This window comes from Bradyrhizobium sp. S69 (assembly GCF_009766005.1).
In the GTDB taxonomy this organism is placed as follows: domain Bacteria; phylum Pseudomonadota; class Alphaproteobacteria; order Rhizobiales; family Xanthobacteraceae; genus Bradyrhizobium.
In genome coordinates this window covers 255,590-309,588 of the sequence record NZ_LMUK01000060.1, presented here as the reverse complement: position 1 = coordinate 309,588, position 53,999 = coordinate 255,590, and the positions used below count along the sequence as shown (strand labels likewise).

Below are 53,999 nucleotides of genomic sequence, written 5' to 3'. Positions count from 1 at the left end.
CCCGCGAAATCGTCATAGCGCTTCTCCTAGGATTACCCCTAGGACCTGCAGCCCTCGCGTCCCTCAAACAAGACGGCCTTTGGCGGAGGGATACGTCGCTGCGGGCGCAATTGATTTTGCAGTGACGCTAACCGCAAGCGTTGGCATCTCGTTCGCTGGGAGGCCGTGATGAGCGCACTGAATGCGTTTGTGACAGATGACGCAACATTTCTATTTTCTGATGCCGCAATCTGTCATCCCCAGACCCTCGCTTTGGCTGGCCTCATGAATAAGGTTGAGATATTTCCGCAATATTGCGCTGCCGTGGCCGCAACCGGCAGAACATCTGCAATGGGGCATTTGTTTGCTGTGCTGGCTGCGCACGACTTCGCTGATCGTAAGTATTTCGTCGATAACATTCCCAACATCATCCGGCGTCTTGCCCAGGAAGCGCCAGATCAATTCGAGGGTTTCAGAATTGTTATCGCGGGTCCAGGTTCGCTGTTCTGCATTCAGGCCGATGAAGGTATCGGAACGAAGCCATTCGAAATGACGGAGTGCCCCGTCTTCATAACCCCGGCCGCAGTCGATGAAAACGATCGAAGCATCATCGATATGAAGTTTGATGCTGAACAACCTGCCCAGTCAGGCTTGGCTATCATGCGAGCGCAGCGTGAAAAGTTCGCGGTCATTGGTGGCTGGTGTCAAATGACGACGATCAAGCCCAATCATATCGAAACGCGAATTTTGGAGCGCTGGCCGGATAAAATTGGAGAACGGATCAATCCAGAGATCCGGAGCGTTGCATAATGTCCAACGACCTTGTAGTTCAGCTTGGTGCGAAACTGGACCAATTCCAGAGCGACATGAACTCTGCTGGTGATATGGCGGATAGCGCTGTAAGCCGGATTGAATCGTCGTTCGCGAGCCTGAATCCAACGGCTGGTGGATTCGGTACATTCTTTACCGCTGCTGCGGCCGGGTTCACCGGAATTCTGGCGTATGTTGTTTCGCTCAATAAACAACTTGCGGACATGCAAGCGACCGCCGAGCAGGTTGGTCTTACGCTCAAGGATTTTCAAGGCGTACAGTTCGGCGGGCAAGTCGCGGGCCTTTCGACGGACCAGATAAACGATGGACTGCAGAAGTCGGCCTCGCTGCTCAATGACGCCGCGCGCAACTCGAACTCGCTGTCTAAGGAACTTGATGCAAACGGCATAAGCGTCAAGAACGCCAACGGCCAATTGATCTCTCAAAATCAGTTGCTGCAAATAGCGGCTGGCCTCGTCAGCAACGCTGCGACTCCGCAGGACGCTATTGTAATAGCGCAGATGCTGGGGTTTACTCAAGAGTGGGTGCCTTTGTTGCAGCAGGGCGCTACCGCAATGGGCACGTTAAGTGACCAGGCGACGGCGGCAGGCGCAGTTATTGACGACGCCACTATCAAAAAGGCTACCGACTTTAACGCGGCGTGGCAAAAATCCAGCACTGAGTTTGCTACATATATGAAGGCTGCAATTGCCGACCTTCTGCCTGGCATGGACGACCTAATTCAGCGTGGGGCCAAGTTCTTACAGAGTATAAAAGACAAGGGCGGCGGCGCTCAAGGGATATTGGGTAGCCTTGGCCTCGGTCTTACCATCGGATCGGGTGATAACAAGAAGGTTGTCACAATTGATGCAGATAGCCTGAACAAAGCGGCCGAAGAGTTCAAAAATGCTCCAGCGTTCTCACTACAGTTCTGGGCAGACGCAGGTGCATTATTAGCTTCCCCCTTCAAGCTCACGCCGCTTGGTGCGCCCGGGACAGGTGCAGATGCGCTGAACAGTTCCGCATATCCGCAGTCAGGACCGAAGTCCATTGCGGACGTGCAGGCGCATTATCAGCACCTGGCCGACCAGAAGCAAGACGACGCGCAAGATGCAAACGATAAGCACACTGTAATTGATCCAAGAGACGTTCCGGCAGACGCCTACGATCGTGCGCAAAATCAGGTAGAAAAATCTACCGCCAAAACCAGCGCAGATGCTGACGCGCAGGGACTGGGCGCTGGCGATCTCGCTGCGGCAGAGGCGCAAACCAAACTTGATCTTGCCGCCAAGCAGGCTGGCATAGCACTTACCCAACAACAGATAGACAAGAACCAGGATCTGGCACAGGATGCTGGCGAAGCTGCAGATGCCTTGGCTAAGGCCAAGGTCGCTTCTAACATTAGTTTCGGTCAACAGACTGCGCTTCTAACTCCGCAAGACCTGACGATTGCCACTCAACTAAAGAGCATCTACGGCAATGATATTCCGGCCGCCATGGCCAGTAGCGAAGCCGCATCACTCAAATTCAACGCCACCATCAAAGACCTTGGCTCTCTCGGCCAGCAGGTCAACAGTCAGTTTTTCGTTGACTTCGAAACCCAGATTCGCAACGGCGCATCTGCTATGCAGGCCCTACAGACTGCGGGCGTCAATGCGCTGGGTGCCATTGCCGACAAGCTGACGAAGATGGCTGCTGACAATTTGTGGTCGTCGGCGTTCGGCGGGTCCAGCGGCGGCAGCATCTTGTCGCTATTCGGGCTGGGCAGCACGCCATCGATCAATGCCAACGGCTCGATCTCGGGCGCTGCGGGGCCAACGTCGGTTGGTGGCGCACCTCTTGTTGGACAGTTTGCTGGAGGCACCGATAACGCTCCTGGCGGCTTATCGCTGGTGGGCGAGCACGGGCCGGAGTTGCTGAATATCCCCAAGGGCGGCCAGGTCATTCCGAACGATGTGCTTAAGGGCGGTAACGGGGGCAGCGTGATTGCGCCGATGAATTTTACCATCAACGCGCCGAATGCTGATGCCGCTGGCTTGGCAAAGCTTCAAGTGCAGCTGAATCAATTACAGGCCGAGTTGCCGGCGCGCGTTGTGTCGGCTGTGACCATGGCGAAAAAGCAGAGGCGGTTGTGATGGTGGGTGAGGAAAACCTGATTATAGTCCCGGGATCGAACGAGCAACCGTCGAAGCGATTTCTCGGTCCATCCGATCCAATGTTTCGATGCCTTCTCGAAGGGTTGGGTATTTCTTGAAGCCGACTTTGCGATAGCGGAAGGAGTGGTCCGAATGATGTGGGGCCAGCAAATCGATCACGGTAGCCGTCTTGGCGCTTCGAGGCGCATATCCCTTTGCTGTTGCAAGTTAAAAAAGCTTCAAGAGGGAGTGGCGGGTATCACGTTTTTTTAATTCCGATTGCTTACCTCCGGCCGCAATGATGAAAGCCTTCAGATACAGTTCAATGCTCTGCGAGATGAGGAAATATTGCGGGCTTGTGATCCTGTCGAACCGACTGTCATGTAGAATGCGAGATGCCTGGCGATATTGCTGTGCGTCCGTCAGGAAACTAATGGCTAGAAACTTGTTAGTTTCTTCAGGAGCGCGTTCGGTCATCTTTTTCCGTTCCAAACCTTGTCCGGGTGCCTAGCGCCAATTGCGCGTGACGTTGATTGCGAAGGCGAGGGGCGCACCGATGGCGGCGCCCAAGAAACCGTCTACGGTCGCGGCAACGTAAGCCCCGAGCGCGCTGGAGCTCGTTTCAACGCCATAGAATGCGCCAACCGCACCCAGTCCGACCGTCATGATGATCAGCGTTCTATCGTTCCTATCTTCGGCGCCCAGTCTGCGCGCCTCTCTTGCGCTGAACCGGTACGGTCCAGTCGGCTCCCTTGATCCGCAGTTCGGGCAAGCGGCGGCGCTAAATGAAACCGGTCGGTCGCAGTCGTGGCAGGAGATTAGTTCTGTTGCTGACTTCCAATTCATTCATGGCCAACCATCATCATGAAGTCACTTTCGCAAACCATCCTTATTGGCGCGCCCTCAGCGATCATCGCTTCCGCTTTCCGCTGCTTAGAGCTTTTCTCTTGCCCTTTCGTGAGCCGCAAATCCTGATCGCCAACCACAAGCATAGTAATTTTTCTGCTCACGGAATCTGCAACCTTGCATCCGGCGTTGGCAGCCATTTGGGCTGCCTGATCCCTCGCAAGGGACAATTCTCCAGTGAACACGACGGTTTCACCGAATAGCGGTCCATCGGGGTTACCGTCTTGGGAATGTCTTTTCCAGTCAGTCTTGCGCTTAAACGGTCTTGGGAGATAGCCAGCTACACTTTCATAGCCGATGTCATCGATCCACGCCTGGAGATTTATTTTTGTGTCGGCCATGGCGCGCAAAAGGATTAGACCTGCTGCACGAGCATCTTCCGCGGCGTCGTGGTGACGGAATTCAATTCCGAACGATGACGCTAAATTCTTCAGTCCATAGCCGCCGTTACCCCCACCGTAGGAATCCCACGCTCGACGCGCGACCTGTAGAGTATCGAGCCATATACAGGGCAGACCATCGGCGCCGTACCTGGCGGCGGCGCGGGCAAGCGCGGTCCGATCAAATGGACTGTGATGAACGATTGCCGTGTCGAGAAGCGCGCTGCTGATAATGGGGAACACTTTAGCCATCGTTGGCTTGCCTGCGACATCCTCTGGGCGAATTCCATGGATGGCAATATTGGCAGAAGAAAAATTGTCCTCTGGGTCAATCAAGATTGTAAGCGACTTAAAAACCTCGCCGGCCTTGAAGTGAACTAAGCCGATCGAGCAGATGCTTGCGAAATCCGAATTCGCAGTCTCGACGTCTAGCGCGATAAAGTTCGTAACCACAAAGTAAGCCCCCCCCCAGACCCGGCGCAACTATACGGCGTGGAAGCCGGGCAGGGCAACTGCTACCTTTAGCATCATGTGCGGTGGGGAGCGGCGGTAGGCGCCGAAGAGACTTAGCAATCGACTATAAGATCAAGGAGTGCTCGATATTTTCGCCCGGCAATGGCTCGGCATGCATCCCGGCGGCGGCGCCAAGACCGCGGATTTACGCTCGGGGCTGGAGTGAATCGCGGTGATGTAAATGGTGCCGAGCGTGCACAGGGCGGCCAGCGACATGCCAATTACCCTCGCGCCGCCCTGAATCAGCAACCTTCCGAGACGCGTCCACATGCCCCAAGTATCTAGCGGCGAGTAGTTAAGCGATCCCGAAATTCCCAAAGAGAATATCGGGACCCGACCGGCCGGCCAAACGCGATCCAACTCAGCGGCGGTTGTCAAATCTGTAGCAAGCCGCGCGCCGAAGCGCCCCATGAGGGATGGACTTTTAACGCCGATCCTTTCGAGGCCGGGAATCAAGAAGACCCGGTAGTGGCGGAAGCCGAGGGCGCGACCCGGAACTTTGCTCGGTGGCCGGATCGTCCTGAACCTTCGCCTGTTGCCTACGTCTTATGACCAACCCAATCAGGCCAGCAATCACCAGCAATGTGCCTGCCAGTATGAGCCAATGCGGCAAGTGCCATTCCATGCCAGTTATACTGTCCACTATTTCTTCGCCTTCAGCTCTGTAGGTTCAGGCGACCTCGGCCGGGTCATTTCTTAGGCCGGCCCCGCTTCTTAACCGATCTGATCGGCCTCGACGGGATTTCTGCCCTCAGCGCCGCTTCGCCGAGCGATGTTATGCAGAAAGTCCAACCGAACATTTGGTCCTGCCGACGCTTCAGCCAACCCTTCGTCAGCATGTTGACGATTGTTGATGGGCCGGCAGGGTACAGATTCGCTCCCGGCAACCAATCCCTTCCGACCAATGACTGCAAGGCACAGCGTTCGCGATAAACGGGAAAACCTGGAGGGCGCCGTGGCATTTACCGTTTCGCCTTCAACTCGATCTCGGCAGGCCTACCTCTGGTATTTTTTGCGATTTGCAGATCATTCACTTTCGCCCGTGCTCGGATTACGGATTCGCTCCGATTCATCTCGGCCGCAATATCGACGACGTGTTTTCCGGCGGCTGCCAAATCTCGAAGCAGGTCGTCGTCTTTTGAAGTCCACGGGCGGCTACGACGCATTATTTCTTCCCCTTCAACGCCTGCTCAACCAACCGCCGAATTGCCTCTGGCCTGCCGGGTAGGTCATCCTGGCGCCGCCGCCAGTCGTCTATTTCCGAGACCGAGTCCGTAGAAATACGGACGTTAATCGCCATGCTATCCACAGGCGGTCTGCCGCGTTTCGGTTTTTTAGCGCTATCAATTGTTGACTTCATGGTTTTATGATGCCAGAAAAGATTTGGACGGGCAATACCCGTTCGATTCTACAGATAATGAAAGACATCACCACCATGACCGATTCTGCCGCTATTGTTTCCGACCAAATAGATCCGTCTCCGCTTTTTTGCGAGCGCACTTTTTTTCAGAAGATTCGCGAAGAAGGGTGCAACCCCATTGCTCGCGATGGGGGCCTCTACATAGACTTTATCAATTCTGCGGCTGTTAGAGATGCTGGAAGATGGGCCGCGCTTCACGATCCAGACGGTGCGTTAAGGCTGGAATACGCGCGTGCAGCTTGGGAAGATCGAAGGACCGATGACGAGGTCATTCTGCTCGGGGCCGAGACCGTTTGAGTCCAACCGCTGTAAAGTGGCTCACCGGCCAGTCACGGCCTGACATTCTCAACAGGCTGCGTATTTGGCCCGCGTCTTAACCGGCGCGGGCTGTTTTCCGCACCTTGCCAAAGAAACTTACGGTTTTTGACTGGGCTCCACGCCAGCACGTCTTATAATGCCGTGTTTCGTGTGCGTCGGCTTAGGCCGACGAGGTACGCAAGTCCACTATACCCGAGGGCGCGCCTTGCCCAATCCCGCCAACGACAACGACCGCTTGCTCACACCCGAGCAAGCGGCGTTGAGGCTGAATATCACCGAGGACCAACTTAGTGGGCTCACTCACGACGGTGAAATCGCTTACATCAACGTCGGGCGCGGCAAGAAGCGACCACGACGGCGGTACGCGGAAGAAGACATCAAAGAGTTTGAGGGGCGTCGCCGCAGGAGGGAAGCACCGTGTCCGTCTATCGTGACAAGCGCTCGCCGTACTATCAATTCGATTTCCAGCACGAAGGTCATCGGTTTCATGGCAGCACGAAATGCACGTCTCGACGCGACGCGGAAAAATTCGAGGCCGCAGAGCTAGAGAAGGCCAAGGCGCTGGTGAAGGCGACGCGCCGAGCCAAGACGTCGCTTGCAATTGATGACGTTGCGGGCCGACTCTGGAACGACAGCGCACAGTATGATGCGGAGCCAAAAGCCACCGAGACCAACCTTGCGCGGCTCATAGGATACTTCGGCCAGTCGAAGCAGCTAACCGACATCGACCACAAGGCGGCCAAGGACATGGTGGCGTGGCGCCGCGGACAACGCGTCTCCCGGCGCGGTAAGCGGACCAAGGAGCAAGAGGAGGCGCTGCCGCTGGTCTCCAACGCCACCGTAAACCGTTCAGCGACCAAGGTGTTGCAGCGCCTGTTTGCCTTCGCCAAAGCCGAAAGGGCGATGTTTGAGAACGAGCCGGACTGGGAGGCGCTGCTGCTGCCAGAGCCGTTGGAACGGGTGCGTGAGCTGCAGGACAGCGAGGCCGCGGCATTGGATGAAGCAATGCGCGATGACTATGAGGCGTTCTTCGCGCTCGTTGGCGCCAGCGGCATGCGCCTCAAGGAATGCGTGACGCTCCGCTGGACAGAAGTCAACTTCGGCACGCGGCAAATCGTTCGCACTGGTAAGGGTGGCCGGCGCGTGGTTTTCCCGATCACGCCCGCGGTTCACGAGATCCTGTTCCCGCTGCAGGGGCAGCACCCGGAGTTTTGCTTCACCTATGTGGCTGTCTACGGCAACAAGCGGCTTGGCCGAGTAAGAGGACAGCGATATCCTCTCACCTATACTGGCGCCAAGACCGCTTGGCAGCGCATCCGCGCCAACTCTGGCGTAGCTGACTTCCGGTTCCACGACTTCAGACACGATTTCGGAACTAAGCTTCTCCGCGACAGCGGAAACCTCAAGCTGGTGCAGAAGGCGCTCAACCACCGGGACATCAAGAGCACCCTGCGTTACGCGCATGTGCTGGATGAGGATGTGGCTGTTGCCGTCGAGCGGCTCGCGAAGTCCCGGAAAAAGTCCCGGAGCAAGATCCGGGATGCGAGTTAAGTATCTGAGTTGACAAGCGAAGTGGCTCTCCGCGTCCCACATTTCAGATGTCGTTCGCGGCCACATTGGGATTGGTCGCGCTGATCCAGATCGGCATGCCCCGGCTGTTTGCCGCGCCGGATAACTCCATTACCGCAAAAGTCGCGCTATGGGGCGGGCGGGAGATCATGACGCTGACACTGGCCTCGCTGGTGGCGGGGCTTGCGACCACGCCCTATGCCGCCTTCCACTTCCATCGGGTGACGCCTTACGGCGTGCTGGCCAATCTGGCGGCGATGCCGGTGGTGTCGGCGGTGGTGATGCCGGCCGGCATGCTCGGCCTGTTGGCGATGCCGTTCGGGCTCGACGGCGTGTTCTGGTGGCTGATGGGGGTCGGCATCGACTGGATGATCGCGGTGACCGAGTGGGTCGCAGCCTTGCCGGGCGCGATCGGGCGCATGGCCGCCTTCGGCATCGGCCCGCTGATCGCCGCCAGCGCAGGCATCGTCCTGCTGGGGATGTTGCGGACGCCGCTGCGCTGGTCCGGCGCGGTCGTCCTGCTGCTGGCGACGGCATGGGCGCTCTTGGTTCCGCAGCCCGATGTGCTGATCTCCGGCGACGGCCACAATGTCGGGGTTCGTGGCAAAGACGGTCGGTTGCACCTGATGCGCAGTGCCAAGGATGCGTTCCTCATCAAGGAATGGCTCGCGGCCGACGCCGATCCCCGGCTGCCTGCGGATGCTGCGCTGGCGGTCGGCGTTTCCTGCGACGAGGCGGGATGCGTGGCGCCCATGGCCGGTGGCGCGCAGGTGACGCTATCGCTGCGGCCGGAGGCGCTGGCGGATGATTGCGCGCGTGCGGCGCTGGTGGTGACGGCAAGGCAAGCGCCGTCGACATGCGCAGCACCAGTGATCACGCTGGATCGTTTGCGGCGGCAGGGCGCGCTGGCGCTGCGGCGAAGCCGCGACGGCTTTGTCGTCGACGCGGTCAAGCCGAGAGGCTTCGATCGGCCGTGGTCACCGGCGGTCGCCGGCGACGCCGAGGATGAACCGGGTCTCGTGCGTACTCCGGCCGCGCCGCGCACGGTGGATGCGACGCCGGCCGAAGCCGATCAGCAAAGCGAGGATTGAAGAAGTTCAGCGCGCTGGCGCAAAAAAGCCCCGGCTCACACCGGGGCTTTTTTAGCGATCGGATCGGTCAGCGGCCGGCGGGCGCCGAGATGGCGTGGCCGTCGGTATAGTCTGAATACGGGCTCGGCTGCGCCACGGCGTTATTGGCGTTGCGGAACTGGTCGCTCACCGGCGCCCGGACCATTTTCCTGGCGTGATGATGTTCCGCAGCCGCGGCGATCTGTGCAGTCGAGGCAACCATCAAAGTAGCTGCCAGTACGGTCAGGATTGTCTTTTTCATTGTAGTCTCCCTTGTCGATCGCCTCGCGAAGCGTTCGCCTCGTCTTGCGATGTACGGGAGATAGAGCGAAGCAGCCGATTTGATAATCCGTGGAGATGGAGAAGGACTATCAATCAGGGCTGGATAATCGACCCCTTGCGCCCAGCCCCCGATTACCGGTCCGAGGGCTGGCGAGGCATTTGGGCCAAGACCATTGGACCAAGACCATTAGACCGAGACCACGAGGCTCGCTCAGTATTTCCGGTAAAGCCCGATCAGCTTGCCCTGAATCTTCACCCGGTTGGGCGGCAGGATCCGCACCTCATAGGAGGTGTTGGCGGGCTCCAGCGCGATCGACGCGCCGCGGCGGCGGAAGCGCTTCAGCGTGGCTTCCTCTTCGTCGATCAGCGCCACCACGATGTCGCCGGTTTCCGCGGTGTCGTTGCGCTGGATCAGCGCCATGTCGCCGTCGAGGATGCCGGCATCGACCATCGAATCGCCGCGTACTTCGAGCGCGTAATGCTCACCTGAGCCGAGCATATCCGGCGGCACGCTGATGGTGTGGCTGCGGGTTTGCAGCGCCTCGATCGGCGTACCGGCCGCGATGCGGCCCATCACGGGCACGGCGACCGGATGGTTGCCGTCGTCCTCGTTCATAGCGTTATTGTTGCTGGTGCTGCGGATCTTGCCGAGCGTGCCTTCGATGACGCTCGGCGTAAAGCCGCGGCGGCCATTGCCATTGCCGTTCCCGGAAAGCTCCGGCAGCTTGATCACCTCGATGGCGCGGGCCCGGTTGGGCAGGCGGCGAATGAAGCCACGCTCTTCCAGCGCGGTGATCAGGCGATGAATGCCGGACTTCGAACGTAGATCGAGGGCATCCTTCATCTCGTCGAAGGAGGGCGGAACGCCGTCCTCTTTCAGCCGCTCATTGATGAAACGCAGGAGTTCGTACTGTTTGCGCGTGAGCATCTCGACCAGTCCCCAGTTGTGTCGTTCGATTCCAAAGACCCGATTCCAAAAGACTTGGCCTCGCTTCGCGAGCTTGTCGGATCCCAGAGAGTCGGGAGTTCTAGAAAACTCCAAGTTGCAGTTTGTAGCCGTCAATACTCGAAACAAATCATGAACGGACACTATATGTTCCATATGTGTTCCGCAACCACTTAATTTCTGATGAATAGAGTGAGTTTCAGAGCGTGAGTTTTAGGTAGACGCGCTGTCGCTGGTGATCAGAACGGCAGCCGCAGGATGTCGCAAACCGAGCCGGAAGCGGCCGGCGGCGCGAACGGCGCGCGTATCAGAAGTGCCCGTGCCGCAGCGAGATTCCCCAACAGCGAACTGTCTTGATGGTTCACCGGCGTCGCGATCAACGCACCGTCGTCGCGCGTCTCGAGGCGCGCGCGCAGGTAGTCTTCGCGTTGGTCGTTGGCGGCGAGATCGCGACCGAGCAATGCGGTTTCGCGGGCGTGATGAATGCTCGTGCGGCCCGATAGAGCGCGAATCAACGGCACCAGAAACAGGTATGCGCAGACGTAAGACGACACCGGATTGCCGGGCAGGCCGATCACCCGCATGCCGCCCAATCGTCCATGCATCATCGGCTTGCCCGGGCGCATCGCGATGCGCCAGAACGCCATCGCGACGCCCTCGGCCTCCAGCGACTGCTTGACGAGGTCATGGTCGCCGACCGAGGCGCCGCCGGTGGTGATGAGAACATCGGCGCCGGAGTCGCGGGCGCGGCGGATGCCGTGGGTGGTGGCCGCAATGGTATCGGCGGCGATGCCGAGATCGATGGTCTCGGCGCCCTCGGCACGGGCCAGCGCGCGCAGCGCGTAGCCGTTGGAATAGACGATCTGGCCGGGACCGGGCTCCGATCCCGGCATCACCAGTTCGTCGCCGGTGGCGAGCACCGCGACCTTGGGCCGGCGGCGCACCGCAAGCTCCGGATAGTTCATGGAGGCGGCCAGCGACAGGTCGCGGTCGGTCAGCCGGCTGCCACCGGCTAAAAGCACATCGCCCTTGTTGAAGTCGACGCCTGCGGGCCGGATATGCCGGCCTGGGCTCGTAGGCTCGGTGATGGTGATGTTCGATCCATCGACTTCGGTGTCTTCCTGGATCACGACGCCGTCGGCGCCGTCGGGAATGACGCCGCCGGTGAATATCCGCACCGCCTCGTTGGCGCCGACTGCTTTATCGAGCGGCCGTCCCGCGGCGACTTCGCCGATCACCTTGAAACGCGCGCCGGCCCTGCTGGCGTCGGCCGATCGTACCGCATAGCCGTCCATCGCCGACATCGCCTGCGGCGGCTGCGTGCGCAACGCGGCGAGGTCGCGCGCCAGCACGCGATGGTAGGCGGCATCGAGCGCGACCATTTCCTCGGGCAACAGCTCGGAGCCTGCGAGAATGGCGGACAGCGCCTCAGTGACCGGCATCAATGCCAAAGTAAATGCTCCTGAATTTCCGTAACTCGTGACTTCTTTGTTCGTCATTGCGAGCGAAGCGAAGCAATCCAGGGCAACGAAGTAAGACTGGATTGCTTCGTCGCTTCGCTCCTCGCAATGACGAATTCAGATCGATTTTAGCAATTTATTTCCGTCAGACTAAATTCCAAATCTCTAAATCCCGAGCGCCGTGAGCGCGCGCGCCACGTCATCGGGCGAAGTGACGTGAACGGCGGTCAAGCCCCGCATCCGCGCGCCTTCGATATTCTCGGCGAGATCGTCGAAAAACACGATGCGCTGCGCGGGTACCCCGATCGCCTTCACGACATGATCATAGGCGGGGGCGTCGGGTTTTCGAAGCCCGATCGTGGAGGAAAGAAAGATTTCGCGAAAATGGCCGAGGATGTCGGCGTAGGTTTTGGAGAAATGTTCGATGTGCGGCTGGTTGGTGTTGGAGAAGGCATACAGCGGCAGTCTGTCGGCGGCACGTGCGAGCAGGGCGTTCATCCCGGGCATCTCGCCGGCAAAGATCGCGTTCCAGCCCTCCAGGAATTGGGCGTCCGAGATGTCGACGCCGAGCGTCCTGCGCAGCGCCGCAAAGAACTCGGCGTCGCTGACCTCGCCGGTCTCATGACGCCGGAAGGTTTCGTCCGGCCCAAACCGCCCGGACAGATCCGCCAGCGTGCGGCCGGCGTGCCCGGCCCAGCACGCCAGCGTCCGGTTGAAGTCGACATTGATGACCACGCGGCCGAGATCGAACAGCAGCGCGTCGGCGGAGCCGGGGGTGAGCAGGGGCGTGGTCATCGGCGACGATGCCGTCAGTAGCGATAGGGCTCGATGTCCAGCAGCGGATAGGCGCTGAACACGCTGGGCAGATTGGTCGCGGTGGCCGTGTGCAGGCTGGATTTGTCGACGCCGGCGAACGAGGTGGCGCCGAGCAGCCCGAGCGTCCGGATCACTTCGTCTTCCAAGAGCTCCAGCATCCGCTCGACGCCGGCTTCACCGCCCGCCGCAAGCGCCCAGCATTGCAAGCGGCCGAGGCCGACGATGTTGGCGCCGGCGGCGATCGCCTTGACCACATCGGTGCCGCGGCAGATGCCACCATCGACCATGATCTTGGCGCGGCCGCGCACCGCTTCGACGATCTCCGGCAGCACATGCATCGAGCCGCGGCCGTGATCGAGCTGACGTCCGCCGTGATTCGACACATAGATCCACTCGACGCCGTGATCGATCGCGATCTCCGCGTCTTCTGATGTCGCGATGCCCTTGATGATCAGCGGTATCTTGTATTTGTCCTTGATCAGCTTCACCGTCTTCCAGTTCAGCCCCATCTGGAAGTCGCCGCCGCTGACGCGCAGGCGCGTGGCGCGGACATAACGTTTGGCGATGTCGCGCTCGCGCCGGCTGTAATGCGCGGTGTCGACGGTCAGGCAGAACGCCGTGTAGCCCTTGGCAATCGCTCTGGCGACGCTGTCTTCGACAAAAGCGTCGTCGCCGCGGACATAAAGCTGGTAGATACGCAAGGCGTCGGGTGCGGCCTCGGCGACCTTCTCGAGGCCGGGCCCGGACACCGAACTCAGCATATGCGCGATGCCGAACCTGCCGGTCGCCCGCACCACCGCGGCAGCACCCTCGGGGTCGAAGATTTCGAGCGCGCCGACCGGTGCGATCATCACCGGAAGCCGCATCTTGCGGCCGAATTGCTCGACCGTGGCATCGACCCTCGACACATCACGCAATACGCGCGGCCGGAACGCGATCTCGTCCAGCGCCATGCGGTTGCGTCGCATGGTGGTCTCGGTCTCGGCGGCGCCCACGATGTAGTCCCAGGCATTCTGGTTGAGATTGGCCCGCGCCTTGCGAACGAATTCGTGAAGGTTCTGGAACTCTTCACGGCTGGCGGCGAGCTGGGCCAGGGCCGGTGATCGCATCGGGGTCGCGTCGTTCATGGTTTCCTCCGGGGAGCGCTTCACGTTTCTTGCGTCAGGTTTTACCTTCCTTTCGCCTATCGCGTCCCGGGCCTCCGCACCATCCCGAAAATGCTATGGCTGGTATCACCCGATACCGCGGAAAAGCCGGTCCGGCCAGCCCGACGGCGGCACGCGGTCAGCCTTCCGGAAGCGGCTGGGCCAACGCCCCAAATCCGTGCAGGCCCGTAGGGCGGGGATCAGCCGAAGGCGCAATCGGCCATTCCATTGCGACTTCATTCCACGCGCGACGAACTACGGCGACAGCGCACTAAATTATGCTGGCATGACGCCGTCGGCGTGCTTGGGACAGCCGAGCAATTTGTTAGTTTAGTGCACTGTCATGTCTGGACGGCGCCCCTTGTCAAGGGTGTCCTGCGGTTCTGCGAACTCTCGGGTGCGGTCATGTCTTCGGCCTGTTTGCGAGGGGTTGAGACCCTCTGGCCCTGATGATTCGTCCGCTTGGCTCTTTGCCTCAATCACCGTATCGCACGCGATTGGGTGCCGACAGTGCATCTGGCTTCCGAGCCTTATCCGTTGGTTCACATCACCCCTTGGTCACCCTCGATTATGTTTCGCCGGAATCCAGGGACGCGCGGCGAGGAACTCTTATTGATAGCCTTCTTTAAGCGGCGATCGGCAGTTCGTTGTATTCGCCGCCGCGCGTCATCAACGCGAAGACGATGCGCGCGACCTTGTTGGCCAATGCGACAGCTGTCAGCTTGAACTTATATTTGACGGCCTTGCGCGCCAGCAATCGATCGGCCCACATGCGCAGCGCGTCATTGTGCCCCTTGCGATGACAAAGCGTCGCGCAGGCCCCGACGACGAGCAGTTTGCGCAAGTAACGATCGCCCATCTTGGTGATGCGCCCGAGCCGCTCCTTGCCGCCGGTCGAACTTTGGCGCGGCGTCAGGCCGAGGAAGGCGGCAAACTCCCGGCCGCTAGCGAAAGCGCTCGTCTCCCGCACGGTAGCGACAATCGCCTGCGCGGTGAGCGGGCCGACGCCGGGGATCGTCATCAGCCGCCGCGCGATCTCGTCAGCCTTGACCAGCGTCTTGATCTCCTCGTCGATCGCCGCGATCTCGGCGTCGATCGCATCGATTTGATGAACCAGCGGCGCCAGGGCCTGACGCACGCAATCGGGCACAATGACTTCGCCGTTGTCATCGCATCCGTCGGCAAGGAGTCGCTTAAGCGCATAAGCATTCTGCACGCCCTGCGACGCCACGACGCCAATCTCGCCCAGATGGCCGCGTAGCGCGTTGAGCATGCGCGTCCGATGGCCCGACAGAAGTTCGCGGGCGCGATGGCGCATCAGTTGCGCCTGGTTCTCGACGCTGCGAACGGGCACGAAACGCATGTTCGGCCGCCCGACCGCTTCGCAGATCGCCGCCGCATCGACCGCGTCGTTCTTGTTGCGCCTGACATACGGCTTCACATACGCCGGCGGGATCAACTTGACCTGATGGCCGAGGGCGATCAACGAGCGCGCCCAGTGGTGCGCCGAACTGCACGCTTCGATTCCCACCACGCATGGCGGCAGCGAAGCGAAAAAGCTCAACAACTGCCCGCGCCGAACCGCCTTGGCGACCACCAAAGCCCCTCCGGCATCGACGCCATGCACCTGAAAGACATTCTTGGCGATGTCGAGCCCGACGATCGTGACAGACGACAGATTCTTGATAGACTTGCCCATGGACGGCTCTCCTCAGATGGGTTGTGACAACGACCATCTTGGCACATCGATGCCGGTCGGGGCGCCGTCCACCCCATCACCGTAACCCTGAGGGAAAGAAACGGTCTGAGGGAAAGAAACGGTAGATGTTGGCCGGGCTCATGCCGAGTTGAGCGGCGATGTCGGCCACCGAGGTCCTATGGTAACCCACGCGGCGAAACTGCTCCTCCGCTGCGTCCAGTATCCTCCCGCGGGCCTCGTCGGAATCTTTTCCCGTTCGGACCGGACGGTTCATCGAATTGACGGAGCTCTACTCAGCAGCCAATGCTGGTCGTAATTCCGGTTCCTCTGTCGAATTCTGATGGACCTGATCTGCAGTCGGCTTGATCCGAAACCACGCAGCATAAAGTGCGGGAAGGAAGAGCAGAATCAAGACCGTTCCGACCGCCGTGCCGCCAATCAGCGTATAGGCCATCGATCCCCAGAACACGGAATGCGTGAGGGGGATGAAGGCCAGCACGGCAGCAAGCGCGGTCAGGATCACGGGCCTCGTGCGTTGCACCGTGGCTTCGATGACGGCGTGATAGTCATCAAGGCCAGCAGCACGGTTCTCCTTGATTTGTTCAGTCAGGATCAGCGTATTGCGCATCAGGATGCCCGCCAGTCCTATCAGGCCCAGAATGGCGTTGAATCCGAAGGGCTGGTTAAAGGTGAGCAACATCGGTACGACGCCGACGAGGCCGAGCGGTCCCGTCAGCACGACCATGGCCATCGTCGAGAAAGATCGAACCTGCAGCATGATGACGATCAGCATGGCGGCAATCATGGCGGGAAAGATCGTCGCCAACGCATCGTTGGCCTTGGTTGCTTCCTCGATCGATCCGCCCAATTCGATACGATAGCCGGCCGGCAGGGACGCGATCAGCGGTTGAAGAGCCGTCTTGATCTCCTTGGAGACCTCCGGAGGCTGGGTCGCCTCATTGATGTCCGACCTGATCGTTACGACGGGGGTGCGATCGCGACGCTTCATTATAGGCTCTTCAAGTCGGACTTCCGAATGGCCGACCTGGTCGAGCGGAACCGCGCGGCCGTCCCTGCTCATCAATGAGAAATCCGCGAGACGCGACGGATCCAGCCGCTCGCCACCGGCGCTGCGCGCCACGATGGGGACATTGCGAATGTCCTCGCGGACCTGCGTAACGGTGATGCCAGTGAGAAGGAACTGGAGTTGCCGGCCCACCTCCGCTGGCGAAAGGCCGATGAGGTTCAGTCGATCCTGATCCGGGATGAAGCGGAGCACGGGCGTGCGATCACCCCAGTCGCGGTTCGCCTGGCGCACATCGGGAACGCCACGCATGATACCGAGCGCTTTTTTAGAGATGGCGTACAATTCCGCCGGATCGGGCCCCATGACCCGAAACTCGACAGGGAATGGCGTGTAGGGTCCGAACACAAGCTGCGTGACGCGCACATTGGCCTCAGGTGCGAGCCCCTGTGACACCGCCTGTCGGAGCCGGTGCTTCAGATCTTCGCGCGCCTCTGCATCCGGCGTCAGCACGACGATCTTGGCGAAGGCCGGGTCAGGCAGTTCCGGCGCCATCGCGAAGAAGAAGCGGGGAGCGCCCTGACCGATGTAGCTCGTGACGATCTTGGCCTCGGGCTGATCGTGCAGCCACCGCTCGAGCTTCTCGGCTGCGGCGGTGGTCGTCTCAATGCTGGTGCCTTCCGGCAGACGAACTTCCACCAGCACTTCGGGACGGTCGGAGGTCGGGAAGAACTGTTGTTTGACGGCGCCCATGCCGACACCCGACAGCGCGAAAGCGACGGCGACGATGCCGCAGGTTACGAACTTGTGGCGCACTGCGAAGATAATGAGCGCGCGCAGGCGCCGATAGTTTGGCGTACCGTAAATCGCGTGGTGACCACCTTCGATCGGTTTGATCGCGGGCAGCATCTTGACGCCCAGATAGGGCGTGAAGACCACCGCGACGATCCAGGAGACAATGAGCGCGAACCCCACGACCCAGAAGATGTTGCCGGCGTATTCGCCGGCCGTCGAACGCGCAAAGCCCACCGGCAGGAAGCCGGCGATCGTCACGAGTGTTCCCGACAGCATCGGTGCTGCAGTGTGGCTCCACGCATAGGCCGCCGCCCGGATGCGGTCCATGCCCTCTTCCATTTTCACCACCATCACCTCGATGGCGATGATGGCGTCGTCCACGAGAAGGCCAAGCGCCAGGATGAGGGCGCCGAGTGTGATGCGGTCGAAGAACCGGCCAGTCTCCAGCATGATGAGGAACACGACGGCAAGCGTCAAAGGAACGGCAGCCGCGACCACGATGCCGACGCGCCAGCCGAGGCTGAGCAGGCTCACCAGCAGCACCACGCCGAGTGCCATCGCAAACTTCATCATGAATTCGTCGACCGCCGAGGTGATGTTGACGGCCTGGTCGCTGACCTTGGCCAGAGACATCCCAAGTGGCAGCGTCCGGGAGATCGCTGCGGACCTCTCCTCCAGCGCCTTGCCGAGCGCGAGGCCATTCCAGCCCTCTTGCATCACCGCCGCGAGCATGATGGCAGGCTCACCCTGGTGTCGGATGAGGTAAGTGGGAGGATCCTCGTAACCGCGACGGACTAATGCGATGTCGGAGAGTTTCAGCGTCCGCCCGGCAGCGACGATCGGCGTGTCGGCGATCGCCTGGACGCTGTCATAAGCGCCATCGACCCGGATGAAAACCTGCGGCCCCTTGGTGTCGATCGAGCCTGCCGGTGTGACGGTGTTCTGCCGCTGCAAGGCGGCGACAATATCCTGCGCCGACACGCCGAGGGTTGCCAGTCTGGGATAGGAAAACTCGATGAATATCTGTTCGGGACGTTCACCGAGGATGTTGATCTTCTTGACGCCGGGCACGTGCAGGAGATCCTGGCGAATGGCCTCGGCTTGCCTGGCGAGCTCCCGCATCGGCATGCCATTCGCCTTGAGGGCATAAAGGGCGAAGCTCACGTCGGAATATTCGTCATTGACGAAGGGGCCGAGCACACCGGACGGCAGCTTGCGCGCTTCATCCCCGAGCTTCTTGCGGGCCTGGTAGAACTCCTCCTGCACGACGGATGGCGGCGTTTTGTCCTTCAGCGTAACGGTCATGTAAGCATAACCCGGCCGTGTGGTCGTCTCCACCCGGTCGTACCAGGTCAGCTCCTGAATCCGCTTCTCCAGCGGTTCGGCGACTTGGTCCTGCATCTCGCGCGCCGTCGCGCCTGGCCATACCGTCGTGACCGTCAGGGTCTTGATCGTGAAGGAGGGGTCCTCGGCCCGCCCGAGCTTGAGGAAGGCATAAGCGCCTGCGGCCGCCAGCAGGAGGATGAAGAACAGGGTGACGGCCCGTTCGCGGACTGCGATCGCGGAAAGATTGAAATTCATCATGTGGCCACTCCTATTTCCTCGACGTTCGTCCTAGCGCTCACGCCGTTCCTGCAGCAGGTCGGCGCCGAGTGAACCGCGCTAACCTAAAGAACGCGGGCCTCTGACTGCGCTTCTGCTAACTTACGATGGGTTCGGCGGCAGCTTCTTTGAGGCCAGCTGCCGCTTGAGCGGCAAGCCCACGGGCCGCTGCTTGTGAATCTTGAAATTCCTCGAGTGCATGGACTCTACCCCACCGCAGGGTGAACACGTGGAGACCACGGTTGGTGTACGACGCGTCGCCGTGGAGCAGCGATGCGGCGCCGTCCCACTGAACAAACACGGTGGTGTGCCACGGCCAGCCCTTCACCCAGATCTTGTTGACGGTGAGATGGAGATTGGGAAGGACGCGTCCGAGGCGCTCGAACCAGCGGCGCATGGCTTTTTTGTCGTGGCGCTCACCGCCAAGCGCGTGGGCGCCGGAAACGCGGTGATAGACATGCGGCGCGACTGCCTTCACCGCTTCATCCCAGCGGTGGTTGTTGACGTGGTCGAAGGTCTTTCGGATCTCTTTCTTGACAATGTAACTGTACAGCATTGGACTTCTCCAACGGTGATCGCGGAAAGATTGAAGCTAATTAGTTTCCCCTGCTTTCAGACGCAGTCCTGACGCGAGCGCCCTCCTGCAGGAGATGAGCGCCGAGCGAAACAACGGAATCACCAGAGCTCAGCCCGGAGATCACGGCGGATTCGCTGGTCACACGCACAAGCTTGATGGACTGAAAGCGTACGGCCGAGGTGCCGCTGTCGAAGACCCAAACGCCGGTCTTTCGGCCGTCATCGAGCACGGCTCCCAGCGGCACCTGGACTTCCGGCTGTGTCTCCTGGCTTGCAAGCCGAATGGTGACCGTTGCGCCAAGAGGTGCCGCCGCGGCCTCACCGTCGAGCACATAGCGGGCCTCGTAGGTACGGGTCTGGACATCGGCGGAATCCGACAACTGCCGGAGATGCGCAGTAAAGCGACGCCCATCGCTCCCATACAGGCTCGCCTCGGCGAGCGAGCCGATCGCCGGCCGCATTGTTTCGGGAAGCGCGACCACAGCTTCGCGAGGACCGGACTGTGCAAGCCGAACCACGGTCTGGCCGGCGGAGACCACTTGTCCCGGCTCGCCAAGCGTTTGCATGACTGTTCCCTCCGCGTCTGCCAGCAGGACGGAATAGTTCGCCTGGTTCTCGGCGACCCCTGCGTCGGCTTCGACGGCGGCGAGTTGCGCCTTGGCTGTGTCCGATGCTGCCTTTGCCTGCTCGTAACGCTGGTGGGAAGCCCATCCGTCGCTCACCAACTTCGCGTATCGCTGTTCGTCCGCGTCGGTCTGAACGAGAGATGCACGCGCTGCGGCAACGGCATTGCGCTTCGCAGTAAGCGCGAGGCGAAGGTCGGTTTCGTCGATCCGCATGAGCGGCTGCCCGGCTTTGACCTGCTCACCGACATTCACCAGCCGTTCCACGATCTTGCCGGCGACGCGAAAACCGAGATTGCTTTCCACTCTCGCCCCCACAACGCCGGTGAAGCCGCGTTCGGTTCCGGCAACTCGCGCTGCCGTCACCAAGTTGACGATCGGTAGTTCTAGTCTCGGATCGCTCAGGGCAGAGGCCCTTTGGGCGGGAACGGCAAAAGTAGCGAAGGCCGCCACCCCGGACGCCGCGAGAAGGACACCGCCCAAGACCGCAAATCTCTTCTTTCTCATGTCCAACTCCTGCTTCCTTTTAGATTGTGTTCAAGCTCTATATTACGGATAGAGTTCGACCACAATCTAAAATGACCGATTTCACGGCACTGTGATCAGGCAGGAAACCCGGCTTTTCTCGGCGTAGGAGGTTCTGCAGCCTGAGTGGGCTCTTGATAGATTGCGTTCAGCCTCTATCTTGAGTATAGAGGTCAAACGAAATCTAAAAGGGAGCTCCACCATGCGAGTGAGTCGCGTTCAGGCCGCGGAGAACCGCCAAACCGTGATCGATGTGGCAAGTCGCCTCTTCCGGGAGCGCGGCTTTGATGGCATCGGGCTCAAGGATTTGATGGAGGGGGCCGGGCTAACCCAAGGCGCCTTCTACAAGCAGTTCGGCTCAAAAGAGGATCTGGCGGTAGAGGCATCCAGGCGGGCACTGGAGAGCGCGTCCGGCCGATGGTCGGACGCGTCCGTGCAGAATCCTGATGATCCGCTTGGCGCGGTGATCGCGTTTTACCTCAGCGGCGACCATCGCGAAGAAAAGATGGACGGTTGCCCGATTGTGGCACTCGGCTCAGATGCCGCCCGACAGGGCCCCGACGTGAAGGCGGAATTCGAAGCGGGAATCAAAGCGCATCTCGACGTGCTCGGCCGCTTCATCGCCGGGACCGGCGACGAGGCCTCCCGCGGCAAGGCGATGGCCATTCTCGCGACGATGGTCGGCGCGGTGACGCTATCGCGCGTCGTCAACGACCCTGATCTGGCTCAGGCGCTTTTGGATGCCGCGGCCGAACAGGTTCGCGACGCTGCCGCCGCTTGAAAGCGCGCCCCATCGAAGCACGGAGAGATCGAATGCTGAGCATGACTGAAGCCAAACCAAGTTTGCTGAAGGTATCGGATAAGCTAAGCGTACGTTTTCAAAGGACTGGCAGCGGGCCTCCGCTGCTCCTCATACATACAATCCGGACGCAGCTCGAATATTTTCGAAGCCTGGCACCGCTCCTCGCGAAATCGCACACGGCGTACGTCATTGATCTCCCAGGCCACGGACATTCACCAATAGATCCAAGCGCGAACTTCGACGAACCCTACTTCAGGCAAGCCGTCATTCGCGTTATCGAGGAACTAAATCTCTCAGACGTCACGATCGTCGGCGAGTCGATCGGCGGGGCCTTGGCCCTTACGGTGGCGGCGGCGCTTCCGCAACGTGTGAAGCGGGTCTATGCGATCAATCCCTACGATTATGAGACTCGCTACGGGGACGGTATTCGACGCGGCAACTGGTTTGCCAATTTCATCATCGGAAGCTTGCAGATTCCCTTGCTCGGCGCGATGAATGCATCGCTCGAAAACAAGTTGGTTCTGGGCAAGATTATGGGCGGGGGATATCACGACCCGCGCAAACTGCCGACCGATCTGCTCGCCGAGTTCGATGAAGTAGCCCACCGCCCCGGATACAAGCGGATCGCACGCAAGGTGCTGGCAGGCTGGCGATCCTGGAGCAAAGCGCGGGACTACTATCGGCAAATCTCGACGCCTGTAACGCTCATATATGGCGATAGCGATTGGTCTCGAACAGATGAACGCGAACTCACACGCTCGCTGATTCCCGCCTCGCAGATGGTGACGCTGAAAAATACCGGCCACTTCTCGGCTCTCGAGAATCCGTCTGAGCTGGCCCGCGTGATATTGGCGACGGAATGACAGTGAAGATCAAATAGAGGAGCGTGCAACTATGTTCAATCGTGTTTGGAAGAGATTGAATTACTGGGCTGAAGTTGTAGGCATGGACGATCCGCGCGGCGAGTACATGTTTGGGCTGGAAGAGCGTGTCGCAAAGCTCGAGCGTGATGTAGAGGGTCTTCAGATCCAGTCCCGAATAATGCCAGTCGGGTCGCAGGATGACCGTGTCCATCAAGTGCAATCGTGAACGCCGCTAATTCGGTGAATGGCGGATTACGCCTTTGGCTCCAATCCGCCCTACGCCCTCGCCTCGCTCCACGGCGCGCGCATACCCCGTCGACATTTTCCCGGAACACAGCCATGATCCGGGATAAGCCGCCCTCAAAGTCGGCAACGTCTAGGGAGAACATCAACATGCGATCGTACGTCGTCGGGATTTGTACCGCCGCCCTTACCGTTTTTGCGGTGAGCGGCGCATTTGCCGGGGACAAGAAGTACGATCCGGGCGCCAGTGATACCGAGATCAAGATCGGGCAGACGATGCCCTATAGCGGTCCCGCGTCCGGCTATGGCACCCAAGGAAAGGCCGAACTGGCCTACTGGAAGATGATCAACAGCAAGGGCGGGATCAATGGCCGCAAAATAACGCTGCTGACAATGGACGATAGCTACAGCCCGCCAAAAACAGTCGAGCAAACCCGTAAGCTCGTCGAGCAGGATGAAATACTTGCGGACATCGGATCATTGGGCACCCCCACCAATTCCGCGATTCAGAAGTACCTGAACGGCAAGAAGGTGCCGCACATCCTCATCTCGACGGGCGCTGCGAAATGGAACGACCCGAAGAACTTTCCCTGGACCACTCCATTTTACCCGCCCTACGCACAGGAAGCGAAAATCTACGGCAAGTACATCGTGAAGCAGCTTCCGTCGGCCAAGATCGGCGTGATTTATCAGAACGACGACTTTGGCAAAGATTACCTGAGAGGATTCAAGGAAGGCCTTGGCGAGAGAGCCGACCTGATCGTTAAAGAGCTAACCTATGAAGTGACGGATCCGACGATCGATTCCCAGATCGTCGCGTTGAAGTCGGCCGGCGCCGACGTTGTTTTCACGATTGCGACACCAAAATTCGGCGCGCAATCGATCCGCAAGATCGCCGACCTCGGCTGGAAGCCCACCCACTTCATCGTCTCTGTTGCCAGTTCGATCGGAGGAGTGCTTGAACCGGCAGGGGCCGAAGCTTCGACCGGCCTGATCACGGCGCTCTCCAACAAGGTTATCGGCGATCCCGCCTGGAACGATGATCAGGGCGTCAAGGACTATCTGGCTTTCATGAAGGAGTGGTATCCGGAAGGAAATCCGATCGACGGGAGCAATCAGACCGGCTACGGGTCCGCGCAATTCACCGCGATCATCTTGAAGAATTGTGGCGACGAGCTGACACGCGAAAACGTGCTTAAGCAGGCCACCAATTTGACGGACATCTCGCTGCCACTTCTGCTGCCCGGTATTACGCTTTCCATCACTCCTACTGACTATTCGACGTTCAGCACCTTCCGCCTAGCCAAATTCGACGGAAAAACCTGGAAATTCTTTGGCGAAAACATCAGCACCGCGTCTCGCTAGCTCGCCGAGTATTCTGGAGACTCTTTCCAACTATTTGAAAGCGAGTCTGTTTTTCGTCATGGCCGGGCTCGTCCCGGCCATCCACGTCTTTCTGTGTAAGCGCAGCCAAGACATGGATGCCCGGGGCAAGCCCGGGCATGACGAGCTTAGCTGGAAAGCCCCTATTTCATTGGCTGCTTTTATAGCGAAGCCGGGAGCTCAATCGCGGGGCATTCGGCTGGCGGAGAGAGTGGGATTCGAACCCACGGTACGGTTTCCCGCACACACGCTTTCCAAGCGTGCGCCTTAAGCCACTCGGCCATCTCTCCTGATGCCCTGTCTTTGGATGCCTTCTCTTGAAGGGAGGCGCGGACTTTTGCAAGGGACTGCGGCGGGGATTGCGACTATTTCCCCAACCGATTGATATTTATGTATAATTTTGCTCTATCTGACGCCGCCCGCAGGCGCGGCCGGAGGCCAATGAACCTGAAACAGGCCGACACAGACGATTGAGTGGAACGGCAATCGCGTTTAACGGAGACGGCATGACCATTCAGCAGGCATTCGCGATCGGCGTGGCCGCGATCGTTTTGGGGAGCGCCGAGCCGGCGATGGCGCAGGCCTGCACCCGCGACGGTCCCGTCGTGATGTGCAATGACGGCCGCCGCGGCTTGCTGTCGGGCGATGCGATCGTCTGGCCCGACGGGACGCGATCCAGCCTGACGCCGCATCCGAGCGTCATCATCGGCAACAAGGCATCCGTGGTGGTCGGGCCGGGCGTGTTCGTCGGCCAGGGCAAGGGCATGGTGCCGCTGGATAATCCGAGTGCGCCGAACAAGATGCGTTGCGCCACGCTCGACGGCGCATCGTATTGTAATTAGAGCATGATGACTATTGATTGAATCAGTCGCGATTTCCCTTCACCTCTCCCATTGGGAGAGGTCGGCGCGTAGCGCCGGGTGAGGGGTCAAGGCCTCACGTTTGGAAGAGCCCTCACCCGATTTGCTTCGCAAATCGACCTCTCCCCGCCGGGGAGAGGTGAAGGGAAGCGCGCGGATAGCCCTGGTTCAATCTAATCTCATCCCGCTCTAGCTCACTTGCCCTCGCCTTGGTGGGAGAAGGCCATCGCGGGAAAACAGCGTGCCTAGTGATAGCGCGCGTTGGAATTGGCCAAGCGCGGCGGCCACAGCACCGGCGGCGGTTCGATCGCCGGCGGCTCGCTCGCCCTCTTGCCTGATTGGCTCGTCTCCAGCGTATCGACGAAATCGGCGAACCATTGCTGAATGGTGCCGGCGCGAAGTTTTACCATCATCGCTTCCCAGCGCAGGCGGCGTTCGGCGAGCGGCATCGAGACCGCGGTGGCGATGGCCCGCGCCATGCCGTCGATATCGTGCGGATTGACCAATAAAGCCGTATCGAGCTCGTTCGCGGCGCCGGCGAATTTCGACAGCACCAGCACGCCCGGATCGGCCGGGTTTTGTGCCGCGACATATTCCTTGGCGACGAGATTCATTCCGTCATGCAGCGGCGTCACCACGCCAACCTGCGCGGTGCGGTAGAGCCCTGCCAGCACGGTCTGGCTAAAGCCCTTGTTGAGATAGCGGATCGGCGTCCAATCCACCTCGCCGTGACGGCCATTGACCTCGCTGACCAATTTCGCGAGCTCGTTCTGCAGATTGCCATAGGCTTCGATCGTACCGCGTGACGGCGTCGCGATCTGCAGCAGCGACACGGTTCGCGCCAGCGCCGGCTGCATGGTCCACATCCGATCGAAGGCGCAGAGACGGTTGACCAGTCCCTTGGAGTAATCCAGCCGGTCGACGCCGATCGCGAGCTTCTCGCCATGCAGGCTGCGCCGCAACCGCGACACGTCGGGATGCAACACCGCCTTGGTGGCCTGCTCCGCGAATTTCTGCGGGTCGATGCCGATCGGGAAGGCTTTGAGCTGCGACCTGCCGTAGCGCGAGGTCACGACGCCACCTTCGACATCGAGGCCGAGCTCAGCCGCCAGATAGCCGGCGAAATGATCGCAATCGTCCTGGGTCTGGAATCCGATCAGGTCGTAAGCCAGCATGGCCTCGACCAGCTCACGATGATGCGGCACGCCCTCGATGACGGTGCTCGCCGGCCACGGCGTATGCAGGAAGAAACCGATCGGTTGCTTGACGCCGAGATCGCGCAGTTCCGCGCCAAGCGCCAGGAAATGATAATCCTGGATCCAGAACGCCGTCTCCGGCTTCTGAAACCGCAGCAACGCCCGCGCCATGAAGGCATTGACTTCACGGTAGGAGAAATAATCGTCCTGCGATGTGCGGATCAGATCGGTGCGGGAATGCAGCGCCGGCCACAGCGCCGAATTCGCAAAACCTTCATAGTAGCCGCCGTAGTGCGCGGCCGGCAGATCGAGCATCGCCAGCGCACCGGCGCCAAGCGCCTCAATTTCCGCGAATGGCTCCTTCTGCGCGCCATCGCGCACCCGGCCGCTCGAACCCACCCAAATCGCACCGGATTTTTCTACCACCGGCAATAAGGCAGCTGCGAGCCCCCCCGTCATGGGCTCATTGGCCTTACCGCGTGCCACACGATTTGAAACAACGACGAGATTCACAGGGTCCCCTCCTGAAGGCGCTCGCGTATTAACAGCCATTCATCAATATGGTTCCGGGCCAACCTTTCAACGAAATGAAACCAAATTCCGGCGGAAGCGAATGGAACCCGAGGGTTCCACCGCCAGCGAAGCGAAATCTGCTCAAATCAACATTGATTCCGACAAAATGACGCCGGTTATCGCCCGACGGCGACGTCGTTATCGAGCAACTCGGCCAGGAACGCGCGCACGTCGCGCGGTTCGTCGAAATGACCGTTCACGCCCTGCGCGCGCCGGCCGACGGAAAAGGCGAGCCCCTTGAGCTCGGGCATGATCGCGAACACGGTTTCGTCGGTGACATCGTCGCCGATGAAGATGGGACGTCGCCCCCGAAACGGCTCGTGTTTCATCAACTCGGTCACGCCCGACGCCTTGTTGAATCCGGCATGCTTGATTTCGCAGACGCATTTCCCGGGGAGCACTTCGATCGGGGCATTGGGCAGATCGGCCCTGATCAGCGACACCGCCTCGTAGATCGCCTTCTCCGCATGTGGCGCCAGCCGGTAATGCAGCGCCAGCGAATAGCCCTTGTCCTCGAGCAGTATTCCCGGACTGAGTTTGGCAATCGCCGCCAGCCGCCGCTTCAATTCCTTGTCCATCGGCGGCGCATGGGTGGCGACGGCCTCGCTGTCGGTCGATAGCCGCATTTCCGCGCCATGGCCTCCGACCGCCGGAAACTGTTCGGGCGCAAAGATCAGATCGATATCGTTGAGCGAACGTCCGCTGACCAGCGCGAGCGCGCCGGAGGTCCGCGCCAGCAAACCGGCGAGCGTTTTCGCAAGGTCCGGCGGCACCCAGACTTCGCGCGGCGTCGGCGCCAGATCGAGCAGCGTACCGTCGATATCGAGCAGGATCGCGATCTCGCTCAAATGCGGCACCAGTGCACGCGGCACCGGCACGGCGTCCGGCGCCTGCTGGCCTTGGGGCGACTCTTGGGGCGATAGATCTTCCTGCAACGGCATTTTGGCCAGACCCTGATTCATCTCATCCTACTCCACAAAAGCCAGCGGCTGTGCGACAGATTCGAGCGATTTGCGCTCGGCCGCAACGGCGTAACGCCACGCCACGGCCGCGGCAGTCACCATCAAAGCCGACCCCAGCAGATAGCCGGCGAAAACAGAGTTGCGCGATCCGGTATCGATCAGCGCGCCGAACAAGGCTGGGCCCGCGACGCCGCCGATCGCGGTTCCGATCGCATAGAACAGCGCGATGGCCAGCGCCCGCACTTCGAGCGGAAACGTTTCGCTGACGGTGAGATAGGCCGCACTTGCCGCGGGCGAAGCAAAGAAGAAGATCACCATCCATGCGATGGTCTGGCCTTGCGCGCTCAGGGCGCCGATCGAAAACAGGTAACCCGACAGCGCCAGCAGAACGCCCGATACGCCATAGGTCAGCGTGATCATGACGCGGCGGCCGAGCGTATCGAACAACCGCCCGAGCAGCAGCGGCCCGAGAAAATTGCCGGCCGCGAACGGCAGCAAATACCAGCCGACATGGTCGGCCGGGATGTGGAAGAAATCGGTCAGCACCAGCGCGAAGGTGAAGAAGATCGCGTTGTAGAAAAACGCTTGCGCCACCATCAGCACCAGCCCGACCAGCGAACGCTGGCGATACGTCGTAAACAGCGTGATAGCCACTTCGCGCAGCGGCGTATGATCCCGCATTCTGATCTTGATCTTCGGCAAATCCTGCTGCTGCACATGTCCGGTGACCGATCGCTCGATATCGCCGACGATGGCGTCGGCCTGCTCGGGTTGGCCGTGAATCATCAGCCAGCGCGGGCTTTCCGGAATCCACATCCGCATCACCAGCACGATGAGTCCAAGGCCTGCGCCGATAAAATACGCCAGCCGCCAGCCATGATCCGGGCCGACGGTGGCGGGATCGAGCAGCACGATCGCAGCGGTCGCCCCGATCGCGGCACCAATCCAGAAACTGCCGTTGATCAACAGATCGGTCCAGCCGCGATAGCGCGCCGGCACCAATTCCTGGATCGTCGAATTGATCGCGGTGTATTCGCCGCCGATCCCGGCACCCGTCAGAAAGCGAAACAGCGCGTAGCTTGCGACACTCCATGACAGCGCGGTCGCCGCCGTCGCGGTGAGATAGACCGCCAGCGTAATGAAGAACAGTTTCCGGCGGCCGATCCGATCGGTCAGCCAGCCGAAGCCGAGCGCGCCAAGCACGGCGCCGGCGAGATAGGCGCTGTTGGCAAATCCGACGTCGAAATTGGAAAACCGCATCGTCGGACTTTCCTTCAACGCCCCGGCCAGCGCGCCGGCAAGCGTGACTTCCAGTCCGTCGAGGATCCAGGTGATCCCGAGCGCCAGCACCACGCGGGTGTGAAAGCTGCTCCAGTGGAGAGCATCAAGCCGCGCGGGAATGCTGGTTTCGACGATGCGATCGTTGTCCTGCCGCACCGGTGCAGAAGCCACAACGCTATCCCTGGCCGCCGAACCAAGCCGCATCCGTTGCCAATCCATGCCAATTTGCCAATGAGAAACACCCCGGAACACGCCGTTCCAAGGTTCTCAGAATGTGATCGCAGCCATCATGACGATTGCCACACGCGACAACGCCCGCGCGCGGTCAGGGTTCCCGCATCGCGGTATGACCGCAGGCTGATTTTGTGGTGCAATTCGTTGTAGCAGCGACGCGCGTCGATGACGCCATTCGCCGTCGTCTCGGCCCAGATGCCGAGACGATGATGCGAGCTGCGCTGGGAACGAGTTTTTATGCCGCGCGGATGTTGGCCATGAAGCGGTCGAGTTCTGCGCGCAGTCGCGTGCTTTCGGTCGACAGCGTGCGGGCCGAGTTCAGCACCTCTTCGGAAGCTGAACCGGTTTCGGTGGCGCCGCGGTTGACTTCCATGATGTCGGCCGCGGCTTCGTCGGTGCCCTTCGCAACATTCTGAACGCTGCGGGCGATTTCCTGCGTCGCCGCGCTTTGCTGTTCTACCGCGGTCGAGATCGACGAAGCGATCCCGGAGATCTGGCTGATGGTGCCGCCGATCTCCTTGATCGCCGCGACCGATTCCTGGGTCGCGCCCTGCATGCCCAGGATATGCGAGGAGATCTCGTCGGTGGCCTTGGCGGTCTGGCTCGCCAGCGACTTGACCTCGGAGGCAACGACGGCAAAGCCGCGTCCGGCGTCACCGGCACGGGCAGCTTCGATGGTGGCGTTGAGCGCCAGCAAATTGGTCTGCTCGGCGATCGCGGTGATCAATTTGACGACGTCGCCGATTTCCTGCGCCGCGCGCGACAACTTGCCGATTCGGCCATCGGTCTGCTGCGCCTGCAGCACCGCGGCCTCGGCAATGCGGTTGGATTCGCGGACCCGCTTGCCGATTTCATCGACCGACGTGGACAGCTCTTCGGTGGCGGAGGCGACCGATTGCATGTTGCTGGACGCTTGCTCCGACGAACCTGCGACCCTGCTGGACAGGCTCTGGGTGGTCTCGGCTGTGCGGGTCAAGGTTCCCGCCGCCGATTCGAGTTGCACGGCGGAGGCCGAAACGTTCGACACGATGGCGCCGACCGCGGCCTCGAATTCATCGGCGAAGCTGATCAGTTCGGTGCGGCGCGCAGCACTGCTCGCTCTGTTCTGGGCTTCCTGGGTCGCCGCATCGCGCTCGGCCTTGGCGACCGCCTGTAGTTTGAATTCCTCGACTGCAGCCGCCATCTCGCCGAGTTCATCCTTGCGGCCGAGACCCGGCAGCACGACGTCGAAATTGCCGCCCGCGAGTTCGCGCATCGCCTTGCACATCGCGATCATCGGTCGGGAGATGCCCTTGCCCAGCAAGGTCGCGAGCGCAGCGCCGAGCAGGAAGCCGCCGGCCGCGAGCATCACGATCAGCCGTTCGGTCCGGGCGATGGTTGCATCCGAATAGGCCTCGAGCCGTTGCTGATCGGCGACCAGATCCGCCTTCATCGCGCCCGAGCCCTTCATGATCGCGGCGGCAGAGTCGGTCATTTCACCGGTCAATTCCTCGATCGACTTGGAATTTTCCACCAGTCTGCTCAGGGCCTGCCCGTATTCCACCATCAGCCTGGAGGCTTCCTTGAGGCCCGCGACGATCTTGTCGTCGGGGGTCGAGATCGCGTGCAGCGAGTTCTCGACGAATTTGAGCCGCGCCAACGCGCTGGTGGCGACGGTCTGATCCGAATTGACGACGAACATATTGGCAAGCGCGGTCATCGCCTGATATTGCGCGATCACCTGCTTGACGCCGAGTTCGACGGCGGGAAGCTCGGCTTCCCCGGCGTTGCCGACGAGTTCGTCGAGCTTGTATTTCAACATATTGCCGCCGCGCGCGAGCTGGTTTTGCGCGACCAGGGTGCTGTCGTTCTTGACCTTTAGAATTTCAGCGAAAATCTTGGTGAAGGCACCGAATTCCCTGGCAAGGCGCGTGATCTGGTCGAGCGCAGCGGGGTTCGTGGTGCCCTTCATCGCCTGCTCGATGACACCTTTAAGATCAGCTTCGGCCTTCAGGGCTGCTTTGCCGTCGTCTTCTTTCCCGGTCACCACATAATAGCGCGCCAGGCCACGATAGGAGATCAGCTCGCGGTCGATGTTGCGCGCCAGATCGGCTTCCGAAACGCTCTTTCGGTAGGAGGCCACCCCGGCGGAAACGTCCTCGAAGCCCAAATAAGCGAAGCCCATGCTGACGGCGGTGATCGCCAGCACGACGGCAAAGCCGAGCATGATTTTGCCGCGAAACCGTAAGCTTGGAAGCCTCACGGACGGCGATTGTAGCCTGACACGCCTCGACGACCCCACCTTGACCCCCCGTATTGCTTTGTCGCAAGGCCGCGCGAACGCGCGCCGACCCCGGGTGGTAAGCTAGAACACAATGGATAAAGGGCCGTAAATTTACGTAAGCGCCCTCATCTCCAGGTTGCGGCCGGGGCCGGTCTCGGGGCAGAAAACCGCCTGATCGCCCGGTACAAGGACCCGGCAGGAGGAAATCATTCGGTCTGGGCCGCGCTGCAACAGCTTCCGCGACGAAGTTCCTAGTTGCAAAGTTTCGCTGCCGTCCTTCTAATTGGACTAATTAAAAATCATCGGGAGGTACCAGCGTGTCTACAGTCAAACTGACGGTAAATGGCAAGGCGGTCTCGGCGGAGGTCGAGGACCGGACCTTGCTGGTCCATCTCCTGCGCGATCATCTCAATCTGACCGGCACCCATGTCGGCTGCGACACCAGCCAGTGCGGCGCCTGTGTCGTCCATATCGACGGCCGGGCCGTCAAATCCTGCACCGTGCTGGTCGGCCAGGCCAACGGCGTCAACGTCACCACCATCGAGGGTATTTCAAAGGGCGAGGAGCTGCATCCGATGCAGGCCGCGTTCCGCGACAATCACGGACTGCAGTGCGGCTACTGCACGCCGGGCATGATCATGTCGGCGATCGATATCGTGCACCGGCACAGCGGCAATCTCGACGAAGAGACCGTCCGGCACGAGCTCGAGGGCAATATCTGCCGCTGCACCGGCTATCACAACATCGTCAAGTCGGTGCTCGACGCCGCCGGACGCATGAAGGTTTCGCAGGCGGCGGAATAGCTGCCGCCGGCGAAAAGCTACCAATTCAAGACCGCCTCGTTTTGATGAAAACAGGCGGACATCAAAAACTCCGGTAGGGAGATCAGGACATGGGCGTTGAAGGCATTGGCGCAAGCGTTGTGCGCAAGGAAGACCGACGTTTCATCACCGGCAAGGGCCGCTACGTCGACGACATCAAGGTGCTGGGCATGACCCACGCCCATTTCATCCGCAGCCCCCACGCGCACGCCAAGGTCAAGCGCATCGATTCATCCGCGGCGATGGAAATGCCCGGCGTGGTCGGCGTGCTGACCGGCCAGCAGATCGTCGACGACAAGATCGGCAATTTGATCTGCGGCTGGGCGATCACCTCCAAGGACGGCACCCCGATGAAGATGGGCGCGTGGCCGGCGATGGCGCCGGAAACCGTGCGTTTTGTCGGCCAGGCGGTCGCCGTGGTGATCGCCGAGACCAAGAACCTGGCCAAGGACGCGGCGGAAGCCGTGGTGATCGAATATGAGCAGCTTCCCGCGGTCGCCGACGTGATATCGGCGATGAAGCCGGGCGCGCCGCAACTGCATCCGGAAGCGCCGGGCAATGTGGTCTATGACTGGGCGATCGGCGACGAAGCGGCGGTCAAGGATGCCTTCAGCAAGGCCGCCAATATGGTGACGATGGATCTCACCAATAATCGTCTGGCGCCTAACCCGATGGAGCCGCGCGCGGCGATCGCCGAATACAACGAAGCCGAGGAGCATTTCACACTCCACACCACGTCGCAGAATCCGCACGTCGCCCGTCTCATACTGTCGGCGTTCTACAATGTCGCCCAGGAACACAAACTGCGGGTGATCGCGCCCGACGTCGGCGGCGGCTTCGGCTCGAAGATCTACGTCTACCCGGAAGAGATGGTGGCGTTGTGGGCCTCGAAGAAAGTCGGACGCCCGGTGAAATGGACCGGCGACCGCACCGAGTCCTTCCTCACCGACGCGCATGGCCGCGATCACGTCTCGAAAGCCGAGATGGCGTTCGACAAGGACAACAAGATCATCGCGCTGCGGGTCAAGACCTACGCCAATTTCGGCGCCTATATGTCGCTGTTCTCGTCGGCGGTGCCGACCTATCTCTACGCGACCCTGCTGTCGGGCCAATACAATATTCCGGCGATCTATGCCGAGGTGATGGGCGTCTATACCAACACCACGCCGGTCGATGCCTATCGCGGCGCGGGCCGGCCCGAGGCAAGTTATTTGCTGGAGCGCATGCTGGAGACCGCGGCGCGGCAGTTGAAGGTCGATCCGACCGAATTGCGCCGCAAGAACTTCATCACGCAATTCCCGCATCAGACGCCGGTAATCATGGCCTACGACATCGGTGACTTCAACGTGTCGCTGGACGTGGCGATGAAGGCGATCGACTACGCCGGGTTCCCGGCGCGCAAGGCCGCCGCCAAGTCGGCGGGCAAGCTGCGCGGCATCGGCGTCTCCTGCTACATCGAAGCCTGCGGCATCGCGCCGTCGAAGGCGGTCGGTAGCTTGGGGGCCGGCGTCGGCCTGTGGGAGTCGGCGGAAATCCGCGTCAATCCGGTCGGCACCATCGAAGTGCTGACGGGATCGCACAGCCATGGCCAGGGCCACGAGACCACCTTCGCGCAACTGATCGCGGAGCGGATCGGCGTGCCGATCAGCCAGGTGCAGATCGTCCATGGCGACACCGACAAGGTGCAGTTCGGCATGGGAACCTATGGTTCGCGCTCGATCGCGGTCGGTGGCACCGCCATCATCAAGGCGATGGAAAAGGTCGAAGCCAAAGGCAAGAAAATCGCGGCGCATCTATTGGAGGCGTCCGAAGGCGACATCATCATCGAAAACGGCGAGTTCAAGGTCGCCGGCACCGACAAATCGATCGCGCTGCCGATGGTCGCGCTCGCCGCCTACACCGCGCACAATCTGCCCGATGGTATGGAGCCGGGCCTGAAGGAGACCGCGTTCTACGACCCGACCAACTTCACCTTCCCGGCCGGCGCCTACATCTGCGAACTCGAGGTCGATCCCGGCACCGGCAAGACCAGCTTCATCAACTTCGTCGCCGCCGACGATTTCGGCCGGCTGATCAACCCGATGATCGTCGAGGGCCAGGTCCATGGCGGCCTCGCCCAAGGCATCGGCCAGGCGCTGCTCGAACATGCCATCTACGACACCAGCGGCCAGCTCGTGACCGCGTCGTTCATGGACTACGCGATGCCGCGCGCCGACGATCTGCCGTCGTTCAAGCTGTCGCACACCCCGACGCTGTGTCCGGGCAACCCGCTCGGCGTCAAGGGCTGCGGCGAGGCCGGCGCGATCGGTGCATCGGCTGCCGTAATCAACGCCATCACGGACGCGATCGACAACAACAAACTCGAGATGCCGGCGACGCCCGACCGGGTGTGGCACGCCATCCACGGCAACGCATAACAGGGAGCACGATCATGTACGAGACATCCTATCATCGCGCCTCCTCGGTCGACGAAGCCGCGGCACTGTTCGCCAAGGGCTCGGACTCGAAATATCTCGCCGGTGGCCACACTTTGATCCCGGTGATGAAGCAGCGGCTGGCGGCACCCTCCGACGTGATCGATCTCGCGCGGATCAAGGATCTGGTCGGCATCGAAGCGTCCAGCGATACGCTGACCATCAAGGCCGCGACGACCTATTTCGACATCATGCACAGTGCTGATGTAAAGAGATCGATCCCGGCAATTGCCTACCTCACCTCGGTGCTCGGCGATCCCGCCGTGCGTCATCGCGGAACCATCGGCGGTTCGATCGCCAACAACGACCCGGCCGCGGATTTTCCGGCGGCCTTGCTGGCGCTCGGCGCAACCGTGAAGACCAACAAGCGCTCGATATCGGCGGATGATTTCTTCAAGGGCCTGTTCACGACCGCGCTTGAGGATGGCGAGATCATCACCCAGGTCGCATTCCCGGTTCCAGCCAAGGCGGGTTATGCCAAGATGCGGCATCCCGCATCGCGTTTCGCGCTGACCGGCGTGTTCGTCGCCCGCACCAAGGCGGGAGACGTCCGGGTCGCCGCGACGGGTGCATCGGAAAACGGCGTCATGCGAGTACCGGCGATCGAGGCGGCCTTGAAGGCCAACTGGTCGGCGGCAGCGCTCGACAGTATCAAGATTTCCGCCGGCGGGTTGTTGACCGATATTCACGGATCGGCGGCCTATCGCGCCAATCTGATCAAGGTAATGGCGCAACGCGCGGTCGCCGAAGCCGGCTGAGCTATAGAGCGGGATGTTATCCCGCTCTATCCCTTTATTTAAGCATGATCTCCGGGCAAACGCTTCGCGTTTGTCCCGCGGGAAAACCGGTACCCACTTTTCCGGATCATGCTCTATCCCATCTTGAACCATGCAAGCGGCGCGCAGCGATGCGCGCCGCTCTGCATTTGGTCATATTCCGACCAATTGACGCTTGCTATGCCGCCTCTAAGGCGAGACTATTTTGGCAGGAAACGTTCAATGGAAAAAAACAACGTGCTCGATAAATCAGCCCCGCAAGTCGCCACCCATGCCTCCGGCCCGCTGGCAGGCGTTCGCATCGTCGAATTCGCCGGCATCGGCCCCGGTCCCTTTGCCTGCATGATGCTGGCCGACATGGGCGCGGAGGTCGTCACGCTCGATCGCGTCGGTGCCAAGAAGAATCTGAAATCGGTCGCCGGGCGCGGGCGGAAGGTGGTCGAACTCGACCTCAAGGACAAGGCATCGATCGCGCAAGCGCTGGATCTCTTGGCCCATGCCGACGCGCTGGTCGAAGGCTTTCGTCCCGGCGTGATGGAGCGGCTGGGGCTCGGACCCGAAATGGTGCTGGCGCGCAATCCGCGTCTGGTTTACGGCCGCATGACCGGATGGGGTCAGGAAGGCCCGCTGGCGCAGGCCGCCGGCCATGACATCAATTATATCTCGGTCACCGGCGCGCTGGCCGCGATCGGTACCAAGGAGAGGCCGGTGCCGCCGCTCAATCTGGTCGGCGATTTCGGCGGCGGCGCGCTCTATCTCGTGGTCGGCGTGCTCGCAGCGCTGCTGGAAGCAAAAAAATCCGGCAAGGGCCAGGTGGTCGACGCCGCGATGTGCGACGGCGCGGCGTCGCTGATGTCGATGTTCTTCGATCTGGCGGCCGCGGGACGCTGGACCGATGAGCGCGAGACCAACCTCCTCGACGGCGGCGCGCATTTTTATGGCGTCTATGAATGCGCGTGCGGCCAGTTCGTCTCGATCGGCTCGATCGAGCCACAATTCTACGCGCTGCTGCGCGACCGCGCCGGCCTGTCCGAAGCCTGCTTCGATGCGCAGATGGACCGCGACGGCTGGCCGGGGCTGAAGCAGAAACTGGTCGAGGTATTCAAGACCAAGAGCCGTGACGAGTGGTGCAAGATCATGGAAGGCACCGACATCTGCTTTGCGCCGATCCTGACCATGCAGGAAGCGCCGCACCATCCGCATATGGCGGCGCGCGAGACCTTCGTCACGCGCCACGGCGTCACCCAGCCGGCGCCCGCGCCGCGATTTTCGCGCACGCCGTCCGTGATTCGGGATGCGGCGAAAGCGGATATCGCCGAGTTGACGGGCGAGTGGGGCGCGGGGAAGTAATTACCGCAAACACACCGTCATCCTGAGGTGCGAGCTCTCCCGGCAGCGCACTTGCGCTGTCCGGTGCGAGCCTCGAAGGATGGCCGCAAACACAATGCTGAACAACATCCTTCGAGGCGCGCAAGAAAGAGCGCGCACCTCACGGGTGAACGCAATTGCGTTCATCCCGGGGATGACGGTCAGGCCTGTAGGGTGGGCAAAGGCGCTCTTGCGCCGTGCCCACCATATCAATAGCGGATCGCTTGATGACGAAGATGGTGGGCACGCGGAGCCTGTCATCGGGCGCGCATTCGCGCGACCCGGTGGCTTTGCCCACCCTACGGGATATCTATGCCGCGTTATCCACCTTCAGCACGCCGCGCCTGATCTGGTCTTCCTCGATCGATTCGAACAGCGCCTTGAAATTGCCTTCACCGAAACCGTCGTCGCCCTTGCGCTGGATGAACTCGAAGAAGATCGGTCCGATCGCGTTGGCGGAGAAGATCTGCAGCAGCACCTTGGTGTGCCCGCCATCGACCACGCCCTCACCGTCGATCAGGATGCCGTCACGTCGCAGCCGCGCGACGTCCTCGCCATGACTGGGCAGGCGGTTGTCGATCTTCTCGAAATAGGTCTCGGGCGGCGACGGCATGAACGGCAGGCCGTCGGCGCGCAGCGTTTCGACGGTGCGATAGATATCCCTGGCGCCGCAGGCAATATGCTGGATGCCCTCGCCGCGATAGACGTTGAGATATTCCTCGATCTGGCCGGAATCGCCGGCATCCTCGTTGATCGGAATCCGGATTTTGCCCTCGGGGCTGGTCAACGCACGCGAGAACAGGCCCGACGCGCGTCCCTCGATGTCGAAGAAGCGGATCTGGCGGAAATTGAACAGTTTTTCATAGAAGCCGGTCCATACATCCATGCGACCGCGATGGACGTTATGGGTGAGGTGATCGAGATAAAACAGCCCCGCGCCTTCGGGGCGCGGATTTTGCGCCGCCAGCCATTCGAACTCGGAATCATAGGCCGAGCCCTTGGCGCCGTAGCGGTCGACGAAATACAACAGGCTGCCGCCGATGCCCTTGATCGCGGGGACATCGAGCGTTTTTTGCTCGGCCGAAATCTCGGCCGGCTCGGCGCCCAGCGACAGCGCGCGTTCATAGGCCCGCTTCGCATCGACCACCCGGAACGCCATCGAGGGCGCACACGGTCCGTGCGCTGCAACGAAGGCAAAGCCGTGGGTTCCAGGCTCCTCGTTGACCAGATAATTGATGTCGCCCTGCCGGTAGACAGTGATCTTCTTGGTGCGGTGGCGCGCCACCGGCGCATAGCCCATCAGCTTGAACAGCGCGTGCAGCTCCGAAGGATTGGGATGGGCGTATTCGACGAACTCGAAGCCGTCGGTGCCCATCGGATTGTCAGCGCTGATGATGGCGGCCGGGGCGTCGTGCGGAAATGGTCCCATATCGAATCTCCTGATTCTGTTGGAAGCAGTTTCCGCCATCAGGGCCGCAAAGTGCATGCAAATGAAGCCGCCTTCCGCTATATTGATGCATGATTTGTGCATCATATGGGCATTATACGCATGATATCCGTGGACAGCTTTGACCTCAAAATATTGAGCGCGCTGCAGGACGACGGCCGCCTCACCAACCAGCAACTGGCCGATCTGGTCGGCCTATCGGCGTCGCAATGCTCCCGGCGGCGCATGCGGCTGGAAGAGGAGAAGGTGATCGCGGGCTATCATGCTGATTTGGCCAGCGAAGCGCTCGGCTTCAACCTGATCGCCTTCATCCACATTACGCTGGCGACCCATTCGCCGGACAATGCCAAGCGATTCCGCGCCCTGGTCAACCGGGTCGACGATATCCAGGAGGCCTATTCGCTAACCGGCGACGCCGATTACCTGCTGAAGGTGATATTGCGCGATCTCAAAAGCCTGTCCGACATCGTCAACAACGTGCTGATGCCGCACCAGAGCGTGGCGCATGTTCGCTCCTCGATCGTGCTCGATCGCCTGAAGGAAAGCGCGAAACTGCCGCTCAAGGCATTGCGCTAGCAGGTCCCAAATCGAGGGAAATTCGCCATCGCGCCCGGCTTTGGATTTGGGATAATCCGTAACAACTCAACGGGGGATCAACATCATGGCCCTGCAACTCCGGCCGAACTGCGAATATTGCGACAAGGATCTGCCGCCAGACGCAACGGACGCTCGCATCTGCAGCTATGAATGCACGTTTTGCGCGGATTGCGTCGAGACCAACCTGCAAAACGTCTGCCCGAACTGCGGCGGCGGTTTTGCCCCGCGGCCGATCCGGCCGGCGAAGCCGTGGCGGCCAGGCGTCTGCGCCGAGGCCCAGCCGCCGTCGGACAAACGCGTCCATCTCAAGTACAGCCATGACGACGTCGCGGCGCACTGCTCGCGGATCAGGGATATTGCGCCGGAAGCGCGGTGACGTTCCAACATCGTCATTGCGAGCCAACGGGTCCGGCCTCTGGCCGGCCCGATGACAGGCTCCGCGAAGCAATCCAGTCTTCCTTGTGGCTCTGGATTGCTTCGTCGCTGCGCTCCTCGCAATGACGAACAATCACTCCGCCGGCAGGATCGTCCCTTCGACTTCACCAAAACCGACGCGATAGCCGTCACCCTGGCACCAGCCGCGCATCACCAGTGAATCGCCGTCTTCGAGGAAGGTGCGCTTGGCGCCGCCGGGCAGCTCGATCGGTTCGGTGCCGTTCCAGCTGATTTCCAGGAGGCTGCCGCGCGCGTCCTTGTCCGGGCCGCTGATGGTGCCGCTGCCAAGGACATCGCCGACATTCATGGCGCAGCCGGACGAGGCGTGGTGCACCAATTGCTGCACCGACGACCAGTACATGTATTTGAAATTGGTGCGGCTGATCCGCATTGCCTCGTTCATCGCCGGCGTGCGCAGGCCGACATCGAGCTGCAGATCGTAATTATTCGCCTGCGCCTGCTTCAAATATGGCAGCGGCGCCGGATCCTGCGCCGGCCCATGCACGCGGAACGGCTCCAATGCTTCGCGGGTGACGATCCACGGGCTGATCGAGGTCCCAAACGCCTTGCCCTGGAACGGCCCGAGCGGCACATATTCCCATTGCTGGATATCGCGTGCGCTCCAGTCGTTCAAAATCACAAAGCCGAAGATCATCTCTTCCGCCTGGCTCTCGGTGAGCATCTCGCCCATTTTCGACGGCTGCCCGACCACAAAACCCATTTCGAGTTCGAAATCGAGCCGCTTGCAGGCTCCAAAACTCGGCACCTCGGCGGTCGGCGGTTTGAGCTGGCCGCGCGGCCGGCGCACCTTGGTGCCGCTGACCACCACGGTGGAGGCACGGCCGTTGTAGCCGATCGGCATATGCAGCCAGTTCGGCTGCAGCGCGTTGTCCTTGCCGCGGAACATAACGCCGACATTGGTGGCGTGCTCCCTCGACGAATAGAAATCGGTGTAACCGGCGACCGCGATCGGCAGATAAAGCTTGACGTTCGCCATCGGTACCAGCGCGCGCGAGCGCAATTCACTGTTGTCGCGCAGCTCCGGATTGTCATGCCGCAGCAATTCGCTGATCCGCGCGCGCGTCTGCGACCAGACTTTGGGACCTAACGCCATGAAGGCGTTCAGCGTCGGCCCGGCGAACACCCCGAGCGCGCCGACATCAAGCCTCGAGTCCTGTTCGAGCTCCCAGAGATCTAGCACGTAATTGCCGATCGCGACGCCGACGCGCGGGGCAAGTCCATCCTTCGACGAGAACACGCCATAAGGCAGGTTCTGGATCGGGAAGTCCGAGGTGGCGTCGACGTCGATGAAGGAGCGGAGTTTTGGGTCGTTGGGGTGAGGCATCGTTTTTCCGAGATTAGAGGTGTTTTCGAAGGCGGCTCTCTTCACCCTCCCCTGGAGGGGGAGGGTCGACGCGACCCGGCGACGCGCAGCGTCGTCCGGTAGAGCGGCGGGGTGGGGTGGCGATGCGTTGTGCCGTAACACTGCTCCACCCCACCCCGTCTCACATTTCGCTTCGCTCAATGTGAGCCGACCCTCCCCCTCCAGGGGAGGGTAAGAAACTCTACGGCTTGTTCGGATCGAAACGCTTCTCCAGGCCGTTCCAGCAATCCGCGTAATCGTCCTGCAGGGTCGGGGTTTCAGCGGCGTGTTTGGTGACACGCTGCGGGTAGCGGGTTTCGAACATGAAGGCCATGGTGCCGGTCAGCTTGACCGGCTTGAGTTCGGAATTGCTGGCGTGGTCGAACGCCTGGCGATCCGGCCCGTGCGGCAGCATCATGTTGTGCAGGCTGATGCCGCCGGGCGTAAAGCCTTGCGGCTTGGCGTCGTAGACGCCGTAGATCAGCCCCATGAATTCCGACATGATGTTCATGTGATACCAGGGCGGACGGAAGGTGTTTTCCGCCACCGCCCAGCGCTCCGGAAAGATCACAAAATCGATATTGGCGGTGCCCGCGGTCTCCGACGGCGAGGTCATCACCGTGAAGATCGACGGATCCGGGTGATCGAACCCGATGGCGCCGACCGGCGAGAACGTCCGCAAATCGTATTTATACGGCGCGTAATTGCCATGCCACGCCACCACGTCGATCGGCGAATGCGGCAAGGTGGTCTTGAACAGCTCGCCGCCCCATTTCACGAACAACTCGGTCGGCGTGTCCTTGTCTTCATACGCCGCCACGGGGGTGAGGAAATCGCGCGCATTGGCCAGGCAATTGGCGCCGATCGGGCCGCGCTCCGGCAGCGTGAAAGCGCCGCCGTAATTCTCGCAGAGATAACCGCGCGCCGGACCGGACGGAATCTCGACGCGAAACTTCACGCCGCGCGGAATCACCGCGATTTCGGCGGGCTCGATATCGATGCGGCCGAACTCGGTGACGAAGCTCAAATTGCCCTGCTGCGGTACGAACAGCATCTCGCCATCGGCATTATAGAAATGCTGATCGACCATCGACTGGGTGATCAGGAAAACATGCGCGGCCATGCCGGCCTGGGTGTTGGCGTCACCCGCCGTGGTCATGGTCTGCACGCCCTGCAAGAAGGTCTGGTCGTGCGTTGGAATCGGCGCCGGATCCCAGCGCAATTGCGCGATCGGCAACCCGGCTTCGTGGCACGGCGCGGTGCGCCACAGTCCCGCATCGATCCTGGCAAAGCGTCCCGAGTGCCTGACCGACGGCCGGATGCGATAGAGCCAGGAGCGCTCATTGCTGCCGCGCGGCGCGGTGAACGGCGAGCCGGACAATTGCTCGGCGTAAAGTCCGTAGGCGCAGCGCTGCGGCGAGTTGCGGCCGATCGGCAGCGCGCCTGGCAGCGCCTCGGTTTCGAAGCTGTTGCCGAAGCCGGACATATAGCCCGGCGCGATGCCGACGGAAGCCCGGTTGATGATGTCAGGCGAGGTATTGATGTTCATGGTCATCCTCCTTGCAAGCTGGCCCACATTTCCTGATCGCGCTTGTCGGTCCAGATCACGGGATCGTCGATCCCCGACGCCTCGTCGAACGCCCGCGAGACGTTGAACGGCAGGCAGTGCTCATAGATCGCAAAGCTCGAGAACTTCGGATCCATCACCTCGCGGGTGGACGCCATCGTCTCCTTGAGATTGCGGCCCTTGGCGACCGCGCTTTCGGCCGCACCATACAGCGTCGAGACGAAATCGCGGGTCATCGCGATGGCGTCGCGGCCGGTCGCGATGCCTTTCAGCGCATCACCGCGGCCCGGCGCGATCGCCTTGGGATTGAAGGCCCGGATTTCGTTCAGCGTCGCCGGCCATTCGCGCAAGTGAGCATCGCCGCAATAACAGGCGGAATGATATTCGATCAGATCGCCGGAAAACATCACTTCGGCATCCGGCACCCAGGCCACGATATCGCCCGAAGTGTGTCCCGCGCCGAGCTGCATCAGCCGCACTTCGCGCTTTCCGAGATAGATCGACATCTCGCCTTCGAAGGTCAGCGTCGGCCAGGTCAGTCCGGGAATGCTCTCGGCATCCTGGAACAGCCGCGGAAAGCGGCCATATTCCGAATCCCAATCCTGCTGGCCGCGCTCTTCGACCAACCGGTAGGTCTCCTGCGACGCGATGACGCCTTGCGCCTTGTAGGCGGAGGCGCCGAGCACGCGCACCGCGTGATAATGCGACAGCACGACATATTTGATCGGCTTGTCGGTGACCGTGCGCACCCGCTCGATCACTTTATTGGCCATCGCCGGCGTCGCCTGCGCGTCGAACACCAGGCAGCCATCATCACCGACGATCACCGCGGAGTTCGGATCGCCTTCCGCCGTGAAGGCATAGAGATCAGTGCCGATCTCGGAGAAGGTGATCTTCTTTTCCGCCATGTCGGTGGTGGATGCGAAACCTTTTGCCATTTATTTTCTTTCCTTCGAGATATTTGTTTGAAAGGCCAAGACCGTCATTGCGAGGAGCTCTTGCGACGAAGCAATCCAGTTCTTTCTGTCGCTCTGGATTGCTTCGCTTCGCTCGCAATGACGGCTAAACATATTTTCATTCTTTCTATTGTTGCTGTTGCTGCGCCTGTTGGTCTGCTGTCGCCATCCGCCGCTTTGCAAGCTCAATTGCCTCGCGCAACACCCCGATATCGCCGATATGGTTGGCCAGGATCAGCACCAGCGCCGCATCGAGATCGGCGCTCTGCGCGTCGCTCAGGCCGCGATGAGCCTCGACGACCGCGCGAAACGCGTCATCCGGCTTGGTGAAATTCGATTCCGTCGACAATGTCATGCGCGCGACTTTCAGCTATGGCCCGTGGCACGCGCCAGCGCGGCGTCGAGCGCGGCGCGGGTCGGATGCCGGAAACGGGCCGCGACATAACCATCCGGCCGCAGCAGATAGGCGGTGCCGGGTTCGGCATCGTAGCGCCGGGACGCCAACCCCTGCGGATCGGCCAACCCGTCAGGACCGCCGATACGGATCACGCCGACGTCCTCGGGCGTATCGATATCAGCGCCATTGCTGAACGCGAGCAGCGTAAACCGCTTTCCCGCCTTGATGAAGGCTTCGGTCAGGAATGCGGCCTCGCCGGCAACCGGCGCATCGGGCATCGAGGTGCCGGGCCGCGGACCACCGCGCCAGTCGTCACCATCGGCCGAGGACAGCGGCGATTCATAGACCGAAGGCACCGAGAGCCGTCCGCCATTGATCATACGCTTGCCGAATTCGGTTTCCTTGGCCAGCGACAGCACGGCCTTGCGCAATCGCGCCTCCTGCGGTGAAACAGGCGCCATGAAATCGGTCGAACGGGTCGATTCCCGGATGTTCTCATCCGCCGCGGCACTTCGCTCGGTGTGATAGGTCGCGAGCAACGCTTGCGGTGAACTTCCGCGCAGCACGCGGTCCAGCTTCCACGCCAGGTTCTCGGCATCCTCCAGCCCGGAATTGGCGCCCCTCGCCCCGAACGGCGAGACCTGGTGCGCGGCATCGCCGGCGAACATCACCCGGCCGTGCAGAAATCTTTCCATCCGTCGGCACTGGAATTTGTACAGCGAGATCCATTCGAACTCGAACTTGTCGTGACCCAGCATGCGCGCGAGCCGCGGCCGGACATTTTCCGGCCGCTTCTCGACCGTCGGATCCGCGTCCGGATTGAGTTGCAGATCGATCCGCCAGATGTCGTCGGGCTGCTTGTGCAGCAGCGCCGACCTTCCGGCGTGAAACGGCGGGTCGAACCAGAACCAGCGCTCGGTGGGAAATTCGGCCGCCATCTTGACGTCGGCGATCAGGAACTGGTCTTCGAACACCTGACCGGCAAACTCAGCGCCCACCATTTGACGCAACGACGACCGCGCGCCGTCGCACGCCACGAGATAGCTGGCTCCAATCCGATAGGGCCCGTCCGGGGTCTCGATCGTCAGCACCACATGGTCGTTACGGACTTCAAGGCCCGTCACCTTGTTGCGCCAGCGCAGATCGATATTGGGAAGCTCCTCGACCCGATCCACCAGATAGGCCTCGGCGTAGAATTGCTGGAGATTGATGAAGGCGGGCCGCTTGTGGCCTTGTTCCGGCAGCAGGTTGAACTGATAAAGCAGGTGGTCGCCGTGAAAGATCTTGCCGACACTCCACACCACGCCCTTGTCGACCATGCGCTGGCCGATGCCGAGCCGGTCCCAGAATTCCAGCGAGCGCTTGGAAAAGCAGATCGCGCGCGAACCCTCGCCGATCCGGTCGGCGTCGTCGAGCAGCACAACGGACTGGCCGCGCTGCGCCAGGTCGATCGCCAGCGACAGCCCGACCGGACCGGCGCCGACCACCACGACGGCATGTTCCGCGGGGTCGCCATCGCGCCGATCCTGATCGGGATGGCGACGGTAGCCGAATTGGGTTTTGGTCTGCGCCATGTCTTCAACCCTTGACGTTCAACCTTTGCAAACCTTGGACTGGTCAAGCAACCGGATCACGGCTAAGATAGTTTCACGTGCAACTATCTTAAACGCCTGACGCGTCCCGCCGTCAACTTAAATTGGAGCGGCTTTGGCAAAACTCGATCTTCTTGGATTTATGCCGTTCCGGCTCAGCCGCCTGGCCGCCGAGGTCAGCATGGCGCTGGCGAGCGAATATGCCGAACGTTACGGCCTCGACGTTCCCGCATGGCGCGTGATGGCGACATTGGGATTTCGCGAGACCCCGTGCAGCGCGCAATTTATCTCGCAATGCACAAGAACCCACAAATCGACCATCAGCCGGGCGGTGACGTCCTTGCTCGAGCGCGGCGCCATCGAACGGGTCGAGAATGCGGACGACCGCCGAGAATTCGACCTGCGGCTCACCCGTAAGGGCCGAAAACTCTACGAGGAATTGTTCCCGCGGCTGTTGCGCAAGGAGCAGGACATCCTGTCCTGCCTCTCGCCCCGCGAGCAAAGGGATTTTGCCATGCTGCTCGGCAAGATCGAGCAGAGCCTCGATCTGGTGCAGACGCCCCACGAGGTGAGCAAGACGGAGGCGTATTAATGTAACTGCCGTCATGGCCGGGCGTAGCCGTCTGAAGGACGGCGTCGCTTCCAGCTCGCCTATGGCCGGCCATCCACGTCTTCACGCAGTCCTATCAAGAAAGACGTGGATGCCCGGCACAAGGCCGGGCATGACCAGCGTTATTTAGTCATCACCGCCCTACTTCGCGGCCGTCACCACGATCTCCACGATATGCGGCGCTTCGAGATCGACGCCGATGCAGGCCCGCATCGGCGGATTTTTGGGATCGACCCATTCGTCCCAGGCGCGGTTCATCTCACCCTTCTGCTTCATGTCGGTGATGTAGACGATCGCGGACAGTATCCTGCTCTTGTCGGTGCCGCACAGTGCGAGACTCTCGTCGATCCGCGCCAGCGCCTTGACGGTCTGCTCATACAGCGACGGCGTCACCGGATCGGGCGCGACCGCCACGGTGAACACCAGGCCGTCATGAACGACGGCGCGGCTCCGGGTTGGCGTCAATCCAGCAAAGCGAGTGATCATGGCCTGCTCCCAAGGTGTTTGGCGATGTAACCAGCCATCTGTTCGCTCGCTTGATGCTACTTGTTGCGATTCTACTTGGCGAATGAGCGCGACGGCGGCAAATGCAACGCAAATGCATCGACCTTGTCGCTGGCGCGTGGATAAATCTCGCTCACGATCGGATCGTGGCCGGGGATGAAACGATCGGGATGGCCGGCCAGCCGCTCGACGACCTCCCAGCCCTGCGCCATGTCGCCGATGTTATAGACGATCGGAAACGGGCTGCGCTTGTGCAGATTGCCGTAGTAATGCGCCGCGTCCGACGCCAGCACCACCGGGCCGCGCGCGGTTTCGATCCGCACCACCTGCAAGCCGTCGGAATGGCCGCCGACACGATGCACCGTCACGCCCGGCGCGATCTCGCCATCGCCGGAATGGAAGGTGACGCGCTCACCGAAGACATGACGCACCATCAGGGTGACATGCTCGACCGAAAACGGATGCCGCAGCATGCCGTTGCACATGCAGCGACCGGTGGCATAGCTCATCTCGCGCTCCTGGAGATGAAACCGTGCGGCCGGAAAGCGATCGAGATTGCCGGCGTGGTCGTAATGCAGATGGGTAACGACAACATCCCTGATGCTGTCGGCCTGGACCCCGAAACGATCCAGCGCGTCAACCGGATTGAGCGTCAGCTTGCGGCCGCGTAATTGCGCTTCCTCGGCGTTGAAGCCGGTATCGACCAATATGTCGCGGCCCGCCCCTCGGATCAGCCAGACGAAGTAATCGAGGTCCTGGGCCGTGGTCTCGTGCGGATCCGGCACCAAATAGTTCAGATGAGGCGTGCGCGGCGACATCGTCGCATAGCGCAGGGCATAGATTTCGTAGACGTTTCCCGTTGGATTCATTTTTTGGCTTCGCTTTTTTCCTGGGGTTTCATCATTGTTAAATCAGCGGCCGGCCGATTGCCACACCAAGCCATTGTCATTGGCAAAGGCCCCTGCGCAAGGTCAGATCTGCGAAGATCAGACCTGCGAGTGTCAACGCCGCGCAGCAAAGGTTACGGCTGGATGTCGCCGGCATGACAGGCGTCGCGCACAAAATGTGAGGCCAATCACATTGTCCGGCGCAGGTTCGGTTCATGAACCAACCTATGCGCCATGGGATGCGAGCCCATCCTGGCTCGGATTTATGTCCTCGAACGGTCAGGTGGCATCGCGGTTAATCGTCGCGATAAGCCCGACGCCGCAAGCGGTTGACGGGTGGCGGCCCCGGTTTGATAATGCAGACTGTGTAGAGTAAGGTCGCCGAGGCGCAAGCTGGGATCGGCGCCTTGTTGGCTGGACCCCCGTCGCATGAAAATTTGCTTCGCATTGCTTGTGACCTCGATTTTGGCGATTGCACCGATCAACCGATCGGTCGCCGCGGATAGCCGGGCCGACCGCTTTGCGTTGGTCATCGGCAACGCAAAATATCCGGATGCCGACGCGCCGCTGAAAGAGCCAATCAACGACGCCCGTGACATTGCCGACGAACTCAAGCGCGACGGTTTTAGTGTCGATATCGGGGAAAACCTGACCGGCGACGGCATGCGGCGCGCCTTCGACAAACTATATGGCCGCATCAAGCCGGGCTCCGTAGTGCTGGTTTTCTTCAGCGGATTCGGCGTTCAGGCCGCGCGCCAGAGCTACATGATCCCGGTCGACGCCCAGATATGGACCGAACCGGATGTTCGCCGCGACGGCTTCAGCCTGGAAACCGTGCTGGGCGAAATCAACAATCGCGGCGCGGGCGTCAAAATCGCCCTGATCGACGCCTCCCGCCGCAATCCGTTCGAGCGCCGGTTCCGCAGCTTTTCCGCCGGCCTCGCACCGGTAATCGCGCCGAACGGTACATTGGTGATGTATTCGGCGGCGCTCAGCTCGGTCATCTCGGACAATGGCGGTGATCACAGCCTGTTCGTGCAGGAGCTGCTGAAGGAAATCCGCGTTCCCGATTTGATGGCGGAAGAGACGCTCAACCGGACCCGCGTCGGCGTCACCCGGGCTTCCCGCAGCGAGCAAGTGCCGTGGATTTCGTCCTCCCTGGCGGAGGATTTCGCGTTCATTCCGGGGACCAACACAAGCGCGAACGGCTCACGGCCTCAAAATGGACCTTCGAATGGGCCTTCAAACGGACCGTCGAGCGCGCCATCGCCCGCAGTCGCGCTCAATACGCCTCAGGCTTCCGAACCTCCGGCGCTGCCGCGGTTTGATCCACCACCGCCGATCAAGCCGCTCGAAACCCCGACGCCCCCCGCGACCAATCCGGAGGACAAAAGCGACGGGGCATCCGCTTCGGCGCTCGCCCGCGATCCGATCATCCAGGACCTGAACAAAAAGCTCGCGGAGAATCCCGACGACGCCAATGCGCTTTACCGCCGTGGCCAGGTCTTTGCCAGCAAGGGGGCCTACACCCTTGCCATCAATGACTTCTCCGACTCGCTGCGGCTGAACTCAAAGGACGTCGAAGCCTATAACAACCGCTGCTGGGCGCGCACCGTGATCGGCGATCTGCAGGCCGCCCTGAAGGATTGCAACGAGGCACTTCGGCTGCGCCCGAGCTTTGTCGATGCCCTGGACAGCCGCGGCCTGCTCAATTTGAAGAGCGGGCAAACCAAGAATGCGATCGCCGATTTCGACGCCGCCCTGAAGATCAATCCGCGATTGACCTCGTCGCTGTATGGCCGCGGGCTCGCCAAGCAGCGCAACGGCTCGGTATCGGAGGGCGATCTGGACATTACCAACGCCAAGGCGATGGATCCGAATATCGTCAAGGAATTCGCTAGTTACGGGGTAAATTGACCCGGATTTAGGTTGCAGGGGACTGCTGCTTGCTCGAACCTCGGGACGGCACCAGAGACATACTGACAGGATAGTATCGCGAATTAAGGCGGTAACCGCCAGGATCTGTGACCTTTGTCACGGCGGTTGATTTTTAGCTGTATTAAACCGCGCTCATTGCGCAGGAGGGACCAGCAATGTCGAAAATTTTTGGAACAAGAAAGCTGACCGCGATCGTTTCGATCATGACCGTCGGCGCCGCGCTTTCGATCGGGGTGGGAAAAGCTGTCGCCGGCGATAACAATGTCACCGAGGATCAGATCCTCCAGGCGCTGAGCCCGCCGAAAAAGCCCTTGACCAGAGGCCTGTCGGTAGGGCCGCAGGCCGATCCGGCGAGCGTCGCGGCCGAAGGCGCTTTCGTTCAGAAGATCCGGAACCGGGCGACCCGTTCACTTTCGACCGGCGAACGCGAGGAAATCGCCACCATCGCGAAGAGCAAGCCGAACATCGATCTGGAAATCAACTTCGACTACAATTCAGCCGATATCAGCAGCAAGTCGCTGCCCTCGGTTCAGGCCCTCGGCAAGGCATTGACCAACCCGGACTTGAAGGGCTCGACCTTTATCGTCGCGGGCTATACCGACGCGGCCGGCGGCGAGGGCTACAATCAGGATCTGTCCGAGCGGCGCGCCGACGCGATCAAGCGCTATCTGAGCGACAAGTTCGGCGTCGCCGGCAGCGATCTGGTGACCGTCGGTTACGGCAAGACCAAGCTGAAAGATCCCAGCCAGCCGCTGGCGGACGTGAACCGCCGGGTGCAGGTCGTGAACATGCAGAACAAAGAGACCGCGTCCAAATGAGCTTCCTGTCCAAGTGAGCTTCCCTTGCAAGTGAGCCTCCCTCGAATGTTCCGGTGAACGGAGACCTCAAGGGAGCCGTATTTGAAGCAATCTTGGAGGCAATCTTGGCGTGGCGTGGACTAAAGCTTTACCGCTACAATGCGTCCCGCACCCTGCGGGACGTGCTGTTTCAAAAGCGCCCTCTGCGCTAGAGGACAGCCGAAGCCGCGCCCGATACCCGCTCGACGCATGAACGCGACACGACAAGGTCTGGATTGATCCGGCGATGAAGCTCTCTGAATACCTCAATCCTGCGCTGGCGGTGATCGCCGTTGTTGCACTGGGCGCTGGTTATTACTGGTTCGACCTGCGCTCTCCGCCCGAGCAAAAGGAAACACCGAGCCAGGCGCGCGTCATCGTCACCAAATCCACCAATGCTTGCTTCTCCGATCTGGTGCGGGTCACCGGATTTGTGGTGCCGCGCAGGGAAGCGGTGGTCGGCGCCGACCAGGAAGGCTCCAAGGTCACCGATCTGCTGGTTCGCGAGGGCGATACCGTCGCGGATAACCAGGAACTGGCGCGGCTCAGCGCGCCGCCGCAGCAGCCCCAGCAGCCGGGAGCACCGGCCAGACCAAATCAGGGGCCGATTTCGCTGCGCGCCCCGGCCGCAGGCTTGCTCACCGAGGTCAAGACCATCGTCGGCGCGCCGGCCTCGCCGCAGGCCGGGCCGATGTTTCGCATTGCCGTCAACAACGAGGTCGAGCTGGACGCCCAGGTGCCCGCCGTCCACATGCTGAAGCTCAATCCGGGCGCGACGGTGCGCATCAGCCGGGACGATGCGCCCGATCTGGTCGGCCGCGTCCGGCTGATTTCGCCGGAAATCGACCGGACCAACCAGCTCGGCCATATCAGGATATCGCTGACCAGCAACCCGTCGCTGAAGGTCGGCATGTTCGCCCGCGCCAGTATCGACGCCAAGCGCAGTTGCGGGGTAGCCATTCCGCGCACCGCGATCGACCATCTGACCGTTCAGGTCGTCAAAGGCAACACCGTCGAGACACGGAACGTCCGGGTCGGGCTCGTGTCGGACACCAGCACGGAAATCCTGGAGGGCCTCGACGTCGGCGAAATCGTCGTGGCCGACGCCGGCAGTTCGCTGCATGACGGTGACCAGATCAAGACCATGTTCGCCGACGAACTCGACCGCACGCGGGGACGCTGATGGCTTTGAATATTTCGGCATGGTCGATCCGTAACCCGCTTCCGTCGGTGGTGTTTTCAATCATCCTGCTGGCGCTGGGCTGGATCAGTTTCACGAAGCTCGCCGTGACGCGCCTGCCCAGCGCCGACATTCCGGTGATCTCGGTCGCGGTCGGCCAATTCGGCGCGGCGCCGTCCGAACTGGAATCGCAGATCACCAAGACCATTGAAGACGGCGTGTCGGGTGTCGAAGGCGTCCGGCATATTTCATCGTCGATCACCGACGGGTTGTCGGTGACGACGATCGAGTTTGCGCTGGAGACCAATACCGACCGGGCGCTGAACGACGTCAAGGACGCCGTCACCCGGGTGCGCAGCAATTTGCCGCAAAACGTCGCCGAACCCTTGATTTCGCGGGTCGACGTGATCGGACTGCCGATCGTCACCTATGCCGCGATCTCACCGGGCAAGACCCCGGAGCAACTGTCCTATTTCGTCGACGACGTCGTCAAACGCGCGCTGCAGGGCGTGCGGGGCGTCTCCCAGGTCGAGCGCATCGGCGGTGTCGAGCGCGAAATCCTGGTCTCGCTCGATCCGGACCGGCTGCAGGCCGCGGGGCTGACCGCCGTCAATGTCAGCCAGAGCCTGCGCGGTACCAATGTCGACCTCGCCGGCGGCCGGGCCGAGATCGGCAAGAACGATCAGGCGATCCGAACGCTGGCCGGCGCCAAGACCTTGAACGATCTCGCCGGCACGATGATCCCGCTGTTCACCGGCGGCGAGGTGCGGCTCGACGATCTCGGCACCGTCACCGACACCATCGCCGACCGGCGGACCTTCGCCCGCTTCGATGGCGAACCGGTGGTGGCACTCGGCATCAAACGCTCCAAGGGCGCCAGCGACGTGGTGGTCGCAGGTCTGGTGCAGAAACGGATCGACGCCCTCAAGGAAGCCTACCCCGATGTCGACCTCAAGCTGATCGACACCTCGGTCGAGTTCACCAAGGGCAATTACGAAGCGGCGATCTCGACCTTGTTCGAAGGCGCCATTCTCGCGGTTGTCATCGTGCTGTTGTTCCTGCGCGACATCCGCGCCACCATCATCGCGGCGATCTCGCTGCCGCTGTCGATCTTCCCCGCGTTCTGGGCGATGGATATCCTTGGATTCTCGCTCAACCTGATCAGCTTCCTCGCCATCACGCTTTCAACCGGTATTCTGGTCGACGACGCCATCGTCGAGATCGAGAACATCGTGCGCCACATGCGGATGGGCAAGACGCCGTATCGCGCCGCGCTGGAAGCCGCCGACGAAATCGGCCTCGCGGTGATCGCGATCAGCCTCACCATCATCGCGATCTTCGCGCCGGCGAGCTTCATGGGGGGCATCGCCGGTCAATTCTTCAAGCAATTCGGCATCACGGTTTCTGTGCAGGTGTTCTTCTCGCTGCTCGCCGCGCGGTTCGTGACGCCGGTGCTGGCGGCTTACTTCCTGAAAGACCATTCCCACGACGATCCGCCGCCGGGACGCGTGCTGAACGGCTACCACAGGCTCGTGACATGGTCGGTCCGGCATTACCTCATCACGGTGCTGGTCGGCCTTGGAATCTTCGCCGCCTCGTGCTGGAGCATCTATCTGCTGCCACTTGGCTACCTGCCGGCGCAGGACGCCGCGCGTTCGCTGCTGGCGATGGAACTGCCGCCCGGCTCGCAGCTCGCTTATACCGAGAAAATCACCGAAGAGATCGTAACCAGGCTGCGCAAGCATCCCGAGGTCAAGAGTGTTTTCGTCGATGGCGGCCGGGTGCCGCCGGGAACGCTCGAGGTACGCCGCGCGGCGCTGATCATCAATTACACGCCCAAAAAGCAACGCAGCATCACGCAGCGTGAGCTTGAACTGGCGGTCAGCAAAGACCTCGAAAATGTTCCGGATATCCGATTCTGGTTTCTCGACGAGAACGGCCAGCGCGCCGTGCAACTGGTCGTCACCGGCGTCGACAGCGGCATCGTCGGTAACGTCGCCAGCGAACTCGCCAACCAGATGAAGCGGATTCCGCAGCTTGCCAACGTGATTTCCGAGACCTCGCTCGACCGGCCCGAATTGCGCATCCAGCCGCGCGCGGACCTCGCCGCCCGGCTCGGTGTTTCGACCGAAAGCCTGTCGCAGACCATTCGTGTCGCCACCATCGGCGACGTCGGTCCGGCGCTGGCGAAATTCGACGCCGGCGACCGGCTGGTGCCGATCCGCGTCCAACTCGAGGACTCCGCCCGCGGCGACCTGCAAACCCTCGAGGAGTTGCGCGTACCGCTCGGCGAGCACGGCGAAAAGGGCGGCGTGCCGTTATCGGTGGTCGCCGACATCAATTTCGATCAGGGCCCGACCAGCATCAATCGCTATGACAGGGAACGCCAGGCGACCGTTGCGGCCGATCTGGTGGGTACCGCCGCACTGGGCGATGCTACCAAGAAGATCCACGAGCTGCCGGTCATGAAGAGCCTGCCGAAGGGCGTCAATGTCGGGCCGTCCGGCGACGCCGAGGCGCTCGCCGACCTTTCAGCGGGCTTCATCACCGCCATCACCGCCGGGTTGATGATCGTCTATGCCGTGCTGGTGCTGCTGTTCGGAACCTTCCTGCAGCCGATCACCATCCTGTTCTCGCTGCCGCTCTCGATGGGCGGCGCGATCGGCTTGCTGCTCCTGACCGGCAAGCAGCTCACGGTTCCCGTGTTCATCGGCATCCTGATGCTGATGGGCATCGTCACCAAGAATGCCATCATGCTGGTGGAATTCGCCGTCGAATCGATCCGCGAAGGCAGACCGCGCGACGAGGCGATCATCGATGCCGGCATGAAGCGCGCGCGCCCCATCGTCATGACCACGATCGCGATGGCCGCCGGCATGATGCCGTCCGCGCTCGCGTTCGGCGCCGGCGGTGAATTCCGCTCGCCGATGGCGCTCGCCGTGATCGGCGGCCTGGTGTT

43 protein-coding genes, 1 tRNA gene and 3 pseudogenes (1 of these 47 cut by a window edge) are annotated in these 53,999 nt (G+C 61.2%); 21 read left to right on the top strand and 26 right to left on the bottom strand.

Annotated features, from left to right (window positions below; genetic code table 11):
• Positions 1–168: 168 nt before the first annotated feature.
• Positions 169–789, top strand: a complete 621-nt coding sequence (locus tag GSQ88_RS33115) for a hypothetical protein (protein WP_159012449.1) — start codon at positions 169–171, stop codon at positions 787–789.
• Entirely contained in the window at positions 789–2,924 is a 2,136-nt protein-coding gene (locus GSQ88_RS33110) for a hypothetical protein (RefSeq protein WP_159012448.1), read from the top strand. Before GSQ88_RS33115 ends, GSQ88_RS33110 begins: the two co-directional genes overlap by 1 nt.
• 228 nt (positions 2,925–3,152) lie before the next feature.
• On the opposite strand, the gene GSQ88_RS33105 is transcribed toward GSQ88_RS33110, so the two are convergent.
• The 3 genes from GSQ88_RS33105 to GSQ88_RS35435 all read right to left on the bottom strand — a co-directional run bounded on the left by GSQ88_RS33105 (position 3,153) and on the right by GSQ88_RS35435 (position 4,939).
• On the bottom strand, positions 3,153–3,401 hold the full coding sequence (locus GSQ88_RS33105; protein ID WP_159012447.1) for a hypothetical protein: 249 nt from the start codon (positions 3,399–3,401) through the stop codon (positions 3,153–3,155).
• A 365-nt stretch (positions 3,402–3,766) separates the two neighbouring features.
• Complete coding sequence (locus GSQ88_RS33100) at positions 3,767–4,663, bottom strand: exonuclease domain-containing protein (protein WP_159012446.1); 897 nt, start codon at positions 4,661–4,663, stop codon at positions 3,767–3,769.
• A 132-nt stretch (positions 4,664–4,795) separates the two neighbouring features.
• Positions 4,796–4,939: a hypothetical protein gene (locus tag GSQ88_RS35435; protein ID WP_210253950.1), complete on the bottom strand. Its 144-nt coding sequence runs from the start codon at positions 4,937–4,939 to the stop codon at positions 4,796–4,798.
• 1,153 nt (positions 4,940–6,092) lie between these two features.
• On the opposite strand from GSQ88_RS35435, the gene GSQ88_RS33095 reads away from it, so the two are divergent.
• From GSQ88_RS33095 to GSQ88_RS33080, 4 genes and pseudogenes are all read left to right on the top strand, one after another.
• Entirely contained in the window at positions 6,093–6,440 is a 348-nt protein-coding gene (locus tag GSQ88_RS33095; RefSeq protein WP_210253949.1) for a hypothetical protein, read from the top strand.
• A gap of 157 nt (positions 6,441–6,597) precedes the next feature.
• Positions 6,598–6,837, top strand: a pseudogene (locus GSQ88_RS36260) (hypothetical protein); the annotation flags it as partial.
• 41 nt (positions 6,838–6,878) lie between these two features.
• Positions 6,879–8,012, top strand: a complete 1,134-nt coding sequence (locus GSQ88_RS33085) for a tyrosine-type recombinase/integrase (RefSeq protein ID WP_159012443.1) — start codon at positions 6,879–6,881, stop codon at positions 8,010–8,012.
• 35 nt (positions 8,013–8,047) lie between these two features.
• Positions 8,048–9,121 (top strand): annotated as a pseudogene (locus GSQ88_RS33080) (ComEC/Rec2 family competence protein); the annotation flags it as partial.
• 67 nt (positions 9,122–9,188) lie between these two features.
• Here the strand turns inward: GSQ88_RS33080 and GSQ88_RS33075 are convergent.
• The 10 genes and pseudogenes from GSQ88_RS33075 to GSQ88_RS33030 form a co-directional block, all read right to left on the bottom strand.
• Positions 9,189–9,401: a hypothetical protein gene (locus tag GSQ88_RS33075; protein WP_159012441.1), complete on the bottom strand. Its 213-nt coding sequence runs from the start codon at positions 9,399–9,401 to the stop codon at positions 9,189–9,191.
• Between the two features lie 231 nt (positions 9,402–9,632).
• Positions 9,633–10,349, bottom strand: a complete 717-nt coding sequence (gene lexA / locus GSQ88_RS33070; RefSeq protein ID WP_159012440.1) for a transcriptional repressor LexA — start codon at positions 10,347–10,349, stop codon at positions 9,633–9,635.
• Between the two features lie 257 nt (positions 10,350–10,606).
• A complete protein-coding gene (locus tag GSQ88_RS33065; protein WP_159012439.1) occupies positions 10,607–11,818 on the bottom strand; it encodes a molybdopterin molybdotransferase MoeA in 1,212 nt (403 codons plus the stop codon).
• Between the two features lie 174 nt (positions 11,819–11,992).
• Positions 11,993–12,622 carry an HAD-IA family hydrolase gene (locus GSQ88_RS33060; RefSeq protein ID WP_159012438.1) on the bottom strand — a complete coding sequence of 210 codons (630 nt, stop codon included), beginning with the start codon at positions 12,620–12,622 and terminating at the stop codon, positions 11,993–11,995.
• Between the two features lie 14 nt (positions 12,623–12,636).
• A complete protein-coding gene (locus tag GSQ88_RS33055; RefSeq protein WP_159012437.1) occupies positions 12,637–13,770 on the bottom strand; it encodes an alpha-hydroxy acid oxidase in 1,134 nt (377 codons plus the stop codon).
• A gap of 643 nt (positions 13,771–14,413) precedes the next feature.
• A complete protein-coding gene (locus GSQ88_RS33050; RefSeq protein ID WP_159012784.1) occupies positions 14,414–15,466 on the bottom strand; it encodes an IS110 family RNA-guided transposase in 1,053 nt (350 codons plus the stop codon).
• Positions 15,467–15,593: 127 nt separating this feature from the next.
• Positions 15,594–15,761: pseudogene (locus GSQ88_RS33045) on the bottom strand (helix-turn-helix domain-containing protein); the annotation flags it as partial.
• Positions 15,762–15,776: 15 nt separating this feature from the next.
• A complete protein-coding gene (locus tag GSQ88_RS33040; RefSeq protein WP_159012783.1) occupies positions 15,777–18,887 on the bottom strand; it encodes an efflux RND transporter permease subunit in 3,111 nt (1,036 codons plus the stop codon).
• 118 nt (positions 18,888–19,005) lie between these two features.
• A complete protein-coding gene (locus GSQ88_RS33035) occupies positions 19,006–19,464 on the bottom strand; it encodes a nuclear transport factor 2 family protein (protein WP_159012435.1) in 459 nt (152 codons plus the stop codon).
• Between the two features lie 40 nt (positions 19,465–19,504).
• Positions 19,505–20,614, bottom strand: a complete 1,110-nt coding sequence (locus GSQ88_RS33030) for an efflux RND transporter periplasmic adaptor subunit (protein ID WP_159012434.1) — start codon at positions 20,612–20,614, stop codon at positions 19,505–19,507.
• Between the two features lie 220 nt (positions 20,615–20,834).
• Between GSQ88_RS33030 and GSQ88_RS33025 the strand changes: the two genes are divergently transcribed.
• The 3 genes from GSQ88_RS33025 to GSQ88_RS33015 all read left to right on the top strand — a co-directional run bounded on the left by GSQ88_RS33025 (position 20,835) and on the right by GSQ88_RS33015 (position 23,905).
• Positions 20,835–21,413: a TetR/AcrR family transcriptional regulator gene (locus GSQ88_RS33025; protein ID WP_159012782.1), complete on the top strand. Its 579-nt coding sequence runs from the start codon at positions 20,835–20,837 to the stop codon at positions 21,411–21,413.
• A gap of 32 nt (positions 21,414–21,445) precedes the next feature.
• Complete coding sequence (locus tag GSQ88_RS33020) at positions 21,446–22,297, top strand: alpha/beta fold hydrolase (protein WP_159012433.1); 852 nt, start codon at positions 21,446–21,448, stop codon at positions 22,295–22,297.
• 393 nt (positions 22,298–22,690) lie between these two features.
• Positions 22,691–23,905, top strand: coding sequence for an ABC transporter substrate-binding protein (locus tag GSQ88_RS33015; protein WP_159012432.1), 1,215 nt, complete (start codon positions 22,691–22,693; stop codon positions 23,903–23,905).
• A gap of 218 nt (positions 23,906–24,123) precedes the next feature.
• Here GSQ88_RS33015 and GSQ88_RS33010 read toward each other — a convergent pair.
• Positions 24,124–24,213, bottom strand: a tRNA-Ser gene (locus GSQ88_RS33010).
• A gap of 216 nt (positions 24,214–24,429) precedes the next feature.
• Between GSQ88_RS33010 and GSQ88_RS33005 the strand changes: the two genes are divergently transcribed.
• Positions 24,430–24,765, top strand: coding sequence for a hypothetical protein (locus GSQ88_RS33005; RefSeq protein WP_159012431.1), 336 nt, complete (start codon positions 24,430–24,432; stop codon positions 24,763–24,765).
• 263 nt (positions 24,766–25,028) lie between these two features.
• On the opposite strand, the gene GSQ88_RS33000 is transcribed toward GSQ88_RS33005, so the two are convergent.
• From GSQ88_RS33000 to GSQ88_RS32985, 4 genes are all read right to left on the bottom strand, one after another.
• On the bottom strand, positions 25,029–26,492 hold the full coding sequence (locus GSQ88_RS33000) for a trehalose-6-phosphate synthase (protein ID WP_174248172.1): 1,464 nt from the start codon (positions 26,490–26,492) through the stop codon (positions 25,029–25,031).
• A 176-nt stretch (positions 26,493–26,668) separates the two neighbouring features.
• Entirely contained in the window at positions 26,669–27,493 is an 825-nt protein-coding gene (gene otsB, locus GSQ88_RS32995) for a trehalose-phosphatase (RefSeq protein WP_246785208.1), read from the bottom strand.
• A gap of 27 nt (positions 27,494–27,520) precedes the next feature.
• Positions 27,521–28,999: an MFS transporter gene (locus tag GSQ88_RS32990; RefSeq protein WP_159012781.1), complete on the bottom strand. Its 1,479-nt coding sequence runs from the start codon at positions 28,997–28,999 to the stop codon at positions 27,521–27,523.
• A gap of 265 nt (positions 29,000–29,264) precedes the next feature.
• Positions 29,265–31,235, bottom strand: a complete 1,971-nt coding sequence (locus tag GSQ88_RS32985) for a methyl-accepting chemotaxis protein (protein ID WP_159012428.1) — start codon at positions 31,233–31,235, stop codon at positions 29,265–29,267.
• Between the two features lie 374 nt (positions 31,236–31,609).
• Between GSQ88_RS32985 and GSQ88_RS32980 the strand changes: the two genes are divergently transcribed.
• The 4 genes from GSQ88_RS32980 (at position 31,610) to GSQ88_RS32965 (ending at position 36,713) form a co-directional block, all read left to right on the top strand.
• Positions 31,610–32,095, top strand: coding sequence for a (2Fe-2S)-binding protein (locus GSQ88_RS32980; RefSeq protein WP_159012427.1), 486 nt, complete (start codon positions 31,610–31,612; stop codon positions 32,093–32,095).
• Positions 32,096–32,184: 89 nt separating this feature from the next.
• Complete coding sequence (locus GSQ88_RS32975; RefSeq protein WP_159012426.1) at positions 32,185–34,530, top strand: xanthine dehydrogenase family protein molybdopterin-binding subunit; 2,346 nt, start codon at positions 32,185–32,187, stop codon at positions 34,528–34,530.
• A gap of 14 nt (positions 34,531–34,544) precedes the next feature.
• Positions 34,545–35,345, top strand: coding sequence for an FAD binding domain-containing protein (locus GSQ88_RS32970; protein ID WP_159012425.1), 801 nt, complete (start codon positions 34,545–34,547; stop codon positions 35,343–35,345).
• Positions 35,346–35,600: 255 nt separating this feature from the next.
• On the top strand, positions 35,601–36,713 hold the full coding sequence (locus GSQ88_RS32965) for a CaiB/BaiF CoA transferase family protein (protein ID WP_283810729.1): 1,113 nt from the start codon (positions 35,601–35,603) through the stop codon (positions 36,711–36,713).
• Positions 36,714–37,041: 328 nt separating this feature from the next.
• Here GSQ88_RS32965 and hppD read toward each other — a convergent pair whose 3' ends face one another.
• Positions 37,042–38,160 (bottom strand): 4-hydroxyphenylpyruvate dioxygenase, encoded by a 1,119-nt coding sequence (gene hppD, locus GSQ88_RS32960; RefSeq protein ID WP_159012423.1) that lies wholly within the window; start codon positions 38,158–38,160, stop codon positions 37,042–37,044.
• Positions 38,161–38,280: 120 nt separating this feature from the next.
• Between hppD and GSQ88_RS32955 the strand changes: the two genes are divergently transcribed.
• Together GSQ88_RS32955 and GSQ88_RS32950 are read left to right on the top strand one after the other, a co-directional pair.
• Positions 38,281–38,754: an Lrp/AsnC family transcriptional regulator gene (locus tag GSQ88_RS32955; protein ID WP_159012422.1), complete on the top strand. Its 474-nt coding sequence runs from the start codon at positions 38,281–38,283 to the stop codon at positions 38,752–38,754.
• 85 nt (positions 38,755–38,839) lie between these two features.
• The gene (locus tag GSQ88_RS32950) at positions 38,840–39,151 is read left to right on the top strand and encodes a DUF1272 domain-containing protein (RefSeq protein WP_159012421.1); all 312 of its coding nucleotides are present in this window, start codon (positions 38,840–38,842) and stop codon (positions 39,149–39,151) included.
• A gap of 132 nt (positions 39,152–39,283) precedes the next feature.
• Here GSQ88_RS32950 and fahA read toward each other — a convergent pair whose 3' ends face one another.
• The 5 genes from fahA to GSQ88_RS32925 all read right to left on the bottom strand — a co-directional run bounded on the left by fahA (position 39,284) and on the right by GSQ88_RS32925 (position 45,067).
• Positions 39,284–40,555 carry a fumarylacetoacetase gene (gene fahA / locus GSQ88_RS32945; RefSeq protein ID WP_159012420.1) on the bottom strand — a complete coding sequence of 424 codons (1,272 nt, stop codon included), beginning with the start codon at positions 40,553–40,555 and terminating at the stop codon, positions 39,284–39,286.
• A 220-nt stretch (positions 40,556–40,775) separates the two neighbouring features.
• Positions 40,776–42,122, bottom strand: coding sequence for a homogentisate 1,2-dioxygenase (hmgA, locus tag GSQ88_RS32940; RefSeq protein WP_174248171.1), 1,347 nt, complete (start codon positions 42,120–42,122; stop codon positions 40,776–40,778).
• 2 nt (positions 42,123–42,124) lie between these two features.
• A complete protein-coding gene (locus GSQ88_RS32935; RefSeq protein WP_159012418.1) occupies positions 42,125–43,078 on the bottom strand; it encodes an MBL fold metallo-hydrolase in 954 nt (317 codons plus the stop codon).
• Between the two features lie 145 nt (positions 43,079–43,223).
• Entirely contained in the window at positions 43,224–43,451 is a 228-nt protein-coding gene (locus GSQ88_RS32930; protein WP_159012417.1) for a DUF2783 domain-containing protein, read from the bottom strand.
• A gap of 11 nt (positions 43,452–43,462) precedes the next feature.
• Positions 43,463–45,067 carry an FAD-dependent oxidoreductase gene (locus tag GSQ88_RS32925; RefSeq protein ID WP_159012416.1) on the bottom strand — a complete coding sequence of 535 codons (1,605 nt, stop codon included), beginning with the start codon at positions 45,065–45,067 and terminating at the stop codon, positions 43,463–43,465.
• Positions 45,068–45,227: 160 nt separating this feature from the next.
• Between GSQ88_RS32925 and GSQ88_RS32920 the strand changes: the two genes are divergently transcribed.
• The gene (locus GSQ88_RS32920; RefSeq protein ID WP_159012780.1) at positions 45,228–45,677 is read left to right on the top strand and encodes a MarR family winged helix-turn-helix transcriptional regulator; all 450 of its coding nucleotides are present in this window, start codon (positions 45,228–45,230) and stop codon (positions 45,675–45,677) included.
• Positions 45,678–45,836: 159 nt separating this feature from the next.
• Here GSQ88_RS32920 and GSQ88_RS32915 read toward each other — a convergent pair whose 3' ends face one another.
• Both GSQ88_RS32915 and GSQ88_RS32910 read right to left on the bottom strand, forming a co-directional pair.
• Positions 45,837–46,181, bottom strand: a complete 345-nt coding sequence (locus GSQ88_RS32915; RefSeq protein WP_159012415.1) for a RidA family protein — start codon at positions 46,179–46,181, stop codon at positions 45,837–45,839.
• 71 nt (positions 46,182–46,252) lie between these two features.
• Complete coding sequence (locus GSQ88_RS32910) at positions 46,253–47,068, bottom strand: N-acyl homoserine lactonase family protein (RefSeq protein WP_159012414.1); 816 nt, start codon at positions 47,066–47,068, stop codon at positions 46,253–46,255.
• A gap of 447 nt (positions 47,069–47,515) precedes the next feature.
• Between GSQ88_RS32910 and GSQ88_RS32905 the strand changes: the two genes are divergently transcribed.
• The 4 genes from GSQ88_RS32905 to GSQ88_RS32890 form a co-directional block, all read left to right on the top strand.
• Positions 47,516–49,003, top strand: coding sequence for a caspase family protein (locus tag GSQ88_RS32905; protein WP_159012413.1), 1,488 nt, complete (start codon positions 47,516–47,518; stop codon positions 49,001–49,003).
• Between the two features lie 176 nt (positions 49,004–49,179).
• Positions 49,180–49,842, top strand: coding sequence for an OmpA family protein (locus GSQ88_RS32900; protein ID WP_159012412.1), 663 nt, complete (start codon positions 49,180–49,182; stop codon positions 49,840–49,842).
• Positions 49,843–50,107: 265 nt separating this feature from the next.
• Positions 50,108–51,043, top strand: coding sequence for an RND family efflux transporter (locus GSQ88_RS32895; protein WP_159012411.1), 936 nt, complete (start codon positions 50,108–50,110; stop codon positions 51,041–51,043).
• Positions 51,043–53,999 carry the 5' portion of an efflux RND transporter permease subunit gene (locus tag GSQ88_RS32890; protein ID WP_159012410.1) on the top strand. The gene runs 211 nt beyond the window's last position, so 2,957 of the gene's 3,168 nt are visible here — the first part of the coding sequence; it begins with the start codon at positions 51,043–51,045; the stop codon falls past the right edge of the window. The genes GSQ88_RS32895 and GSQ88_RS32890 overlap by 1 nt, the downstream gene beginning before the upstream one ends.

What these genes read in the sequence shown, in the direction of transcription:
- GSQ88_RS33115 (WP_159012449.1), top strand. Translation starts at nt 169, where the DNA reads ATGAGCGCACTGAATGCGTTTGTGACAGATGACGCAACATTTCTATTT.
- GSQ88_RS33110 (WP_159012448.1), top strand. Translation starts at nt 789, where the DNA reads ATGTCCAACGACCTTGTAGTTCAGCTTGGTGCGAAACTGGACCAATTC.
- GSQ88_RS33105 (WP_159012447.1), bottom strand. Translation starts at nt 3,401, where the DNA reads ATGACCGAACGCGCTCCTGAAGAAACTAACAAGTTTCTAGCCATTAGT.
- GSQ88_RS35435 (WP_210253950.1), bottom strand. Translation starts at nt 4,939, where the DNA reads ATGTCGCTGGCCGCCCTGTGCACGCTCGGCACCATTTACATCACCGCG.
- GSQ88_RS33095 (WP_210253949.1), top strand. Translation starts at nt 6,093, where the DNA reads ATGCCAGAAAAGATTTGGACGGGCAATACCCGTTCGATTCTACAGATA.
- GSQ88_RS33075 (WP_159012441.1), bottom strand. Translation starts at nt 9,401, where the DNA reads ATGAAAAAGACAATCCTGACCGTACTGGCAGCTACTTTGATGGTTGCC.
- lexA (WP_159012440.1), bottom strand. Translation starts at nt 10,349, where the DNA reads ATGCTCACGCGCAAACAGTACGAACTCCTGCGTTTCATCAATGAGCGG.
- GSQ88_RS33060 (WP_159012438.1), bottom strand. Translation starts at nt 12,622, where the DNA reads ATGACCACGCCCCTGCTCACCCCCGGCTCCGCCGACGCGCTGCTGTTC.
- GSQ88_RS33055 (WP_159012437.1), bottom strand. Translation starts at nt 13,770, where the DNA reads ATGAACGACGCGACCCCGATGCGATCACCGGCCCTGGCCCAGCTCGCC.
- GSQ88_RS33040 (WP_159012783.1), bottom strand. Translation starts at nt 18,887, where the DNA reads ATGAATTTCAATCTTTCCGCGATCGCAGTCCGCGAACGGGCCGTCACC.
- GSQ88_RS33035 (WP_159012435.1), bottom strand. Translation starts at nt 19,464, where the DNA reads ATGCTGTACAGTTACATTGTCAAGAAAGAGATCCGAAAGACCTTCGAC.
- GSQ88_RS33030 (WP_159012434.1), bottom strand. Translation starts at nt 20,614, where the DNA reads ATGAGAAAGAAGAGATTTGCGGTCTTGGGCGGTGTCCTTCTCGCGGCG.
- GSQ88_RS33025 (WP_159012782.1), top strand. Translation starts at nt 20,835, where the DNA reads ATGCGAGTGAGTCGCGTTCAGGCCGCGGAGAACCGCCAAACCGTGATC.
- GSQ88_RS33020 (WP_159012433.1), top strand. Translation starts at nt 21,446, where the DNA reads ATGCTGAGCATGACTGAAGCCAAACCAAGTTTGCTGAAGGTATCGGAT.
- GSQ88_RS33015 (WP_159012432.1), top strand. Translation starts at nt 22,691, where the DNA reads ATGCGATCGTACGTCGTCGGGATTTGTACCGCCGCCCTTACCGTTTTT.
- GSQ88_RS33005 (WP_159012431.1), top strand. Translation starts at nt 24,430, where the DNA reads ATGACCATTCAGCAGGCATTCGCGATCGGCGTGGCCGCGATCGTTTTG.
- otsB (WP_246785208.1), bottom strand. Translation starts at nt 27,493, where the DNA reads ATGCCGTTGCAGGAAGATCTATCGCCCCAAGAGTCGCCCCAAGGCCAG.
- GSQ88_RS32990 (WP_159012781.1), bottom strand. Translation starts at nt 28,999, where the DNA reads ATGCGGCTTGGTTCGGCGGCCAGGGATAGCGTTGTGGCTTCTGCACCG.
- GSQ88_RS32985 (WP_159012428.1), bottom strand. Translation starts at nt 31,235, where the DNA reads ATGCTCGGCTTTGCCGTCGTGCTGGCGATCACCGCCGTCAGCATGGGC.
- GSQ88_RS32975 (WP_159012426.1), top strand. Translation starts at nt 32,185, where the DNA reads ATGGGCGTTGAAGGCATTGGCGCAAGCGTTGTGCGCAAGGAAGACCGA.
- GSQ88_RS32970 (WP_159012425.1), top strand. Translation starts at nt 34,545, where the DNA reads ATGTACGAGACATCCTATCATCGCGCCTCCTCGGTCGACGAAGCCGCG.
- hppD (WP_159012423.1), bottom strand. Translation starts at nt 38,160, where the DNA reads ATGGGACCATTTCCGCACGACGCCCCGGCCGCCATCATCAGCGCTGAC.
- GSQ88_RS32955 (WP_159012422.1), top strand. Translation starts at nt 38,281, where the DNA reads ATGATATCCGTGGACAGCTTTGACCTCAAAATATTGAGCGCGCTGCAG.
- GSQ88_RS32950 (WP_159012421.1), top strand. Translation starts at nt 38,840, where the DNA reads ATGGCCCTGCAACTCCGGCCGAACTGCGAATATTGCGACAAGGATCTG.
- fahA (WP_159012420.1), bottom strand. Translation starts at nt 40,555, where the DNA reads ATGCCTCACCCCAACGACCCAAAACTCCGCTCCTTCATCGACGTCGAC.
- hmgA (WP_174248171.1), bottom strand. Translation starts at nt 42,122, where the DNA reads ATGAACATCAATACCTCGCCTGACATCATCAACCGGGCTTCCGTCGGC.
- GSQ88_RS32935 (WP_159012418.1), bottom strand. Translation starts at nt 43,078, where the DNA reads ATGGCAAAAGGTTTCGCATCCACCACCGACATGGCGGAAAAGAAGATC.
- GSQ88_RS32930 (WP_159012417.1), bottom strand. Translation starts at nt 43,451, where the DNA reads ATGACATTGTCGACGGAATCGAATTTCACCAAGCCGGATGACGCGTTT.
- GSQ88_RS32925 (WP_159012416.1), bottom strand. Translation starts at nt 45,067, where the DNA reads ATGGCGCAGACCAAAACCCAATTCGGCTACCGTCGCCATCCCGATCAG.
- GSQ88_RS32920 (WP_159012780.1), top strand. Translation starts at nt 45,228, where the DNA reads ATGCCGTTCCGGCTCAGCCGCCTGGCCGCCGAGGTCAGCATGGCGCTG.
- GSQ88_RS32915 (WP_159012415.1), bottom strand. Translation starts at nt 46,181, where the DNA reads ATGATCACTCGCTTTGCTGGATTGACGCCAACCCGGAGCCGCGCCGTC.
- GSQ88_RS32910 (WP_159012414.1), bottom strand. Translation starts at nt 47,068, where the DNA reads ATGAATCCAACGGGAAACGTCTACGAAATCTATGCCCTGCGCTATGCG.
- GSQ88_RS32905 (WP_159012413.1), top strand. Translation starts at nt 47,516, where the DNA reads ATGAAAATTTGCTTCGCATTGCTTGTGACCTCGATTTTGGCGATTGCA.
- GSQ88_RS32900 (WP_159012412.1), top strand. Translation starts at nt 49,180, where the DNA reads ATGTCGAAAATTTTTGGAACAAGAAAGCTGACCGCGATCGTTTCGATC.
- GSQ88_RS32895 (WP_159012411.1), top strand. Translation starts at nt 50,108, where the DNA reads ATGAAGCTCTCTGAATACCTCAATCCTGCGCTGGCGGTGATCGCCGTT.